This window comes from Bacillus sp. CCNWLW194, assembly GCF_037120585.1.
Classification (GTDB): domain Bacteria; phylum Bacillota; class Bacilli; order Bacillales; family Bacillaceae_G; genus Bacillus_A; species Bacillus_A basilensis.
Genome location: NZ_JBBBBL010000019.1, coordinates 1 through 57,671, shown reverse-complemented (window position 1 = coordinate 57,671; position 57,671 = coordinate 1). Strand labels below are relative to the sequence as shown.

The window sequence follows — 57,671 nt, the reverse complement described above, 5'->3', positions numbered from 1 at the left end:
TGTGTATACAAGGCAAGCGAAAGAATTAGCGGAAGCTTGCAATGTAAAACTAATAGATCGTGTAGAACTTCAGAAATTAATTAATAAAATCAATCCCGAATATTCGGCTGAAGATGTGTATCAAGGGGTAAAACCTGCAGATCGGAAATGTCCAACATGTAAACATGATTTAGTCATTCGAAATTCGAATAAAACAGGTAATAAGTTTTTTGGCTGTTCACAATATCCCACATGTACACATACGGAACCAATTAATTCATGAGCTGTGATGAAAATCCGGCTCTTTTTTTATTTGTTTAAAGAATACATGAAAAAAATCAGTTTAACTAAAAAAATGACCCTTCAGATTTTCTTGTATGAGGTTTTGAAGGAGTTGTTAATATAATAAGTCGTATTTGTTATAAAAACGCATGTAAAGGGAGAAAGGGAATTTAAATGCGTTTTTAGGTTTTTTAGGGAAATTAAAAAAGGGTAGCCATTATTTATGACTTAACCCTTTGTCTACGATCTGACGAATTGCTTCGTTTCGATTCTTCAGCTTATTTTCATGCCAATAATTTTCTATTTGTTCTACTTGTTCTTTTGTAAAAGTAACTAAAATTTGAGTGTACTTGTCTTTATTAACCGCCATATTACAACCTCCTCTATAAAAATAATTATAAGTTATATAACTTATATTGACAACTGGAAAAATGAGTAATAGAATAGTTATATAACTTATATAACTTTATTGAGGAGGTTATTACATGGAACGGAAAGTTAAAAAGATGATGGCTGATCTTCAATTTATTATGAATCATGGTCAAATCAGTGTAGATTTTATGGATCAAGGATATAAAAGAATGCTTTTTAGTGCATTAGAAGCTACGGGAAAACAGTTTAATGTGCATACCAATGAACATAATGAAACAACCTTGTTCTTAGAGTTAGTTTAGTAAATTAACGCAATGAGGAGCTGTTAATGATGGAGCAGTTAACCATTTTTGACGTAATGGATGAAACTAAAAATAAGCTTTATGAGGTATTAGAGAAAAATGGATTAAATTATAAGATTCGTAAGTACTATTTATATTCAGATTATCAGGGAGCTGTTCAATATTACTATATAAGAACAACTGATAATACAATTATTGATTTGTGTCTCTCGGATTTTCCAGAAATCTTCGCTGTCCATGAAGGATTTAGCGATAAACAAATTAGAAAGATTTACAACTGGAACTTATAAGTTATATAAATAACAAATTTAATTATTGGAGGAATGGAAAATGAAGATTGCTGTATCGGAATGGAAAGCATTGAAAAAAGAAACAAAATTAAAGTTATTGCGTTATGCGATGTTAGAAAGCAAGTATAAGTATGCAAAATAAAAGCTCTTCATTTGCAAAAGCAAACAAAGAGCAAAGTCATGAGTGACCGTCTAGGAAAGAAATTGGCAGATTTCTTTCCTCTATATTTTAACATATTAAAAGTTGTAGAGAAAAGGGGCATGTAGAATGGAAGAAGGGCGTATTTCCTTTCAGCAAAGGTGTAAAGAAATTCTGGTTATAATCGTTAGTTTTTGGATCATTATGCTTCTCGTGTATGGAGAAAGCCTGTTACAAATAGTAAAGAATAACTTGGGTACAAATTGATAATGAAATGGGGAAATATGCTGGATGAAAGCAACCGGAGTAACTAGAAAAGTAGATGAATTAGGGCGTATAGTAATTCCAAAGGAACTTAGAAATACGCTTGGGATTAAAGAAAAATCACCATTAGAGATTTTTGTAGAAGGGGAAGACATCATTTTACAGAAGTATCAGCCTGGTCATGTTTGTGCATTAACAGGAGAAGTGTCAAATCGTAACATAGCATTAGCAAAGGGTAAGATCTCATTAAGTCCAGAAGGTGCAGAACTATTAATAAAAGAAGTAGAACAGTATCTTGTAAAATAAATGCTCCTTTCAAGGGGCTTTTTTTAATAAGGGTTTCCTTGCCCATCCCCCGAAAAAGAGGGATAAGACAGAAAATCCCAATTAATAAACCAGCAGTGAAAACCATTTTTATTTAAGATGGTTTTCACTGCTGGTTATTGAATTAAAATTATCCAGTGATTTAAACTGTTTTAATAAGGGAGGAGGTTAATTGATTTATTCTAATTTTCCGCCTCCACCTCCGCCTTCTCCAGAGTGACCGCGGCAGGAATGCCTGCAAGAATGTTTGCAAGAGAGAACTTCATCAGCAGCATTTTCCCGGAATGACCATAGTGTTTGTATAATTTCGTCTGTATTATCAATTGTTTTTATTTCTTCTTCGTGTGTTTGTATTTGTTCTCCGTGACCGCGGCAGGAATGCCTGCAAGAATGTTTGCAAGAGAGAACTTCATCAGCAGCATTTTCCCGGAATGACCATAGTGTTTGTATAATTTCGTCTGTATTATCAATTGTTTTTATTTCTTCTTCGTGTGTTTTTATTTCTTCTTCGTGTGTTTGTATTTGTTCTCCGTGACCGCGACAGTTATGTCTGCAAGAATGTTTACAAGAGAGAACTTCATCAACAGCATTTTCCCGGAATGACCATAGTGTTTGTATAATTTCGTCTGTAGAGAGTTCAGGTAATTCATAGTCACCGCCGTGGTGACCACGATTGCAGACATGAGCACAAAGAAGAGTGTCAAGGTCTTGAGGGGATGACTTAGTTTTTGTAATTTCGTTTGTATTATCAATTGAGATTGTTAAAATGCGTTTTCCTTGTTTATTTTCTGTTTCCATTAAATTCAATTGGCCTTTAACATTAAATAGTTTAAAAGGGAGTAAGCTCAATCCAAATAAGTTTTCTAATTTTGATTCCTTTAAAAAAATTGATATTTCATTAAGGAATTTTAGATTTTGAATAACTTTATTGATACTTTCTCGATAATGAGCGGTTTTATCAGTAAGTGAAATGAATTCAAGAGGAAATAGTTGTAATTCTCCTTTTTCCGTGGTTTTTGAAAACCCGAACACATAAGGAACCATTTCGTAATCTGGATGTACTTCTGGCTTAATAGTTATTTTATTATCGGAATAATGTCTAACCACTACTTCATTTTTAAATAGATTAAAATGTTTATGTAGTAAACCGACACCAATGTCTTGTTGCAAATTATGCTTTTTAATGATTAAGCCCATTTCATCAATTTTATGTCTGTATTGCTCTAAGAGACTTTTAGCAATTTCAAATTCATATAAATTTGCAAATATAAGTGGATTGTACCCTGAAATTTTCATTTTTACCCTCCATAATGGTTTTATTGTATATCCACTTATATAATTGACTAAAAAACTATAATTTATAATTTTTTATTTTTTGATTTGGAATTTTTATTGGGTTTCTTTGACCGTCCCCTTTTTCGGGGGATGGGCAAAGTTATCCAATAAGGGAGATATAAAATTTCACGCACCGTAATGTTTAATAAAAAACAAACTACATATTCAATATGTCTACATTAAATTTTGTGCCTAATTAATCCGCTTAATGGATTCGGTCTCGTCTGTTTTGGATACTATTTTATGTGAAATGGAGATATTATTTTTATTTCGGATAGATTTCTTGTGAAATATGTACCTTGAGCAGTATTTCGATTTAAATATGATACGATAGTTATATATTCGTTTTGCTAGTAAAAGGGGATGAGTGTCGATGAAAAACCACATAAATGTAAATGGGAAAATCCTTCAAACAAATAAAAAATGGTCACATCTCAAGCAAAGACAAAGGCAACATATTTCTAATTGGTTACGCAGAGAATATACACAGTTTGTAAAAACACATTATAGAAAACCTAGGAAGTATGAACATGATGAGATTCTTCATGAAGTGATGAATCAAATACAGGAACGTGAAATTTGGATTCCTAATGGTGAAGTAAAAAGATATTATCTAAGCAAAATAGGAAAATGGTTTAGAAAAATAGAAAGTGAATGGGAATCACAAATATCCTACAGTGAAAAGCAGCAGGTATTAGAAGAAAAGTAAATACAAAGAAACCAGGGGGCGCATTTCATGTTTAATTTACAAGAAGATATGTATGAACAATTGAAAGAAAAAAAAGGGGAAGTCACTGTATTTTTAAAGAATGGCGTTCCAGTACGTGGGAAGATCCTTGCAACTGATAAATTTACCGTCCTAATGATGGTTCATGGTAAACAACAACTAATCTACAAACAAGCAATCTCTACACTTGCTATTTAATGGGTACCGCCAGCATTTCGGAAAAAAAACCACGCTAAGAGTATGCAAAATTTTATGCAGTTTTTCAGCTAATTCAGTAACAAACGAGAACTCTAAAACCTTTTCAGGATAGGAATGTATAAAAAATGCATAGATCCATAGAACAAAAAAAGAAGGTTCCTTTGTGAGAATAAGATTCCGCTTTTTTCCTTGCTACCGATAATAGGACGTTATGTTAACCTTACAGGTATAGGATATACATTGCTCCTTGTTCAACTGAAGAACAGGATGTTTAATCAAATTTCAAGTGAAAGGACGTTATAAAATATGGAAACGAATAAGTTTAAAGTTACACCTGAAAAACTGAAAGATAAGACAGTGGAAGATCTTGCTATTACTACTAATGCTGTAGTTATAAAATTTACTGATGGTACGTTTTTAGACATCTATCTCGATGAATCTGGAAAAACATTAAAAACATCGACAAACAAGCTGGAATGTTAAAACCTATAAAGTACTTTAATTGAGCAAGAAACTAAAAATTTTCAACTTCCGCTTTCAAGAATTATGTGAATACGAAAGTCCTCCAGTTATACAATCTGGAGGACTTTTAGTAGTCTTCTAAATACATTGACTCCCGATAATGAGGGATTATGTTAACTTAACATGTATGGGATATACATTATTTTTGTTCAACTAACTGGCAGAATACTTCAATAAAATTTATTTCCTTTGTATGATGGAAATATTAAAAAGTCTCCATTTGGGGTGAGATGGTGTCGGTAAAAGGCCTTAATCATTTTTTATTTTCTGTTTCTAATTTAGAGAAATCGATAGAGTTTTATCAAAATGTGTTTGATGCAAGGTTTTTAGTAAAGGGGTTAGTAAATCTTTTCCATGGGTGAATAGAATAGAAAATGGGAAGTTTAACGTGTAGGGAACGAGGAAGGAGTGAGAAATGTTGACTATCAAAAAATATAAGTTACTTCCCTTTAACGGAGAACCCCCAGCCTGGGAATATTCGGGTCCGGCTGTACCACCGGAATATAAAGTCGAGCGCTACAAAGATTGTGGACCTGAACATCTAGGTGCCAGGGACCTTGGTTTTCCAGGAATTCGATATGGCTCACCTGTTTATGCCATAGAAAAAGGCACAGTAAGATATCTAAGACAAAATAGTGTCCATTGTGCTGAGGGAGCACCGTGTCCAAATGAGGATAATATGGTTCTGATTGAAGGTAATGATCATGGCTATACCGGATACCATCACGTCAAATCCATTCCCGAAATACATACAGGAATATTTGTCCAAGCAGGCCAATTGATTGGACATATTGATGATTCAGGCAGAACGTCTGTACCTCATCTTCATCTTGCACGATATACTGAAGGTCTTGCTGAAGAGTGGTGGAAGCCAATTAGAGCGACTTGTGATTGGGGGTTTGCAGGTTGGGGTGCTCCTGATCTTGAGCCTGGAGAGGATCCTTACAATTGATTTAACAGACCGACCTGTGATTGGGGTATAGCTAGTCTCGATGCTCCTTATTGGGAACCATGGTGTTCTTTAACTGGTAATCCAGAGCCTCCATTTTCAGACCTTTCCCATCTTTAGCTGGGTTTTTTCGGCTTAATCCTTTTGAAGCATATAGGCAGATAAATTCGTTTAAAATAGTATGACTGAAATTCTCTCTAGAAGAAACAGAAACTATTGTTCAGTTTTTCAACGGTGGAAGGTATATTGAAGTAGAGTGGGACTTTGTAAAAAAGGGAAATAGGAGAGAATACAAATTAAAGTGTTTAGAATCAAATTGTGAAGAAATGTACTTAAACTATAGGGTGCTTTAATTGAACAAGAAACCCAAAACTTTTAACTTCCGCTAACGGGCGCTATATTAACCTACATCATGTATGTAGGTTTTTTAGTTTTGTTAAGAATGTTATTGATTTTCTTCTTAAGCTAAAGGAAAAATATAACTTTTTTTGACGGTTTTGTGAAGGATTTTTGTTTTTAAAGGTACTTCATCTCAGTTAATCAAATAAAAGATTAATAAATAAAATGAATTGGAGAACTTTATGAATAGATGGCGTGAAAATTTAATCAGCACATCTCATGGGAATTTTGAAGTATTCGTAAAAGGAGAAGGTGAACCACTTTGTGTGACCCACCACTACTCTGAATTTAATGAAACAGGAGATTACTTTGCAGAAACTTTTACAAAAACTCATAGAGTATATTTAGTAAACTTGAGAGAAACAGGTAATTCAGAAAAGGCTTTAGAGTCTTATCAATTAAGTATGCTGGAAACGATTTTTGATTTGGAAGCTATTCGTGAAGCATTGAATTTGGATCAATGGGGGTTTGCAGGTCATTCGACTGGGGGAATGTTAGGGATTATTTATGGAATCTATTTTTCAAGTAGTTTGAGATATAATGTAATTGTTAGCGCATCTGCAAGAGAATATTTTACGTTTTCATCTGAATGTATCTATAATTCAAACCACCCTCAATTCACTAGAATGCAAGAGTTAAATGAAGTCTTAAAACGTTCTGATTTATCAGCAAAAGCTAGAACAGAACTATCAATTGAAAGTGCTATCTCTCTACTTAAATGTACATTCCAAAAGAAAAGAAACCATTTTAATTAATCCTTTTTTAAAATGGTTTCTTTTTATTAGCCATAGCTTGATGGGCATGTATGGTGACTCCTATATACATAAAATGGTTTAATTTTGAGCATATTATTTTAGTGTACTACCAATAACTTAATGGAGGCATAGACAATGATAACATTGGATACAGAATACATAGAAAAACATTTAGAATCTGTTAATAATTATGATTCTTTTGGACGTAGTTTATGTGCGGCAATCTTAAATGAATGCTTAAAGCTGGTGAAGGGAGATTATGAAGAAAAGATCCAATTAACGGCAGACATTTCTGTTTCAACTACGACAAATGGTTGTATGGTGAAGATTAAAATTGGTCCAGAAGAAATATGCAAACTAGTTCCATTAATTGAAACTAAAGTTATTCCGCAACATACTTAAATACGGAACATATTAGCAAGTATATTTTACTACCAATAACTAGGGGTGAAAAAATGCAAAAAATAGATAAAAAATATATAGAAAACCATTTAGAAACTATTCATACTTATGAATCATTTGGGCGTAGTGTATGTGAGAATATCTTACATGCGTCCTTAAAGCGGGTAAAGGGAAATGATAAAGATAATGTCCAAATGACAGCAAATATTTCTGTTAGAGCTACTGAAAGAATTTGTCTTCAAGTTTGTAAAGTTATTGATGGTAGTCATGTGACAGTTCATATATATACTAACCCTCAGTAAGTTTATACAAATAGGGGTACGAAAACGATTCGAGGAATGAGATGCCACTCTGGGGTTTTATTACAATTAATAAAAGAGTAGAAGTAAATTCTACTCTTTAAAAAATGGAGTTCCACAATGGAACTTTGTACTATTGAATTAGCTTATTGGTGATGATTTCCTGTTGCAGAATCCTTATGATAAGGATTCTTTTTTTGTATCAAAAATATACAAAGAAAAAAGATAAGATCGGGAACACAATCTTATCTTTAGCACAAGGAGTAAACAAAAGGATAACCATCATATTTTTATTATAATTTATTTTTTGTTAATTTTGAATATTAGAACCATAATTAACAAGTATATCTATATTGAGAAATTTATTACAAAATTAGTTATAAATGATTCAAAACTCCAATGTAAACTTTTATAAAAAAGTTTACTTTCATTTATGCTTAAACATTGACTTCCATCTAATTTCATTGATATTATAAAATATGCAAAAAAGTATACATTCAAATAATTAAAAATAAAGGGATTGAAAAACCGATGGATAAAAAGCAGCATTTAATCGATGTACAACCAATTCGAAGCAAAGAACAGCTCGAAGACATGAAATGGTCTCTTAAACGTCATTGTTCAGATCGTGATTACATTTTATTTCTAATTGGTATTAATACGGGGTTACGTGTAAGTGATTTACTTAAAATGGAAACGAGTGAAATTTTAAAACTGAAGCGAAAAAAACGAAAAGAATTTAAAGTAAAAGAAGGAAAGACAAAAAAGGAGCGTATCATAAATATTACGTCCATTTTTGAGGAAGTACTCCCATATGCTGAAGATCTAAAAAGTACCTGGTTATTTCCTTCTCGAAAAGGTGATAAACCTATTAGTAAAATTCAAGCCTATAGACAGTTACAAAAAGCCGGAGATTTTGCCGGAGTTGAATCTTTAGGAACTCATACCATGCGTAAAACATTTGGATATTGGTTTTACAAGCAAACAAAAGATATTGCTATGTTACAAGAAATATTGAATCATAGTACACCACAAATTACACTACGATACATCGGGATTAATAAAGAAGAAAAAGATAATGTACTTGATACATTCCGCATCTAATTTTAATTAGATGCTTTTGTCGTTTAATGATGGGGTAGCACCACACATCCATCAACTTAAGGATGGAAACAAAATGAACTTTCATTCAAATAAAATAAAAAACTCAGTAATGATATAATAATATTAAGATTCTAAAGAAGATAGGCGGGTTTAAAACATGACAGATATAGAAAGCAATTTAACTGAACACTTAAAGAAAATAAATACCTCTCCGTTTTTATTTATTGGTTCTGGATTTTCTAAAAGATACTTAAATCTAGAAAATTGGGAAGGCTTAATGAGAAAATTCTCTAGTCTAATGCCTTATGAATTTGAATACTACTCTTCTACGGCAAATAAGGATTGGGCTGAAGTGGCTGAATTAATGGCAAATGATTTTCACCCTATTTGGTGGAAAGAACAAAAGTATGAAAATAGTAGAAAAAAATTTAAAAATCAAATTAGCAGTAAACATAGTCCTTTAAAAGTCGAAATTGCAAAATACTTAAATGATAAAGAGTATACATATGGTTTAAATGAACAGAATGATAAAGAAATTGCAGCTCTAAAAAATGTTGTAATTGATGGTCTAATTACAACAAATTGGGATGTCCTATTAGAACAAATTTTTCAAGAACATGACATGCAAGTATACATTGGTCAAAAGGAGCTTTTATTCTCACATCCTTTAGAAGTTAATGAAATATATAAAATCCACGGCTGTAGCTCTGTACCAGACTCATTAATATTAACAACTTCAGATTATGAAGGGTACAATAAAAGAAATGCATATTTAGCGGCTAAACTTCTTACAGTATTTATTGAGCATCCCGTTGTATTTCTTGGATACTCCCTATCAGATAATAACATCCAACAAATATTAGAATCTATTACTCACTGTTTAGATCAAGACAATATCGATAAGCTCAAAGATCGACTTATATTTGTTGAGCGAGCTGGTGAAGAAGAAGATTCCTTTGAAAATAATTCATCACTAACAATAGGTAAAATTACAATTCCTATCACTAAAATTAAAACAAATAATTATGAAAAAGTGTATAATGCATTGGCTCATAACAAAAGAAAATTTAGCATGAAAGTAATGAGGCAGATAAAATCCCAAATTTATGAATTGGTTAAAACAAATGATCCTGAAGAAAAAATTTATGTAGTAGATGGAGAACGCGATGATGCTGAAGATGTTGAATTTGTAATTGGTGTAGGAGTAAAAAGTATAGCTGAACAAATGCAATCTAACCACGAAGTTTCTACAACTAGAGACTTAAGTGAACACGGATATGGAGGTATGTCGGATAATGAGCTATTTTACGAACTATTATCAGATGAGCCTAAGTATGATTATAATTCAATAGTAGAGCTTGCTTTACCTCAAATTCTCCGCTCTAATCAATATGTGCCCTTATTTAGATATGTAATGGAAAGTAGTGTAAAAATTGAATTATTAGATCTAAAAATAAAAAACAAAATGGAAATGAGTTATGAGGACTTCTTAACAAATAAACAAAAATTAAAACTAAAAAAATCACCTTGGGATTGGCAATTTGAGAATATAAAGGAGGTTCTTAAAGGGTACCCCGATCTTAAAATAGCAGTTAATGAAATTCCATTGTTAGGAAAAGAAAAATTGAATTGTGATGAGCTAAAAGATTTTCTAAAAGAAAACTCAAAGCATATAACAGATAAAAACTCACTAGAAGGAATTGGTATTAGGAGACTATTTCGCATATATGATTGGTTAAAATATGGTCAACCTGAAGAGCTACAGAAACGATTAGGAGAATAGACCACGTTTATCAAGAAGAACCCAAAAAGGTTCTTCTTTTATCATATTTGATATTATCAAGGTTTTTAATTCACACTCGCTTTTCAATCAGTTGAATTTGAAAAATGTCACTGTCATTAATATTAAGTACCTTCATTTCCTCTTTAAACGAACGCCAGGGTTCCACTTCAATGGATTTTATACTTTTATTCCGCAAAGTATATTTTCTTATATAATATGAATTTCGTTCTTTATTCTTCTTCAAAGAATCTTCCTCCGTTATTTTTAATGGATGTAATCATAATATCTTTTTAACGAAAGCTTAGATTTAAAACCAACCTGTTTTATAATTTCTTCCTCTAAAACTTTATTTTCGATTAGCCGTAAAATGAATGTATTCCGTAGATGTTGTGCTGAAATTCCTTTTCGTAAATTCGCCCTTTCAACTTCCAGTCGGATCATTTTTTGAACAGCAATTTCTGTTAAAGCCTTGGGAGCATCGTTATCATATGACCAATGATAAGTTTTTCGAGTAAAATCGAATGCTACGAATAATGGATCATTGCTATGATATTTGGGGCGAACAGGTTCAGGAATACTTTTATAATAATTAAATAATATTTTTTTATCATCTTTAGTTAAAAGAACAGTTCTCTCTATACCCACTGTTCCTGGTACTAAGATTGTATTTTTTTCAAAATGGACGTGCTTCATCTGTAAACCTACAAGTTCTTGTAAGGACAATCCATTATTAATGAGTAAATGCACAACAGCAATGTTACGATCCATAAGTAAAGGGCGAACAGAGCATTGTTTTTCTGTTAATCCTTCTAATGAGGTTAAAATGTACTTTAACCTTTTTTCTTCCGCTTTAGAAATAAAGTCTTCATCACGTAAAGCACGATTAGGCTGAATTACAAAATTCATATCTTCTATTGGATTAGGTAGGTCTAAATATTGATAAAGTCTACTTAGAACAATATAAACACGATGTAACGTTTTATCTGAGTAATTTCGTTGTTTCTTTAAATCATTAAAATACTCTTCATAATCCTCTGTATTAAGTGTCGTCCATATATTGTGTAATGGTAGCTTTTTAGATTCTTGTAACCACTGACCAAAATCTTCAATATCATAGGCATAGCGTTTAATTGTAGAAGGTTTTCTTCCTTTATCTAATAAGAAAGAAGAAAAATGTTGTACTGTGGCTTGGAACTCTTCTGATGGCATAACTTTATCATCCTAATTTTTTCTTTTAGTATATCAAATTTCAAATTGCTTAATGTATACAAATCGCACAACATATTACTTCCTCTAAATGGTACAATAAGGAAAAAGGGGGTTCTGAATAATGCCATTAGGAACCACTATTTCTTACATCATTATTGCAATAATCATTGGTGCACTGTTTGGCGGGATTATACGTACAATTCGACATACGAGCAATCATAAAAAACAAGATCCAGTTGAGCAAAAGTTAGATAGGCTTATTCAACTGTTAGAAAAACAAAATAAAGATTGACCCTCCTTCCAAACAGGGAGGGCTTGTAATATGTGGCTTTAAAATAAAATTACGATGTTTATAAAAAAGACATGATATTTTTTATAAAGTTTCATTATTTTTTCTCGTTCGTTTATATTTTAAGTAACTTCAATCATATCGTTTTAATTCATTATGCAATTACATTGGTTGAATTAATTAATTAATATAATTTTATTTTAATAAAGGGAGTTTGAGACATTGATTAGATTTGTAATGATAGATTTGAAGCTATATGAGTTTGATTTCGAAAAATATACAGATGAATTAATGAATAATATTAAGGAAAGTTTAAATTCAAAAAAGTTATCATTTTATGATACAGAAGAAACTAAGCGAAGTTGTTATCTAGTTTTATCTAAGAAAGAATACTTTATTGACTTTATTTTTATTCATGCGGAAGGACGTTTTCAACTGAAAATTGATATTCAGACACGAGAAAAAGAATTTGCTGATCAAGAGTTACATAATTTAAAAATAATGATAAAAGATCTACTAGTAGAAGATTGGAAACAATGTGTTTGGCTAACAGATCATCAATCAGAAGAGTTTGCTGAAGATCTATATAAAAATATTCACTCTGTTGAGAATAGCTTACGACGTCTTATTAATACCGTTTTATCTCACCATTTAGGAGGAGATTGGTGGCAGCTCATGCCGACTCACTTAACTAATAAGTACTCAAAAAGAATTATTGGTTATCAAGCCAAAGCACCAAGTTTTAAAAATGTTCATGCACATTTGTTATCAATTGATACTGATGATTTGACCAACATTTTAGAATTTAAAACGTATACGATGAAAAACCAATCAATGTTTAGTGAATTAAATCCTTTTTCACCTGAATCTCTTAACCCATATCAAGAACTTGGAGAGTTCAAATATATGATGAGTGATATTATAAATAATCATAAATCAATTGAATCTCATCAAAAAAGTCTAACAAAATTACTAGAGGAACAAATGGAAGTAGAAAAAGATTTTTGGGAGGAATATTTTTCTCCATGGTTATCTTGTACACTAAGAGAGTTTAGTGGAAAGTGGAGAAATTTTAGCAATGACAGAAATCATGTAGCACATAACAAGTTAATTGATGATAAACTATATGAAAAATTTAAGAAAAGCATGGAGGACTTATTGGAGATAATAAGTGGCGCTGAGGAAAATTTTGAGAAGTATTTAAAAGATGCATCTACTCAGTTCTTAGAATTTATAAAGGAGAACGAACTTGAAAAGTCTTATCTAGAACAGCGTCAGGAGGAGAAATTTTTTGCAGAAGAGGCAGGTATAGAGGTTCTTGATACAGGTGAAATCATTAGCATATTTCAAGAGCATATTACTGAAACCTTTGAAAGCATTTATCATGAAATTTACTATAGAACTGACATTGAAGTAACTTATGACGAGCCTCTTTTTACTGAACATGAAAAAATATTCGAAATTGAAGGGAACATTCTTAAAAGAAGTATACATGTAGATATAATTGCTGAAATAGATGAAACTGTTGGTTTTACTAGTACAGTGGATTTTTTAGTTTATGATAATGATAAGTTAGAAGGAAGTTTTAAAATTGACTATATTAATGGAGAGGCTGAATATGATGAGGATCAAGAGATTTATTTGCCTAAAACAAAGAATGAACTTGATATTTCATCTTTAAGCAAAGTTGAAAGTTTAATTTATAAATTGTTAGAAGACGAAATTCCTGAAGTTTCTAAAGATGATTTTGCTTCTTTTGTTTGTGAAGAATGTAGAGAATTGACCGTTAATTTGTCTGAAGATAATAATCATGGATTAGGTATATGCATGAATTGTGGTCATAAAAATACAGTCGGAATGTGCCCATGTTGTTATACTATACTCGATGAAAGGCAAGATTCACTATGTGAAAATTGTATAGATAATAATCTTGAAAACGAGTGACGTTCAACTATTGTAGTTTTATAAAAAAGATTGATAATTCCACAATCGGGCGCTTTCCTACAGCAAGGATAAGCGCCATTTTATTTATATTCTAGAGCCAGATTAACTATATTTTTGAACGTGGATTTTTGCATCAGTATTCTTGAAAAGCTCTTCAAATAACTGAATTCCCTCCAAACATTTTTGTTCAATATGTTCAAAAAAATCAGTGTAACTATTAAAAGAATAGTCATCAAAATGCTTCTGAGCTGTTTGGATAATGTTATCTAGTTGTTCTTTATCTGGCAATGACATACTTACGATTTCCTCAAAAGTAATCTTATACAAAGAAGTACTATAACCCATATAATCTTCACATAACTTTTGGTACTGTGATATTTCACTTTTTGTGAGATTGCCGAGATAAGCAGAAACATCTAAAGGATCAGTGTAAATATGCAATGGTTTTGCTATATGAAGTATATTTCTCATTCTGTTTTGTAACCAACGATTTTCAAATAATGATAAAAACTCATTCCAAGAAAGTAAAAGTATATTTGTGTTTTTAGTTGCCTCGTATGCTCCTGATTGAAACCCATTTCTTGCAATGATTAGACCTTGCTGTGAACCATAGTCGTTAACAATTGTTCTAAAGGAGTGAATAACCGTTTGAGGTATATTAGTGTTCCAATATTTACATTCGATTAGGTATTCTGATGAAGGTGTGCTATTGATATCCTTTGCAAACACATCGATATCAACAGTACCTCTTACCGTTAATATCTGTTTGCCACGCTCAGCATCAAATCCACATTCATTTAATATTTTCGTAACTATTAATTCTAAATCTTGCCAACTATAGGGTGGTTCGTGAACAATTTCCAATACAGAATCCTCCATAAACTATAATGTTAAATAGATTTTATTAAATTATAAGATATTAATATTATGTTTTCAAATAACTAATGAAATCTTACTCGGATATTCAATTCTAAAGGTGTGTTTAAATGCTTAATTATCTTCAACTTTCTTTAATATATCTATCTCACATTCCAGTTCTTTAGTTTCCATATTTAAAAAATCCATTGTCATTGCAAGAACTTTTCCATCTTTATTTCTCTTAGATCCCCATAAACGAACTACCCTATTAATTTCACTATCTTCATATATAATTTGAACTGTTCTTAATTCTTCTCCATCCACAAATTCACGATGTATCCAACACTCTTTAAATTCTAAATTCTCATCAGATTTATACATGTGATATTTCTACATTACTTCTTCTAATTCTGGGAACCCCAAGCCTTTTTTCTCCAAACAAATATACTCAAAATCCCAAAACTCTCTAAAATGATAGATAAGTTCTTTTTGACTTTTCATCATAATTCCCCCATCCCATAATTTTTTAAGCGTTATGTATATTGGATATCTGTAACATGATTAATTTTTATATACAGTACATTATCACATTGGTTCCTAAATCTTAATTCATTACAGGCCATATCGTAGTAATGAATATAACCCACTTCGGAATATACCTTGTTCTCTTTTTGGTATGAAATACTTACTTGCTTATTTTCAGCCATTGCACAACACACAATATCATTTATAAGATCTAGTTTTTGTTCATCTAAAATAGGCATCGGTACTTCGTTTTGTTTTTCATACATTTCATTTAATCCTTCAAATTGTTCTTTTATGGCTGAAAATGAAACCCATCGCATCATACCTCTATCAATCATAATCTGTATTCCTCCTTAGGCTTTATGTCCACCTATTTTTCCGTTTCTTTCCCTTTGTGTAGCACCTTTAACATAGCTAATACCTCTCATAATTGAATTTTTACCATGTTTATGCCGTATACTATCCATTGTTTTGGCTAATTTCCTTTTAGTATCTTTTTGGGAAGTATCTTCGAACAGTGACATTTGAAGTGCATCGTCCCTGGTCAAATTCTTTAGTGTAATGTGTATTTGGCGCACCGGATGACCAGAGTGAAACTTTTTTAATAAGCTTAAACAAGCAGCATAGACATCTTCCGTTAAACATGTCGGTTGATCTAAGGTGATCGCTCGTTTAAAACCTCCACCGATGTATTTGCTATAGCCTATAGAAAGCTCAACCGTACGACAGCATTTATCCATAGATCGTAAACGAAAACAAGTTTCTTCAATTTGTTCTAAAAGAAGTAATTTTAATTTATTTGGGCTGAAACAGTCCTCTAACAAGATTTGTCCTTTTGTAATAGAGGTACTTTTTGGAATGTATTTATTTGCAATCCGGCTCTCATCAATACCATAAGAAAAGCGATATAACTCTTCACCTTTTACTTTTCCAAACCGCTTTATTAGAAGATGCTCCTTAGGCGTTTTTACAACTTCCTTTAAGGAAAATAGCCCCATGCTGTGCAAAGCCTCTTCCGTGGCCCCCAAAAAAAGTAATCGTTGCCGTGCCCTTGTTAGGAACATATGCATTTTATTGGTTTTCATTTTATCTTTGCACCAGAACCCTATATTTACATGTAATTTTGCATATCTAAATAAAAAGGATTTATATATAAATTTACTATTAAATTATATTAAAAACATTTTTTTGAAGAGATTCATATAGCCAAATGAAGGTTATTATATTTTCAGATTTCATTATCAGCGTATAACTATTTCACTTAGTGAAGTGATTAAAAGTATTTGATTTTTAAGATATAATATTTTTCTTAATATGACTATAAAATGTCTGAAATATCAAATATAAATGTTGGCATTTTATTGTTTACTTATTAAAAATATAGTGTTTAAATGAGGGGCGTAAGGTCCTTACATTCTATGGAAATAAATAATAATGCGAGTTTCTTGAGTTTAAAACTCTATCCCAAAGAATTCTCCTCTCTCAAATGCGCAAGGAGAGAGGCAAGTTCAAGATATATGAATAAAGTTGTAAAAAAATTATAGTGAAGAGGTGTTTGGAATGATATTCATAAAGATGCAGAATTCATTTCGAAAGACATCGCTTTTAAACAAGAATAGAACTGAAAATTAAGACCTATATAGGAGGAATATAAAATGATGAAAAAAATCCCGTACAAACTAATCGTTGCATCGACTCTTTTAACTATGACAACAACTTCAGTAGTCTCACCAGTAGCAGCTTTTGCAAGTGAAATTGAACAAACCAACAATGGAGATACGTCACTTTCAGCAGATGAAGGGAAGATGAAAGAAACACTGAAAAAGGCTGGATTATTTGCAAAATCCATGAATGCCTATTCTTATATGTTAATTAAAAATCCAGATGTGAATTTTGAAGGAATTAATATTAATGGATATGTGGATTTACCTGGTAGAATTATACAAGATCAAAAAAATGCAAGAGCACATGCCATTACATGGGATACTCAAGTAAAAAAACAGCTTTTAGATACATTAACAGGCATTATTGAATACGATACAACATTTAAAAATTATTATGAAACAATAGTAGATGCGATTAATACAGGGGATGAAGAGACTTTAAAAGAAGGGATTACAGATTTACGAGCTGAAATTCAACAAAACCAAAAGTCTGCACAACAATTAATACAAGAATTAACTAATTTAAGAGAAGCTATTGGACGAGATATTAGAGCATTTGGAAGCAATAAAGATCTCCTGCAGACGATTTTAAAAAACCAAGGTGCAGATGTTGAGGCTGATCAAAAGCGTCTAGATGAAGTTTTAGGATCAGTAAACTATTATAAACAACTAGAATCTGATGGGTTTAATGTAATGAAGGGTGCCATTTTGGGCCTACCGATAATCGGCGGTATCATAGTGGGTGTAGCAAGAGATAATTTAGGTAAGTTAGAGCCTTTATTAGCAGAATTACGTCAGACTGTAGATTATAAAGTAACATTAAATCGTGTAGTTGGAGTTGCTTACAATAATATTAATGAAATGCATAATGCACTTGATGATGCTATTAACGCTCTTACTTATATGTCCACGCAGTGGCATGACTTAGATTCTCAATATTCGGGAGTACTTGGACACATTAAGACCGCATCTCAAAAAGCTGATCAAAATAGATTTAAATTCTTAAAGAATAACTTGGATGCGGCTAAAGACAGTTGGAAAACATTAAGGACAGATGCTGACACATTAAAAGAAGGGATAAAAGAATTAAAAGTGGAATCTGTTTCGCCACAAAAATAAGAGAATAAGGGCATAGCCATCAAACTAAAGTTATAGAGGTACGACCGAGATACGTGTATATCTCGGCTGTACATGCCCATCAAGCTAAGGTTGAATTTTCCACGAACTTCCGTTCTTGTTGTCTACATGCTTGATATTTTATTTACTTGTTTTTAAAAATACGCATACCAAATAAACCTGGATAAGGTATATTTTTAAAGATTATGCAGGTTTCTGCTTTAAATTGGATACAGTAAACTGATAAACGACACCTAAAATATCAAAGACTGTCTTTTTCTCATATCGATGGGATTTCCGTCCATTTTTCTGTAAGATGTCAAACAGACGAAGGGAAATTTTTGATACATCTTGGGTGTCTTTTTGTATAGCTTCATATACTAAGTACAGATGATCTTGAATCATGTAAATAGCTTTATATTCACTTAATTCTTTTTGCTTTTTATGTAGTAATAGTTGTCTCATTTTGAACATAGTTGAAGAACAAAGAAATGAGCTAAAAATACATAAATAAATGTAGAGATATAAAATTTTCGTTAGTATGCAATAATGCATGTTCATTCAGCGAAAAAAACTGGTAAAATCTAAGCATCTGTTCTATTTTTTCAGTTATCTTGGAAACCTTACTTCTTATTTACCCAAATGGGAGGCGCTTTATCGCGTCTTTTTTTTATTTTCAAAAGGATCAGCTCAATTTCTTCTTAGAGCCGTATTTTAATTTAAATGTGATACGATAGTTGTATATAGACAACTATGGAAGTAATGTCTAGAAATCATAGCAAGACATGCTGGACCACAATCTTTTAAATCATGCTGTTGTATCCAATTAAATTTTTTTAACACACTTTTCCAACCTTCTTTCTAAAACATTAAAAAATAACATTTAATAGTAATATCAATTAATATTTTCTTTATAAAAAACTTCACAACCTATTTTTTCCGAATGATCCTTTACTATAGAATTAGCATCATAAGAATAAATTAAATAAAAAATTAAAACATCCCCTAATCCTCCTAAAATCATAAAAGTACCTAAAATAGTTATAAAACCATTACCAATTAATAAACCTATAAAAGTAGGTAAAATACCCAAAATAACAATAGGCATCAAAATTGAAATACGATAAGCATTTATTCCTATTGCCTTTTTACAATGAGCATAAGGAGTTAAAGATTTCCATACTATACCGAATTTGATATCAGACCAATTTACTTTACCAAAAAAATTAAATCCAATTGCATGTAACAATTCATGTATAATGATAGAAACAAAACTTGTTAAACAAACTAATACAAATTGCATAGAATTTTCCCATGTACTTACTCCCCAAATAAATCTATACAAAAAAAACACAAACAAAGTAATTATAATTGAAAAGAAAATCATTATTTTATTAGCTTTTTCTACAGTAATAGTTGCATCATCTTTAGAAAGATTATTTAAATTAATAGGTTCCCAATTCATTTTAAATTCCTCTATTCTTTTTATATTTATTAAATATTCCTATTGCTTTTTTACAAATAGTATCTATGGGGTCACACGACCGAAAAAAGAAAATTGTACGTTAAGGAATATTTTTAAATAAAAAGGCAGTTCTTTTTTATTTAAAGAGTCGCCTTTTCAACTTTTTAAATCTCCCTAAATTTCCATATAAAGCGACTTGACTTACACCTATTATAGAATACTTTGCCTTGATATCCTTTTCAGAAGATGGGCATAGGTGCGTTAACCCCTCATTATAATTACTTACTTACCATAAAAAAAGCTATTCGTTTCTATGAATATATAGAAAGAATAGCTTTTTGTTAGATTGATTGTGAATTATTAGTCCTTATTACTTTGACCGTCTTTTACATAAGATAAAGACTATACAAATAATGAAACAAATCAAATTATGTATAGAAATTATCCAAAAGTCACGTGTAAAAAATGTAACGGTTATAGTTAAAGAAAGATTGGTTAAAGCAATCAAAAGATAAAAGGTTATATCAAGTTTGCTCCATTTCTTCCGATTAACAAAAATATAAATCAAACCAATTATAGGGACAATAAAACAAACTAAAAATCTAAATATGTAACTTGAATATTTTGTTTTTGAAGTTTGAGTTTTCATTTTTACTCCTTTGCAGTTGATGATGTAACTACAAAAATTATATGAAATTTCTACCCAATTAACCAGTAAAATCTATTGATTACAGTAATAGGGTGATTGATTTAGTGATCCACCATGCAGCTGTTGGATTACCAACAACATCTAATACACCAGCATAAATCGCATCTTCTAAAGCGCCAGTATAATGTTCTACTCTGTTTGCGATAGTAATTAAGGCACTTTGTCTTCCTAGTCTATCTTTTACAGGACCTGGAAGCTCATTCCATAATTTTTTAATAGCTTTAGCAGCCCAACTTAATTTTCCACGAGTTTCAAAACCACTATCATCTTTATTAGCTGCGGCATCTAAAAACACTTGTTTTTCTTCAGGTGTTAAATTGAAATATTCGGAAATTCCTTCAATATCTTTAAGGTCCGAAGGACTAATAGATTGAACTAAAAGGTTATTTTCCATTGTTGTTTTTAGATTGAAATTAACTGTCTGTACTGGTGCTGTGTGCTTTGGTACATTGTTACCTACTTCTTCAGCGGCAGCTTTTGTACTAATGAATCCAGTAGATAATAAAGAAACTGTTAGTGCACTAGCAATGATTTTTTTGCCTTTCATAATAAAATTCCTCCCTAATTTAAATCTAAAATTAAATATTAAGTTATCCGGTTATTGTTAAACTTAACTATTTGAATGTAACATGCACTACTTGGAAGAAGCAATCTTTTTTTACAAAAAAGGAAAAAAAGATTAATATTTCCATTTTTTATCAGGTTAAATTTTAATCACGTGAAATAACTTGTTTCTCGATGAAATGATCATTTTTCTTTATATTGACAACCTTGGAGGCAAATGATATTTTTTTCGTTGTAACTTTATATTTAAATATAGGATTTCAGGAGGGGAATTTATGTGGGATTTAAAACGAATGAAAAATTTTAATAGGGTAAAAACAATAGTTCTGTTTATGGTCTTGTTGATTTTTTTACTACCTTATGATTTCGTTAGTGCTGCTGAAGAAGATAATTATTACACTATTCTACTGAAAGAAACGGATAACTATAATGATGTAGTCCGATTGGCAGAGAAAAATCATATAGAAGTTGTCTATTCTATTGAGGAGTTAGGGCTATTACAGGTGAAGGGGAATGAAGAAAAAGTCAAAGTGTTGGGTGAAAACTCATTAATTGATACATACAATCCATCTTTACGGACATTAGGCTCGAAAATGAATATGGAAAAAGAGATGGAAATGAATCTGCAAGGTTCTTTATGGGATAAGCAGTGGGATATGCATGGGATTACAAACAACGGAGAAAGTTATAAGATATATTCTGGTTCTAAAAATGTAACAGTTGGTATTATAGATTCAGGATTAGATATGGAGCATCCGGATTTAAAAAATAATATTGTAGAAGGTTCTAAAAATTTAGTTCCGAAAAATGGATTTCGCGGGAAAGAGCGTGATGAATCAGGGGATTCCAACGAATTAACTGATAAATTAGGACATGGAACTCATGTTGCAGGGCAAATTGCTGCTAATGGAAAATTAAAGGGAGTCGCACCAAATGTAGGGATAAAATCATATAGGGTATTTGGGGAAAGAACAGCTGAATCTTTGTGGATTGTTAAAGGGATTATTGAAGCTGCTAAGGATGATGTAGATGTTATTAATGTGAGTTTAGGAGACTATTTAATTGATGGTGTAGCTTATCTTGAACAACAAGGTTCAAAAACGAATATTGCTGAAATTAAAGCATTTAAAGATGCGATTCAGTATGCGGAAGAACAGGGAAGCATTGTTGTTGCAGCTGCTGGGAATAATTCGCTTGATGTAAATGATAAAGATGTAATGTATAAATTTTTGCAAAAAAAACTACGGAATGATGGCATAAAATTAGATGGAGAACTCTTAGATGTTCCGGCATCCTTACCAGGTGTGGTGACGGTTTCCTCTATAGGACCATCGAAGGAACTTTCTCTGTTTTCTAACTTTGGAGATGGATTTATAGATATTGCAGCTCCAGGAGGAGATAATAGATTATTTAAACAGTTCGATTTTAATATTTGGGACGAGCAAAAAATGTATGAGAAAGAAAAAGTAATTAGCACTGGTCCAGATCAAGATTATTTTTATGATGCAGGAAACTCTACAGCAGCTCCGAAAGTATCGGGTGCGTTAGCGTTAATAGTGGGGCAGCGAAATTTAAAGGATAAACCTAATCAAGCGGTGGAATATTTGTATAAATGGGGAGTGGATCCTGTTGAAAACAGGAGGAGTTTATTTGGGAATGGAATTCTTAATGTGTATAAAGTGGTGAATTCATAAGATTCATGAATGAGTAGTGGGAATTTTTGTAAGTGATTTTATCCATTTTTTTATATTTGTATGTATTTATTTGCGATAAATACCAGTTCAGAGGTTGACTATAAAATCGTAAAATTACTTGTGTTTAAGGAAAGATTGATAAATCAAGTAATCGTAAAGCAGCAGAATAAAGCAGAAATAAAAACACAGGGAAAATCATTTTCTCTGTGTTTTTATTTCTTAATGATATGTAAAAATATTCCTTAATGTACAATTTTCTTTTTTTGATATGGTGCCCCCTATTTAGAAAAGAGGTTGGCATGTCTTTAAGTAGATATATACAAAGTGAAAAAATTAGAGAAGCTAAGAAACTTTTAGTTTTAACAGACTATTCTCTATCTGATATAAGTAATTTACTTAATTTTAGCACACAAAGTTACTTTACTAAATTTTTTAAACATTACACAAATATTTTCCTCCTACAATATAGTAAAAAAAGGAGCAACTTTCTTTGTTTAGCGTACAAAATTCGTGTTTTTTTGGCGGTACCCCTATATCTATTTCTGTATCTGATGAATTACTATATATCAATAAACTTCGGTATTGATATAAAATCTGATATGTTATTCGAGGTTTTAAATAGTTTAAATAAATTTATGAGGGAACTGAGATGGAACAATGATTTTTTTTAAAGTTATTGCATATATTTTATTAATTGACACACCCACCCCTAAAGAGGCCAGCTGACTAACGTCAGTAGGATTCTTGCTACCAAAGGCGAAGTCCATTTCTGGTATCGCTGACATGCAAGATTGTGGTGTGCTATCACCTAACTAAGAAAAATCTGATATGTATCAAAGTGTGTATCTATCTTCAAAAATTATAATTGTAATCAACAAATAAGAATGATCTGTGAGAAAACTTAGGGAAAAAAGGAGTGGAGAAATCTTGATACATCAATATGAATTGAATTTTTCAGTGATGTATAGTGGTAAAGTATCAAGCTCACAATCTACGGTGATTCCAGCAAGTTCTTTAGAAGAAGCAAATGAAAAATTACTATCAGAAGTAAAGCGGCGATTAGGGGATTGTAGTATAGAAATTAATTCAAAAAGTTTATATGTTTCAGAAGATAGCCGATATACCATTGAATAAGATAATAAAAAAGTTCCCTAGAGAGGGAGCTTTTTTATAGCAACCTGACAAAATGGATATATATTAATTAATTTTTTTATGCTTATAATATCTATTTGAGTATTTCACCGGATTTACCGACATAATAAGAATTATGTCCGTCCCAAATAGATAGCAATCTGTTTTCTTCATCTTTTGTAGCTGAGCGAACAAAGTAATATTTAAGAAGTACCCCAAATTAAAATTTTTACATGTAATTTTAAAAAAATATATAGATTTATTTATGAGTTATTTGTATAGTTTAATTGTCTGTTCTTTCTTTTAATTCATTTGTGTATATCATTTCTTGAGTGCTCCAGCAATGGAGCCTTTTTTATGTATTAATCTATTTTCTGTCCCTACCTATATGAGCTTTCCCTGTTTTAATTAAGGGTTCCATCCTATGTTTATCAATTTAGTATTTTGAGGTATTCATAAAATCAAAAAACTTTATAACTATACAGTTATTTATAAGGATTCAGCTCTTTATGGAAGATTGTATTTCTTAGCTAGATGGCAATACGATAGATTAACTTTTATGAGTAATTTAGAAGTATTTTGTGAGAAGTATAAGTTTACTAAAGTAATCATCTTGTAATCCTTGCTACAAAAATAATGATAATGTTTAATTTTTCTTATTTTATTTTTTTCATAGGATAAATTTTGTAGCTAATCAAAAATTAGAAGAAACGACAGAAAAACTTTAAAAAATAACGAGTAAATTTAAAGTATAATAACAGCTTACTTATTTTATATTTAACAAAGATCGCGTAGAAGAATTGAGGAGCCAATGAAGAGATGAAAAAAAGGAAAAGACTATTGGATTTATGGAAAACAATCACATTATTAGTGTGTACAGTTGTAATGTTTTCTTTACTTGTGACAGATATATTAATTAGTCATAATGTAGAACGGGTAACAGAGGATAGCCAAGCAGAGAAAGCAAAAATAATTGCACGTATTGTGGCGAAAGATTCAGTTGTAATCGATGGTTTAACAGGCAAAGCAGATACTTCCGCAATCCAAACGTATACAAATAGGATATTAAAAAATACAGATGTTCAATTTATTGTCGTTATGGACATGGGCGGAATAAGAAAGTCTCACCCAGATCCAAAGAAAATAGGTAATCATTTTATTGGAGGAGATGAGGGACCTGCATTGAAGGGACAGGAACATGTTTCACTTGCAGAAGGAACTTTAGGGGTTTCTATGCGAGTATTCGTACCTATTTTTGCTGAAACAGGTCAGCAACTTGGTGCGGTCGCTGTTGGCATTTCAGCTGATAATGTGAAAGAGAGTGTGAAAAAAAGTAGACATATTATTTATATCGGTGTTGGAGTAGGAATATTAGTTGGTATTATAGGGGCGATATTGCTAGCTAGACATATAAAGAAAAGTTTATTTGGTCTTGAGCCACATAGGATAGCGAAAATTCTTGAAGAAAGAAATGCGATGTTACTTTCGGTGAAAGAGGGTATTATTGCTGTAGATAAAGATGCCAATGTAACTTTAATAAATAATGAAGCAAAACGAATATTAAAGAAAGGTGGACTTACAGGAGATATTATCGGTAAAAATCTTGAAGTGTATACGCCGAATTCACGTATAAAAGAAGTGTTGCAAACAGGAGATGTACAATTAAACGAGGAACAAACTGTTTATGGGATTACAATTGTTACGAATCGTGTTCCTTTATACGTAAAGGGAGAAATAGTTGGCGCAATTGCAACATTTCGTGATAAAACAGAGATTAGACAATTAGCGGAAGAACTAACTGGCATTAAGCTATATGCGGAAGCATTACGGGCTCAATCTCATGAATTTATGAATAAAATGCATGTCGTTTTAGGGCTAACACATATGAAACAGTATGAAGAATTGCAGAAATATGTAAGTCGTATGGTATCAGAACATCAATATGAAATTGGTGGGGTTATGAAAAGAATTAAAAGTCCAGTATTTGCTGGTTTTTTACTGGGTAAACTTAGCTATGCTAGGGAGAAAAATATAAAGTTAATTATAAGTGAAGAATCGGACTTACCAGATATATATGATGATTGTATCATCCATGAACTTATTACGATTGTTGGAAATTTAATTAATAATGCATTTGACGCAGTAATGAATTGTGAGAAAAAACAAGTTGAAGTTGGAATAGAACATGGAGATGCCTTAATGATAACAGTACAAGATACAGGCAGTGGGATACCAGAAGATATGCTGGATAAATTGTTTACAAAAGGTTATTCCACAAAGGGAGATAATCGCGGTTATGGCTTATATCTTGTAAAAGAAAGTACACAGCGAATAAATGGGGAGATTTATATCCATTCATCGTTAGGAGAGGGAACAAAGATAACAATTGAAATACCTAATAGTAGGGATGAGGGGCAAATATGATTAAAGTTTTAATTGTAGAAGATGATCCGATGGTAGCAATGTTAAATACACATTATTTAGAACAAGTAGGAGGGTTTGAACTTGTTCAAGCAGTTAACTCAGTTAAAGATGGGATAGAAGTATTAGAGAAATCGCGAGTAGATTTGGTATTACTTGATATTTTTATGCCTGAAGAGACTGGATTTGAGCTTTTAATGTATATTCGGAATCAAGAGAAAGAAATTGATATTATAATGATTTCAGCTGTACATGATATGGGAAGTATTAAAAAAGCATTACATTATGGCGTAGTAGATTATTTAATTAAACCCTTTACATTTGAAAGATTTAAAGAGGCATTAACTATATATCGAGAAAAACTTACTTTCATGACAGAACAACAAAAAATTAGTCAATCGGAATTAGATTCTTTAATTTTACAAAAGGAAAAAAGAGAGCCTATTGTCACTAAAGAGCTTCCAAAAGGGTTAACGAAACAAACGTTACAATTAATTTGGGAGAAAATTGAGTCACTGAATGGACGGACGTTTACAACAGATGAAATGGCGCAATTAGTAGGGGTTTCAAGAGTTTCTATTCGAAAGTATGTCATGTTTTTGACTGAAATCGGAATATTAGAGAATAAAATGGTGTATCAGCATGTGGGAAGACCGGTGAGTCAATTGAGATGTATTGACCAAAATAAAATAAGTTTTTACGTATAAGCGACTTATGATAAGTCGCTTATATTTTTTAAATTTTTTGTTAAGAGATGTGAGACTACTCATTTAGTAGGATAAGAAAATTGTCGAAAAAAAGATATAATTGTCAAATTATATTGCAGTAAGACTTGTTCGATGTTAAATTCTTATTAATAAGAAAAAAGGAAATGAGTTTGTTTCATTCTCATACCTTATCTTTTGTAATTATTTAGTATAAACAGGGTTGAAAATTTCTTTCTTCTGGTATGTTTTATATTTATTAAACTATAAAAAGATTTCTGAGTTAACATTTCTGAAATTTCAGAAATGTTAACTCGCCAGGAGATTGAAATTAATTACATTCATTCAACAAAAGGAGTTTAATGGAACAAATTGAAAAAGAAAGGATTATTTATATGCAGAAAAGGAATCATTATATATTTCAAAAACCGATGAAAGTACTTGCGACATCTGCTATTTTGGCAACTACATTATTTACACCTATTATAACAAACAATTTAAATGTACACGCTGAAACAGTTAATCAGCAAACTACAAACCAGTATGAACTAAGGGAGTTTGACCTACCAGCTACAGGAAGCTATCAGGATGAAGCAACAAGAGAGAGAAGAAGTGAACAAAAAACCTATATACCAACTGGAATTTATATACAACCGAATGAAGAAGTGACAGTTGAAGTATCAGGAACGAATAAGATTAGAGCGATTATTGGAACACATGGCTATGATAAAGAATGGGGAAAAGAAATTAAACTTTCTCCTGGTACGAATAAGATTTCCTCTCCAAATGGTGGGTTATTAGGACTTGATAATAATCAAACTACAGGAACAGTTAAGGTGAAAGTCGTACAAGGCGGGAGCCATGTCCCGTTCTTTGAATTAGGAAAGCATACGAAAGCAGACTGGATTGCGATGATGGACAAGTATCCAAATGCACATGCTGTTCAATTAAAATCAAAGAAAGCAGTACTTACGGTTACTCAAGATAGTGCAAAGAGGCATATAGTAAATCAAGATCCTATCCCATTATTAGAAACATATGATGAAATGATTCGAGCGCAAGATAAAATATCTGGATTATCTGAAACAGATCCTAATCCTTTACATCGTTCGACTCAACGTATTTGGGCCTTTATAGAAAACCCTAACAGACCAACATGGGGCATGTATGCAAGTCTAGATGGAGGTGCATTTACTACTGCTGGTAACGCAATCGAAAGTGCTTTAAATGTAAATAAATTTGGATAGGGACAAATGCACGAAGCGGGACATGCAAGACAACAACAACCATGGACGTGGAATGATTTAAGAGGGATGGGTGAAGTAACTGTTAATCTATATTCTTTAGCTGCACAAAAGCGATTATTCCCGAATCAACCGACGCGCTTAGAAAAATCAGGTGATTACGATAAAGCTTTTGCATACTTAAAACAAACAGATAAAGACTATAAAAATATTAATGACTTGTTTGTGAAACTTGTTATGCTTTGGCAACTTCATCTCGCATATGGTGAAGATTTTTATCCGAATCTTCACAAACTATATCGAGAGTTACCAAAGGATCAACTTCCAAAAACGGATGAAGAAAAAATTCAAGCATTCATTTACAATACATCCAAAGTAGCGAAACAAAATGTACTCCCGTTTTTTGATCAATGGGGACTGAAAGCATCGCAAGAAACCCGACAAAAAATAGAAGATTTGAACTATCCGATATTAACCGCACCTATTTGGGAAGCCACAGATTCTAAACCTGTAATTGTAGAAGAAATTCCAGATATGGAACCGAATTTTACAGTACCTGTTGGAGCGACAGTTAATATAGGTAATTCATTCGACCCAATGTCAGGAGTGTCTGCTACTGATAAGGAAGACGGAGACCTTACTAATAAAATAACAGTTGACGGTAAAGTAGATACCTCTAAAGCAGGCACTTACGAGTTAACTTACACAGTTAAAGACTCTAAAAGTCATAAAGTAAACGCAAAACAAACGGTAACGGTTAAAGAGAGAGAAGAAATAAAAGATGAGCCGCCATTACTAAAAGTATCCTCAGAAACTACAATTTCGGAAGGGGATAAATTTGATCCAATGAGAGATGTAAGTGCTACTGATAAAGAAGATGGTGACCTTACATCAGAAATAAAATATGAAGGTGAAGTAGATACAAATACACCTGGCACTTACACGATTAAATACACAGTTAAAGATTCTGCAGGTCATTTGGCAACTCAAATACAAACTGTAACAGTTAAAGAAAAAGAAAAACCTATTGAGATTCAAGAGCCTGAGTTAACTGCACCTACTGAAGTGAATATGAATGTAGGAGACAAATTTGCACCAATGTCTGGGGTTAATGCTATTGAGAAAGAAGATGGTGATATTACTGATAAAGTAAGACATTTTGGTGAAATAGATATATTTAAAACTGGTACTTCCGAGGTAAAATTCCTTGGTCGTGACTCTGGTAGTAATGAGGTAATTACAATACAAAAAGTGGTAGTGAAAGATAAAGAAAATGGTATTAATAATATCTCTAACAACAGTAATTCTGATGAAAAAGAAGATACGTATAAAGAGCTTCCAAAAGCAGGTGCAACTACAAATAACAGTGCAGCAATAGGCATATTGTTGGTTCTTGCAGGTATGATAATTACTTTTGGCCACAGACTTAAAAAGTTCCTAAAATAGTTGTACCTCGGTGCATGGAATAAAAGTAAAACTGTAACTTATTTTAATATGTATCTTGGCTGTATCCTTAAAGTTGACTGAGTATAGAAGAAAAGAAGCTTTGTATAAAAAATTTTACATTGTAAATTTTTTTATACATTTTAAAATTATTTGTGTACATTTAAATTGACAACATAGATAAAGAACGGTTCTTTATCCACTAAAATAATATTGGCATAGTTTTTGCTTATATAAATTTAAAGAAGGAGGATTGAAAATAAGAATTATGAATGATTAATCGTAGTAAAAAGCTACTATTTTATTACTATTCTATTTGTATTTATAGGAAACGATTTACAAATACAAATAGAATAATCTACTAGAAAAAAACAGAATCTTCTGACTAAACGGAGGGATAACAGTATGGTTAAGTATTCGAAATTTTCTAAACTGATTGTTGGTGTTGGACTTGTAACAATATCATGCAGTGGTTTACATATTCAAGCAGAGACAAAAGAAAAAAATGTGAAGAGTGTATTACAAATGGAACCGATAGGAATACAAAAATCTGTTGATGAATTGGCACACTCTTCGGATGTACAAGAACATGCATCTTTTTCAAAGAGGTTAAAATTAGCTGATTTATCACAGCGTCCACTAGTACAAAAAAATAATATTAAACAGTTAGCTGAAGAAAAAAAATATTCGATGGCCGAATTAAATCAATTAAGTAACAAACAGTTAACTGATCTTCTTGTGACAATTAAATGGTATCAAATTCCGGAATTATTCCAGTTTAATAGTGATAGTCTTAAATTCTATCAAGATGATAGTCGCATGCAAGCAATAATTGATAAGCTAGCAGAACAAGGACAATCCTATACGAAAGATGATTCGAAAGGGATTGAGACATTAGTAGAAACCTTACGTGCAGCATTTTATTTAGGTTTTTACCATAATGAACTAAGCAAACTAAATGAGCGTAGCTATCATGATAAATGTTTACCTGCTTTAAAGACAATTGCAAAAAACCCGAACTTTAAACTTGGTACACCGGAACAAAACAAAGTTATTTCATCTTATGGAATGTTGATTGGGAACGCATCAACTGATGTTGAACTTATTCAATATGCAGGCGAAATTTTTAAACAATATAACGATAACCTTACAACTTTTATTGAAGACCGGACTAAAGGAGACGCTATTTATGAGTTGATGAAGGGAATTGACTTTGATATTCAGACATATATGTACACGACTGGAAAAGAGCCAAAGGATACGATGTGGTATCGAAACATCGATAGTTTTATTAATGAAATTAATCGGTTTGCGCTAATTGGTACTGTAACAGATAAAAATGGATGGTTAATAAATAACGGAATTTACTATGCTGGCCGTTTAGGCAAGCTTCATAGTACGCCAACTAAAGGACAACAAGTTGTTACAGACGCAATGCGAATCTATCCATATTTAGGAGAGCAATATTTTGTTGCGGCAGAGCAAATTACTACAAATTACGGAGGGGTAGATGCGAACGGAAAAACAATAAATTTAGATCAAATTCGAGAAGATGGTAAAAAGAAATATTTACCGAAAACGTATACGTTTGATGATGGAGCAATTGTCTTTAAAGCAGGTGATAAGGTTAGCGAAGAGAAAATTAAACGTCTTTACTGGGCTGCAAAAGAAGTACGTTCTCAATTTTATCGTACAGTTGGTAGTGATAAACCACTCGAAAGTGGACATGCGGATGATGTGCTAACGATGGTTATTTATAATAGTCCAAATGAATATCAATTTAATCGTCAACTGTATGGATATGAAACGAATAATGGTGGGATTTATATTGAAGGGAAAGGGACGTTCTTTACATATGAGCGTACACCAGAGCAAAGTATTTATAGTTTGGAAGAATTGTTCCGCCATGAATTTACGCACTACTTACAGGGAAGGTACGAAGTTCCGGGATTATGGGGACAAGGGGAAATGTATCAAAATGAACGTTTAACATGGTTTGAAGAAGGGAATGCAGAGTTCTTTGCAGGTGCAACGCGATTAGATAGTGTAGTACCACGAAAAAGTATAATTGGTGGACTATCTAATGATCCTACAAAACGTTATACAGCAGCACAAACATTAAATGCGAAATATGGAACGTGGGATTTTTATAACTATTCCTTTGCATTGCAATCATATATGTATAATAACCGTCCTGAAATGTTCGATAAAATGCATGATTTAATACGTACAAATGATGTTTCAAGTTACGATGCGTACCGTTCTACATTAAGCAACGATAATAAATTAAATGAAGAATATCAATCTTACATGCAAATGCTTATTAATAATCGTGATAAGTATACAATTCCTCAGGTATCAGATGATTACTTAATGCAGCACAATCCAAAATCGCTTTCAGATGTTACGTCGGAGATTTCTAATGAAGTAAAGTTAAAAGATGTGAAAGTAACAAAGAATAAATCACAATTCTTTAATACATTTACACTACAGGGTACCTATACTGGAAGTTCGGCAAAAGGGGAAATTGAGGATTGGAAAGCAATGAATGAAGCAACAAATGATATGTTAAAACGCCTTTCAGCAAAAGAGTGGACTGGATATAAAACATTGACTGCTTATTTTGTAAATTACCGTGTTAATAATGTTGGACAATTTGAATATGATGTTGTATTTAGCGGTGTGAATACGGAAGAAGATACGGCTGTAGAGAAAGAACCAAATAATTCATTTGAAACAGCGAACCCACTATCTTTGAACACGTTATTAAGAGGAAACTTAAACGATCAAGATCAAGTTGACAGATTTGTTATCGATGTAAAGGATCCAAAAGATTTACAAATTACCGTTACCAACGAACAAAATCTCGGACTAAACTGGGTGTTATATTCTGAATCAGACCTAAATAATTATGTAACTTACGCCACAAAACGAGATGGAAACAAATTGCTTGGAAATTATAATGCAAATCCAGGGAAATATTATTTAAGTGTATATAAATATAGTGGCGGAACAGGGGAATATACAGTAGAAGTAAAATAATTTTAAGTAATCGTTTAAAAGAAATAAATAATAGGTTTATAAAATGAAAAGAGCCCCTAGATAATAGGGGCTCTTTGAGAGAACTTCTCTAACTAACTAAATAAATTAATTAGTGGGATACTGATTGATTTTAACATATAGATATCTTATCTGGAGGTAACAAAAAGTTAACAAAGGTGATTTTAAAAGGTATATTGTGTGAGTTGAAGAAATCTTATGTTTTCCATTTTGATTTAAAGAAGAAAATATAAGATTTTTGATTCTGTTGCAAGGTTTTCTACATAAATTTAAACTCTAAAAAACAGGGTCTATAAAAATCAGACATGAGGTACTTCAAAGGAAAACAACATATGAAATAGATAAAACTATATTTTTGAATCTTTTTTATAGTGGGAATTTTCATTTGTAATTTTTTTGTTACCTTCAAGTCAACTAGTTATATGTTAAAATATTTATATTCCTCCTAATCAATTCATGTGATTAGGCGTGCCCTAAAGAGCCCCTATCTCCTAAGGGCTCTTTTCATAAAATCTAATATTCTATCTCATTTCTCTACTCTATAAAGTAAACTTAATTCATATGATAAAACTTTTTACGCTTGCATACCCACAAATCAATATCCTCAACATCATATACCTTGAAATCTTTCTTCAGGACCTTCCTCGATATGAGAGTTATTTAGCGATTCTTAGCACTGTTTATAGATATGTAGTTTTTACACAATTAAAATCAATTAACTATCTGTTTTTTCTTATGTATTCTTATAAAAGGTTAATTATTTCTTCGCCAAGATTCCCTATGCATAGGGAATCTTGGCGAAATTTGTTATAACGATAACAAAAAAATACAGTCAATACATTTTTCCTATTCATTTTGAAAATGATACACAAATTTTAATGAAGCTTTAATACTCCTATCTATTGTTGAAGGGAATTAAAAAAAGAAATTGTCTCTAAAAAATTGTTTATCAACAAATTTTTGAGACAATTTCTTTTTTAGCATATTTTAGGTTGTATTTAAGGATAAAATAAAATTAAAAATGCTATTATTTTGTAGAAATTCCTACATACGATGAAATATCAACATTTAATGCTTCTGCTAAGCGAATACCATATTCGCGATCTGCACGGAAGAAGTTACAAATAGCTAGTAGTTTCGTACGTTCATTTACGTCTTTCAAGTCGTTAGTTAAGTTTGCAATTAAGTTGTCTTGCTCTTCTTTAGAGAATGAACGATAACGCTCACCGGCTTGTTTGAAGTCGTTCGGTTTCTCATTTTTTTCACGAGATACATAGCCTCCTACTCTCATAGTAGAATCGCGGTATGTTGGGTCTTCAACTGGATTTTCAGTATGGCGGCTTGGTTCATAGTTTATTGTAGATGGGTTTTGATTTACTTGCATCGCACCATCACGTTGTTGATTACGAACAGTTGCGTATGGGCAATTTACAGGGATTTGCAAATAATTTGCACCAATTCGGTAACGCTGTGTATCTGGGTAAGAGAATAAACGACCTTGTAATAGTTTATCTTCAGATGGTTCAATACCAGGTATAGTTGCACTTGGTGTAAAGGCCGCTTGTTCTACTTCCGCAAAAAAGTTTTGTGGGTTACGATTTAGTGTCATTGTCCCTACTTCAATGAGTGGGAAACAATCTTCTGGCCATACTTTTGTTGGATCTAATGGATCGAAATCTAAAGAATCCATTTGATCTAATTGCATCACTTGTACGTGTAGATCCCATTTTGGATGATTTCCTTTTTCAATCGCATCGAATAAATCGCGAGTTGCATGATTGAAATCTTTACCTTGTACTTGTTCTACTTCTTTTGCACTTAAATTTCGTACACCTTGCTGTGGTTTCCAATGATATTTAATGTAAATAATTTTACCTTTTGCATTAATCCATTTAAATGAATGGACTCCGAAGCCTTCCATTTCACGATAGTTTGCTGGTGTACCATAATCAGAAAATACCCATGTCATCATATGAGTAGATTCTGGTGTTAACGTCATAAAATCCCAATAACGATCTGGCGTTTGAATATTTGTATCAGGTGCTGGCTTTAAAGAATGCACCATGTCAGGGAATTTAATTGCATCACGAATGAAGAAAACTGGTAAATGGTTACCTACAATATCGTAGTTTCCTTCTTCTGTATAAAATTTAACAGCGAACCCACGCGGATCACGTGCTGTCTCCGGAGAGCCTTGGCCATGAATAACTGTTGAGAAACGAACGAATACAGGCGTTTCAGTTCCTTCATTTTGTAAAAATGCTGCCTTCGTATATTGCTTCATACTGTTTTTTGTTACAAATACACCGTGAGCACCTGCACCACGTGCATGTACAACACGCTCTGGAATACGTTCACGATCAAAATGAGCAAGCTTTTCTACTAAATGATAGTCTTCTAATAATACCGGTCCACGGCGACCAGCTGTACGAGAATTTTGGTTATCTCCAACTGGAGCACCTTGGTTTGTTGTTAAGCGATTATTTGGATTCATGAAGTGGAACCTCCTTTTTATAAATAATAATAATTTTCTTGTGATAATTATTATAATTTAATATATATTTAGTTTTATTGCTTGTCAATAATTAAAAATCGTTTGTATTTCATTTTTTGAGATAAGGTCCTCGAATTAATCTATAAATATATCTTGTATATTTACCATAGCCACCTAAAATACTATGCATTAAATCCAATTGGACAATAAACAAAAGAGTCATAACCTACTTTATATAAATCTCAAGTCAAGTCTTGTACATCCGATTAAATCTATGACTCTGTTTTATCACCTAAAATTCCCCAACCGATTAGTAACCTTTTAAACTAGAGCATACTAATCACGCATCTTTTCTACAGTTTCATTCCCCTTATATTTATATAAATTAATCCGCATGAGTACTCGTCCATCATTTTTGAATTTTTTCAACCCCTCTCCAGTGGTAACTATATGCTCAACTAAGTAATTATTACATGTTATGTAGTATGTATATTAAGTTGTAATTATTATAAATTGATAATTGATAAAAGTAAATAATTTGTCGATAAATGTCATGAAAAAACCAATATCAATTCTTTTTTTATAATTTTTATAAAAAAAGAATTGATATTGCAGGGGGATTATATTAATATCATTCGAGGATATTATGTACTATTTTGGACTACCGCCAGCGTTTTGGAACAACCAAGCTTTTTAAATGAAAAGATCTCCAGCGTATGATATTCGCCTTTAGGCTAGGAAGATATTAATTTCTTAGGAGAATATAAGTTTGGGAGATTACACCCAATGAGTTTACATTGCTTATGTCTTTGGAACATTAAAGAGCCAATTTGCTCAGAACGTGGTAAATTGGGCTCTTTTCTTCTCTGAATTTTCTTAGCTTGGTTTTTTTTCTGAAATAAACGTTAATTGTGAGGAGAGAATGCCCATGCTTAGAAAATGCCTAAATATAGGGAGCTTATTATTAATTCTTACTTTGCTAATTATTGCTTGTGTATTACAGGCCTTGGGAGAGGAGAATGGGGAATGACGGATGCAATTATAGAAATTTTTATGAAATTCATTGTGATTTATTGTATAGGCTGTTTTGGTGGTAGTTTGTTATGGAAAACGAAAACAGATTGAAAGATAAGGAGATTCACTATGAGCCTTCCATCCGAAAAAAAGATGTTGCAGCAGGTTAAAAAAAGCAACGTTAAACTGTAATGATGATCCTTTGGCTTTTGTAATAGGGATTAGAAATGGATTTTTAATGGTAATGCCATTTTGGTTAGTTGTATTGTATTTAGTTATATGATAACTCCATAACTACGAAGGGTGAAAGAAATGATTGCTTCGAATGGAATTGTAGATATCCATTCGAAAAAGCAGACCCAAGAATTCACAATGGAAATGAAAAAAGAAATGCTTCATGAAACCATTGGATTCGTGTGGGGGAGAACTACATAATCATTTTAAGTTGAACTATCTTTTATATTAAAGCTAAGTTTGAACTACTCACCACTTAACGTCCTAACGGACTGTTTGAAGTGGGAGATTCCTGCGAACACCGATTATCCACAGGCTCTACCCATAGTCCCTACGGTGAGAACATAAGTATCTTGTACGTTGACTCACCACACTCCCTACTTTTAGCTTGGTTTTCGCAACTTCGGCAACTGTGGGCGATAGAGCGTTGAAGATTTTACGGTTGCAACGTTTTTCTGCAACCAAACTCATATCTTCAGTTTTCAAAGAGCAATCTGTACAAGTAAATGATAGCAAACATGTTGGCCTATGCCAACCGACATTCATCTCCCACCTAAAATTGGTGTTTTACACCTTCACATTTTTGAGTAAGGAGTCTTCTGTCAGAAAACGATAAAGAACAAGCTCATTAATCCGAACTTAAGGTGTTTTTTGTACAAAGTGAGAAGAAGGACAACTTTTTAGAATATATCACTAGCCATTTGAGATTATCCTTCCTTTCATGCTTTTTAAATCATGTTAGCTTGTAAAGATTCAATGCGTGCTCTTTGTTCCTATCCTTTCTGGATCGTATATGAGGGCAATAGAGGGGGGAAATAACAAAATGAGTTTAATCACTCCACATTATTTGCTTGTAGGCGGATGTTCGAAAGACAAAGTGTTACAGGCACATAAAAAAGCAAAAGAAATATTTGATCCGAATAATGAAATGATCAAAGTGATAAGTCCGTTGAAAAGCAACTCCTTTTTTATATTTTATGACGGTAGCCATCACAGATGGAAAAATGAAGATGAATATATGAAGGCGAAAACGGCATATATTCAATACCTTGTAGAGTCTGATATTCAGTTTATAGAAATGGCAACACAAGAATTGATTTCTTACAAGCATGCAAAAGGTCCAAAAAAACTCGAACAGCACATCTATCATGTAGAAAGAAAAAAGCGACGCATCATTAATCAGCTAATCGATTGGGGAGTTTCAAGAGGCTCAACTTTATTTAGGTGAATCAGAAGAGAACTTGTATTACCTAGTCAAAATGTTTTGAGGTGTATATAAAAACGTGGGAATTTAAGAGCAAACGATGAAAAATATTTCGTTTTCACGTGAAAATTATGTGGTGGTAGAGTTGACAGGAGAATGAGATTAAGGACGAAAAAGTCTTATCACTTAATTAATATAAGGCGAATAAACTAGGGATACCACTCCATGTCCACCAACTTAAGAATCTTTACTAGCTTCACGTTATTCTTTCTAAAAGGCTAAATAGAAAGGATGACAGTTTTTTACTAGATTTTTAAGTTGATGGACATATATAGTGACTCCTAGGAGTTGATACATATAAAAAAAGAGCTCATGTATATACAGTTTTTAAAAAACAAACTACCAGAATCTTAGAACTTATATCAAATCCATAGCCGTTTATCAACAAGAGTAAAGGAGCGGTGAGTATGACAACAATTTTAGTATTAGAAGATGATATAACCATCCGTAGTTTTATTACATTGAATATGAAGCGTGCTGGTTTCAATGTTTTAGAAACCGATACAGGTGAAAAAGCTCTTGAGCTTTTAGAACAGCATAATGTTAATATTGTAATACTTGATGTTATGTTACCAGGAATAGATGGATTTCGGGTATGCAAAAGCATACGAAAAAACAATGAAGATATTGGTATTATTATATTAACGGCACTTGTTCAAGAAAAAGATCAGGTACACGGTTTGACAATTGGGGCAGATGATTATATTAAAAAGCCATTTAGTATAAATGAATTAGTAGCACGTGTACAATCATTGCTAAGAAGAATTCAAAAAAATAAAAAGGATTTGGAATTGATTCATTCGGGGCCATTTCAATTAAATCTTCTGCTAGGAGAATTGTATAGGGATGAGATAGTAATTGATTTAACTCCAACAGAGTATATTATTTTACGATATTTAATGGAAAATTCCATGAAACCAATTTCACGTAATGAACTTTTAAATAAAATATGGGGTATAAATTGTGTAGGTAATACAAAAGTCATCGATGTGAATATTAATCGTCTTCGTCAGAAGATCGAGACTAGTCCTTCTAATCCTGAGTTTCTTCTTACGGTACGAGGAAAAGGATATAGATGGAACGAAAACAAACATTGCAATTAATTTAGCAGAAAATCGATTCGCTTATACTTTTTTTTAATTACAAAAGTATTTACAAAACTTACAAAAACTATTTTTACTATTGAAAGCATTTTAATATTAGTGTTAAGAAAACAAGTTTTTTGTGGATAGCTTGTTTTCTTTCATCCTTACAGAACTGTCATCTTTATGTAAGGTTATTAGATAGTTTATTTAGCTTTTAAAATTAATAATAGGATTATAGCAAACAACAATAAATTTTTAAAAATTACAGGAGTGTGTTAATAATGATCGTAACAACAACTAATACTATTCAGGGTAAAGAAATTATTGAGTATATAGACATCGTAAACGGTGAAGCAATTATGGGTGCAAATATCGTACGCGACATCTTCGCTTCTGTTCGTGACGTTGTAGGTGGCCGTTCTGGTGCTTATGAAAGTAAATTAAAAGAAGCTCGTGACATTGCCATGGAAGAAATGAAACAACTTGCAACGCAAAAAGGAGCAAATGCAATTGTTGGTATCGATGTAGACTACGAAGTCGTTCGTGATGGAATGCTAATGGTTGCAGTAAGCGGTACAGCTGTACGTGTCTAAATAGCAAGTAAAATATAACCTAATTGGTGAACTGCAACTCCAATTGTTAGACATAACTAACAAGTAGAGTTGCAGTTTTTTATAGGAAAATATTCTTTGAAAAAAATTAGTTACATGAGGTTCTGGTGAATAGTTAAACATGTATCAAATAAGTAGATACATTTGGTGTAGGGTTTACACAATCGGTATTAATTATTGAAATTTCTGGCCTAGCCCAAAGAGGATTCTTGCGAAGGCACATGAAGGGACTTAATCCCTTGGTAAAAGTCAATTTCTGCTACTAGAAATCACTGATTTGGTTAAGCCAAGATACCTAGCACAAGCATATGGTAAGAAACCATCAAATATGACTTTGGAATTATGTATTATATGAAAAATCCAAATACAACATTTTCAGATGAATTGTAGGAAGTAAAAAAAGAGAATAAGAGTGTCTCGAGCATACCGGGTTATGTTGAAAAAATAAAAAACTAATTAAATCAAAAACACAATGCAGAATAAATTATTAATATTATAAACATATATTGATTCAAAAGGAGATGTTTAGTTTGTTAAATTATGAAAAAGACGCAGAAGTTTTTAAGGCATTAGCTCATCCAATACGAATTAAAATTTTGAAAGAATTAATTACAAGAGGAGCATGCAATGTAACACAAATCGTAGATATGCTGGGTATTCCACAATCTACTGTTTCACAGCATTTATCAAAGATGAAATCTCAAAAATTAGTTATGAAGAATAGAAAAGGATTAGAGGTTTATTATAGTGCTCAAAACAAAACTATTAATTCCATTGTCGAAATAATACTAGATTACAAATCTAGTAATTGTAATTGAAAAGCAATAATCTTTGTACCAGAACCTCTTAAGTCAACCAAGGATTTTTGGCCATTTTATAAAACCCATGTGAAAATTAAAGGTCAATGGATGTATCTATATTGTTCTATTGATTTAAAAGGTAATTAAAATAACTAAGGATGCAGCATACTTAATAATTTTAATTCCAATTGATTGTTCAGGTTACATTAGAATTTGTGTATTGCCTACCTACCTCTCTGCAATACAAATTTATGTAAGAATGGCTTTGAACCTTGACATCAATTGGAAGTCTATCAAATAAAAAAAGCCGGAAGTATCTCCCCCTAACCTTCCGTATTTATACACCGCCATAGTAATCCTTCAATTATAGTATATCTACCTTTTATAGTTTTTTTGCAACAGAATCCTTTAATTAGTAGTCTAGGAAAAAAGATTACCTTGCGATGTATTCAATAAATGAGAACTGTTCTTGTTTTAAATAATAATTAAAATTATGTCAAAAAAATTGATTATCCTGTCAACCAAATAGAAACTTAAACGTTATAAATATAGAAGGAGGTAAGAGATGCGAGATGATGTATTTCAAAAAAGATTAAAGCAATACTTAGGTTTTATTTTTAATTATTTATTAAAACTTGGAATATCTAGAGAGGATGCAGAAGACCTTGTACAAGAAACGGCTTTAAAATATATCCAAAACTTAGAAGGGATTCCCCCTGAAAAAGTGAAAAGTTGGCTGTTTAGAGTAGCTATAAACAAAAGCTATGATATTTTGAGAAAAGAAAAAAGAAAAGATAAATTTTTAATAGAATTATCTATATTAGAAAATCTTGAATCTGATTTACCGGATGATTGTCTTTTAAAAGAAGAGCAGAGTGATGAAATAAGAAAAGTATTAGATTTACTTCCTAAAAGATATAGAGAAGTATTAATTCTAAAATATGTAGTAGGTTTACGTTATGATGACATAGCCCTTTTATTTGAAGTCACTACTGGAACTGTTAAAACAACTGTATTTCGAGCTAAAGAATACTTTATTGATATATATAGGGGGATGCAAAATGAACATAAAGAATGATGAAAATCAATCTGAATTTTTTCTAGATGATAAGGAATTTGAAAAAACCATGCGTAAAAGTAGAAGAAAAGCAATTATAAAAAATGTAGTTATTACCGGGAGTGTATTAATTGCATTGTATGGTGGATTGAGTTTTGGGAATAATTATTGGCTATCTGAGCGTCTGACAAAGAAAGATAATGCTACAGGAGTATGGTTATCTATTACTGAACCTAATGTTGAGCATCATGCATCATTTTATAATTGGAATTCTTTTTCCGTTGACGCAACTCACAAATATTCGAAAAAAATAGGAGAACGTGTCATACCTTGGGAATCGTTAACAGGACATTATAATCTTATTTATTCAGAAAAAGAATCTTCTAATTGGATTAATCATTATAACGAAAAAAGAAAAGGCTGGGAAATTTATAACAGTCAAAATGGACAAAGAGAGCTTATTTTTTATCATCCAAAAGTTCAATATAAGCATGTTCCTAATGATTTAAACTTACTTGATGAAATAGGATCGAATAAATATGTTGAATATGCGCTATCTTTTGATCGTCCGTATTCAATTAGTGATGTTCAAAATCTTTTAGACAAACAAAATACAGAATGGCTTTGGATAGACACTGAATCAGATAAAGAGATAAATAGCATGAATCAGCAGGAACTTCAAGAAGAAGTAGGAGGATTATTTAATCGTGGAAAAATATATGGTTATCCATATAACTCAGAAAACGACTGGCAATCTCCTGAATTTTTTATAAGCACCTTAAAATCCCCTGATTTTTATGGAGATTATGCTGATAAAGCAAAAGAAATATTAACAAATTTAAAAAAGGATAATCCTAAATTGACCCCAGAAAAAGTGAAGATTGTTGGAGCGGTAGTAACTGGTACTCCTGATGAATTAAAGAAATATCAAAGTAAAGAATTTATTAGAGCTTCTTCACTTGGGGCCACAATAGATAAATATTAATGATTAGATTAGGATTTGAGAAGTTGAATGAAAGGTTCTAGCGCAAGAACTATAGTACATCAAAAAAAAGAATAAAAGGTTCCTAATGGAACCTTCTGTTTAACATTTTGTTAATGAGGATTTTCTAATTTTAGATAGACTGACAATGAAAATCAATTTGTCACTTTTTAATAGACCATTTTCGTATAGCTTTAAAATTAAACCCAAGATTGTATGATATAGGAACTATTCTATCAGAGAACAGGCACCCTAGCTCACTTGGTATGTAAAAGAAATTTATAGCGCTGGGTTTTCATAGAACTTTTTAATAATTTTAATAGTGTCTTTTTCAATAATTAGAAGGAGACAAGCAAGGATGGTGATTAATAATGTTATTTTATATAGGATTGATGGTTGGAAAGTTAGCAGGATATAGCAGTAAAAAATTAGGTTTTAATGGGTCTAACATTCCAGGGAAAATTCTAAATTACTTATATAAGAATGCATTACAAAAACTAGCAAAACAGATGGAAACCGTAGTTCTGATAACGGGTACAAATGGGAAAACAACAACTAGTAATTTAGTTTCTTCTATTTTTAAGTCCAATAAAATTGAATATATTAGTAACATAGAGGGATCTAACTTATTAGAGGGAATTACCTCTGCTTTTATAAAAAAAAGTAATATACGAGGGAAAATAAAAGGCATGAAAGTGGCAGTTCTCGAAGTCGATGAATTGACAATGACCGAAGTTTTGAAACAAATAGAGCCTCAATTGATTGTTGTAACAAATATTTTTCGAGATCAGCTGGATCGTTACGGAGAAATCAATATACTGATTTCAAGATTACAAACCGCTATTCATTCTAGTGATGCTTACTTGCTGTTAAATGGTGATGATCCATATAGTAGACATTTTACTAAACAAAAGAATAAGACCATGTATTTTGGTTTAAAGGAAAATGTAGGGGATTTTCATAAAAGTAATATTAGAGATGCAGTTTATTGTTGTTGTTGTGGCAGCCTATTGAAATATACATATACGCACTATGGACACCTCGGAAAATATTATTGTTCATGCTCCATGAGTGGTCCCGTATTAGATTTTGAGGTTACCTCAATTCAATCACAAAACAACTTAACGATTACTATACAAGATCAATCCTATACTTCCAATTTGAAGGGTGAATACAATGCATATAATATGCTAACAGCTATAAAAATTGGAGAGTTTGTAGGTTTTAGTTATGAACAAATTCAAAAAGGATTAAGAGAATATCACACGAGTAATGGACGTATGCAACAGTTTTTTATTTCACAAAATATATACCATCTAAACCTAGCTAAAAATCCACAAGGGATGAACTGTACGTTAGATTATTGCATACAAAATAAGAGGATAAAACAATATGTTTTTATATTAAATGACTTGCTTGCTGATGGAAAAGATATCTCCTGGATTTGGGATGTTGATTATGAACTATTAGCAAACTCCAATGTAAGCCATATAATTTGTGCAGGAACACGTGCCCACGACCTTGCAGTTCGTTTAAAATACGCGGGGATTTCTATAAATAAAATAAAAGTTATCTCAAATATTTCGACTGCCTTACAGAATAGCATTGTGGCAGGGAATGAAACATCTGTAATTAGTAATTACACAGGATTAAATACTGCCCGACAATTTTTAAATACTAAAGGAACTGTGTCTCCTTTATAAATAAGATGGTATCTACATATATTTAGTCTAATAACTTAACTACGCGCACATAGATTTCAAATGCACCGAATAAAGATTTAAAACTAAAAATAACAATATAAATTAGGTATTACCCTAAAATATATATAAGATTTGATTACGTTTTTAACATCAGGAGGTACTATGAAAAAATTAATTATCTATCATTACTTCCCCAATACTCTTAATCTATACGGCGATCGAGGGAATGTGACCATTCTACAAAAACAATTAGAATGGAGAGGAATCGAAGCCGATATTCATTATGTGGAACAAGTAAAAGATTATCCTATATCTCAGGCTGATCTAATTTTTATTGGGGGAGGGAGTGACAATGAACAGAAAATAGTCCAAGAACAATTATTTTCAATTCGAAAAGAATTGAAAGTAGCAATAGAGGATGGCTTAGCAGCATTGTGTATTTGTGGAGGATATCAACTATTAGGGGAGTATTATGAAACTGCAAACAGTGATATCATACAAGGCCTAGGAGTATTACCATTTTATACATCATGTAAGAACACAAACTCATTGAATCGACTAGTAGGGAATGTAAGAGTACAATCTGAAAAGTTTGGAAGAATAGTAGGGTTTGAAAACCACAGTGGCCAAACGTTTCATTCTTTTGAATATCTTGGTCAAGTTCTACAGGGTTATGGAAATAATGCAACAGAAAAAAAGGAAGGGCTTTTGTACAAAAATTTGATAGGTACGTATTTACATGGGCCATTTTTAAGTAATAATATTCATGTATCAAACTGGTTAATATTGCAAGCACTAAATAGAAAATATGGACTTACAGAATTAGAGCCATTAGAATGTAATTTGGAAAAGAGAGCATCCGATATCTCATGGGATAAGAGGTAAAATAAGGTTTAAGTGCTAATATAATTGAATTTGAAAAGAGATGTGACTTTACCCATAAAGTTGCCGCTAAGGGAAGCATAACTTTGCCGTGAATGCTGTTGCTTTGTAATAAAGTTTGATAAAAAACCTGTGATTACAAGAACATTATCCTTAAATATTGCGAAAATTTGATTTGATAGCTTAAAGCAACTAGATTTTGAATCAAGCAAATTCTGGTTATTTTTCCACATTATGAGTAATCCGTTGAACATTCGCTCTTCATAAAAAACGGGGTATTGTCTAATGAATGTAGAAATGAATTGTACAACAATAAGAAACCTGATAGAAAATAAGAGAGCAGAAATGATTATATTAACAAAATATGGTTCTGGTACGAAGGTAAACTAAAAGAGAATATAGCACATATATTTCTAGCGGAATTGTATTTTATGCTGATAGCCCGAATAATTGATGGATAAATTCTTTCTGTTTTTGAACAGACTGATCCTGTAAATCAATCTGTTCTTTTTTAATCATATGCATGGCTTCTACTCCTGCAAGAATAGATGTAGCTGTGCTAAAAGACTTAAACCCTAACATAGAACGCACACGTTTTATTAAAAAACGTGTACCTTATGAAGTGGTTGTTAAATAATTAATTTATTAAATATTTCGAAATTTCATCCGAATAAATGGAAGCTATTGTTCATGGAATAATCTTAGCATTCGCACTTATTTTACCTTTAGGGGTACAGAATGTATTTGTATTTTCACAAGGAGCCACACAGCCAAAATTAATTCTCGCAGGTACAGTCATGAAAAAGATAGATGGTACAGAAGGTTTAATGAACATATTCAACAAATGCTCCGCCCTTTTTATCTGGGGAACTGCAATTTATCTTTTTATTGGATTAATATAACGTTAAATTATAAAAATATTGTGCTCATCACATAACCCATAAACAATCGTTTATAGGACTTTATTTCTTTATTTTTACCCAAATAAAGAAAAATACTGTTTAAATCCATTTTCAAAACTCATTACCAAAAATAGAAGGCCCTACATATTAGTCATATATAATATGTAGGGCCTTCTATTTTAAGTTTTTTGGGGTTTTAGGTCTTGATCATATACAATTTTCGCATATGATTTGAGCACCGTTAATGGATAGTTGTTTTCTTAACGTATAGGGAACGGGCCAAATTGTGTCTAAAGTACAATTTTCCCGAAATGATATAGTCACCCCTTATAGAACGTTGCTGTTCTCGTAAAAGAGTCAATTCTTCTTTTCCCCTTTTATGTATCCTGGAAATCCTTTTTTAAAATATATCTATTAAATTATCTCTGGTGACAAACGAAAATGAAAGTTTAGGCGAATGAAGGAGTTTTATAAAAAATACGACTTTAAATTAGTTTGCAAATAAAAGTAAGGCCATGATCTATTTTTACATGTAACTCACCTGTGCCTCAATAGTTAACAGATAATCATAATAAAAAAGTAAATATAAGTATTTTATTTATTTATTTATTCGATTAATTTTAACAGAACTATATTCGGTTGGAATATAAAACTTATTTTGAACTACAACATTTCCCATAGAGTCATACATACTTTCAATTAGTAGTACGAATAAATCATTATTTGAATGAAGTTCATAGTCTGAAGAAGAAGGAACTAATTTTGTGAATTTTATTTCTATTGTTGATGAATGTACTAATTTATAAATATCTTCTTCAAGTATTTTTAGTAGGCTTTGCTGATCGTTAAGATTCATTTGGTATTTAGAAGCTGTTTCACTTGGAAATATGGTAAAAGCAAGTGCCACTATTCTATTTTTACACTTGTACCATCTGTTAAATCCAATAATCACTGCCACATCGCGATTGAAAATCTTTTTAATATAATCATAATCATCTGCAAAATCAACTTGAAAATAAGCATCAATATCATCAATCGTTTCTGTACAGCATTGAAAAACAATATTATCTATTTTTTCTAATCCAGTACTTTTTATATCTAGATTTTGTTTTATAAAGTTTCCTTGTCCATGTATCGTTTCGATATAATCGTCCTCTTGTAATAAGCTCAGTGCTTGTCGTAAGGTCATTCTACTCACATTCATCATCTTAGATAGTTGTGCTTCAGTAGGTAGCTTACTTCCAATCGGATAGACTCCCTCATTAATTAGTTTTAGTAATTTATCATAAATCTCTACGTAAAGAGGTAATTTTCTTTTATTTTCACCTGACATTAACAACACTCCCTATAAATATTATATCGTGTTATAAATTAATCGCAATTCTTGTCTGACCTTAGAATAGTGAAATATGATTTCTATTCTTTTTAATGGAGTATTTAAAACGTAACATAGTGAAGAATGTTGTGGATTTTTTAAGATTGTTATTGATTAATTTGTTGTATTGAAATATAATTCAAGTGAAAATGGATTATACTACGATGTATACCACTATACCTCGTGGTATAATGCGAACCCTGAAAAAGAAGGTGATTAAGAGCATTAGAAAAACCAGTGGTTCAATCCCTTTTTTTGAAAACGGATACATTTTAAGGTGGGAATGTAAAGTGTACAAACTTTTGGATTTGTGAAAGGAGTAAGAGCAATGCAGCATAGTGGAAGCGTAAAAAAAGTAATGCCAATGATTATGGTAATTTTTTTGTCTTCAGCAACATTAATTCAAGCATTTACGATTATCTCACCTCAACTAGCAAGAGATTTTAATTTACCAGAATCCACAATTAGCATCCAAGTGTCAATTGCTATGCTAGTAATGGGGGTTGCATCAATGATATATGCAACCTTATCAGACTCTATTAGTATTAGGAAGTTACTTATTTTTGGTGTACTTATCATGTGTATTGGTAGTGTACTCGGGGTTGCTTTTAGTCATTCATTTATTATGGTTGTTATTTCAAGAGCTATACAAACCTTTGGTGGAACTAGTGCTTCAGCATTATTGATCATAACAGCCACAAAATACTTAGATGAGAAAACTCAAGTGAAATATTATGGTTATAATACAGCATGTGTACAGGCATCAATGGCACTAGGAGTTTTATGTGGTGGTTTTCTCTCTACGTATGTTAATTGGAGATTTTTGTTTCTATTACCGCTTATAACTTTGATTTTAATTCCATCTTTGCTCAAAAATTTACCAGAAGATTCAAAGAAAACTGAACGAAAATTAGATGTAGCTGGTATAAGTTTAATAAGTTTTATTACGATTCTATTGACCTTGTACTTTAATAACCTAAATATAATGTTACTTTTATTATCTCTGTTTAGTATAGTATTGTTTGTTTTTCATATCATGAAAAACAAGAATGCATTTATTACAATTGATTTCTTTCAAAATAAAACATATTTGTTGGCAATAGTGCTTGTATTCTTAACTTTTGGTTCCCAAGCTGCTTTTTCTTTTGTATTTGGGTTTTTAGCTCAGAGTATTTATCAAGTGGATCTCGGTACAGTTTCAATAATTATGCTTCCTTCATTTGTAGTCGGAACCATAATTGGGGTTATAAGTGGAAAAGTAACGATTCAATTAGGAGTACCTAAAACGCTAATGATTGCAATCGGTCTAATGGGAGCTTCTTTATTAATTGGGGCAGTTTTGATCGATACTAATATTATATGGTACTAGCTCTTGTAACTTGTTTGTTTTCGGGAGCGATGGGTCTATTATATGCACCATTTATGAAAATTGTTGTTAGTGCTCTTCCAATAGAAAAAGTGGGAGCAGGTTTAGGTTTCTTTAATCTAAGCATATCGATTGCTTCTACTATCTGGATTGCTATTACTGGAAAATTATTATCGATGGATTTTTTACACAAAGCAAATTTATTTGGATTTAAAACATCGAGTGCACCGTTGTATAGCAATATTCTTTTAATCTATGTTGTGCTGATCACAATAGGATTAGGTTTATATTATATAAATAAAAATACTCTTTCTTTTAAAGAAAATGACTAAGGAGAAGAATAAAAAATGACAAATAGACAGTGGAGAAAAAATGGTCCTATTCTAAGCACTGAAAATAAAAGAGGTTATTTTGATATTGCTTATGGGACTGAATCAGAAGCTCAAAAGTTAGATATTTGGTTACCTGAAAAAGGTGATGGTCCATTTCCTATAATTCTTTCTATACATGGGGGAGGATTTGTAGCTTGTGATAAAAGACAACAAGATATGATTGATCCAATGTTAGAAGGTTTAAATAGAGGGTATGCAGTTGTTTCTATTAATTATAGATTAATAGGCGAGGCGATTTTTCCAGAACCAGTAAAAGATGTGAAAATGGCTATTCGTTTTATTAAAAAGAATGCTGCGAAATTTCATTTAGATCCGAATAGAATAGTAACTTGGGGTGGTTCTGCAGGTGGCTATATGACCCTTATGACAGCGGTTTTTGAGAATGAAAAGCTATTTGATAATGAAAATGAACCTAATATTGATATTCTAACTGATGTTTCAGCAGTAGTTGCTTGGTATCCAGTTTCTGATTTTTCTCGTTTAGAATATGATCTACAAGTAAATAGTATACTCAGAGAAAATGGATTATATGAAGTGGTAGATCGTAGTAATGAATATGAAGACGCTTTTCCAATTAGTAAGCGCAATGAATTTCCATATCATACAGAAGATAGTACAGGGGCACAATTTGTTGGTGGGCCAATCAATCAATTGACAAAACAAGTAGAACAAGCAAATCCTATTAGTTACATTCATAAAGGTATGCCGAAAGTACTGTTACAACATGGGAGTGGCGATGATATTATACCGATGCAACAATCGATTGATTTTGCTTTGAAAGTCAATAGCTTACTAGGAAAAGATCATGCAAAGGTTGAAATCTTCCCTAATGCTATTCATGGTTCGGTGATGTTTGAAACAAAAGAAAATATTGAACGCATTTTTGCTTTCATTGATGGTGAATTAGCATCTGTTCAAAAATAGACAAAAGTAATATACACGTAAATAAAGGAACGGCTAATGAATTATGAACTGTATTGTTTGAACTACTCACCACTTAACGTCCTAACGGACTGTTTGAAGTGGGAGATTCCTGCGAACACCGATTATCCACCGGTTATCTTAGCAGGCTCTACCCATAGTCCCTACGGTGAGAACATAAGTATCTTGTACGTTGACTCACCACACTCCCTACTTTAGCTTGGTTTTCGCAACTTCGGCAAGTGTGGGCGATAGAGCGTTGAAGATTTTACGGTTGCAACGTTTTTCTGCAACCAACCTCATATCTTCAGTTTTCAAAGAGCAATCTGTACAAGTAAATGATAGCAAACATGTTGGCCTATGCCAACCGACATTCATCTCCCACCAAAAATTGGTGTTTCACACCTTCACATTTTTGAGGAAGGGGTCTTCTGTCGGAAAACGATAAAAAACATAAAAAATTAAGCACTTAAGAGATGGTTTCATATTCTACCGGAGCCATCTTTTGTAGTGTCCACTGGTAACAATTATAATCTTCCATATAATCCTTTATGACAAGTTGAAGGGATTCAAATGCTTCACAATCCTTATAATTTAATTTATCTTTCATATGTCTAAAAACACCCATTATCAGATTACGGTGTAACAAAAACGAAAATTTATGTTTCAAATACCCTCGAAAATCATTAATTGGTAAATAATATATGTCCATGATCTAGTTTTTCACGTATCTCGGCTGTACCCCTTTTCTGGTAGATTTCCTTTAAATCCGAGTCTGAAAGGTTTCGTTTTTGTGCAACTATTTGAATTAACGTAATTTCTTGATAAGCCATGCACATCAATTTAAGAAAAGTAAATACCCCAAAACGAAAAAACAAGCTGTTTTCTGTCAAAAATAATCGAAATTTTCATCCTGGGGGTGTTATAAAATTTTTAAGCTGATGGGCATGGGGTAGTAATACATCGTCACCAAGCTAAGGTTTTGAAGTACCCCCTAAATGAAAATTTTATTTCTCTAAAATTAGTTATTTTGAGAAATGAGCTCATTTTTTTGTACGATACATTTTTTAACTAATTTTGGTTAAGTTATTTTCAAAGAGGCTATTGCTAATTCAATGGGTATATTTATATATCACTATGCCTGCTTTTGTAAATAGAAATTTGTTAAAAACTATATGTAACTTCTTTCTGAAAGGAAGGGTATTATCAATTGAAACCGTATGAAAAAATATCTGATGAATCTATAAAGTCTTTACAGGATTTAATGCAATTACTAAAAAAATCTAAAGATTTTATAACATTGGAAATCGCTTCAAACAATTCCTCTATAGTCATTTCATATTTTAGAACATTAATCGATATAAATATATTTCATGCAGAGGTTTTAACTTATATAAAAGAGAATAGCTTCGATTCGTTACAAGATATTCAGTCTGTCTGCCCCTTTGAAAATTCAAAAATAACAAATCAAACGAAAGATATTCAGGATAGTATTTTAAACGGCTATATACTTATTCAGTTCGATACAGATACATTAAATGGCTTGTTAATAAATGTGTCAAAGAAAGAAAAAAGAGATATTACAAAAGCTGAAATTGAATACAATATCGTGGGTCCACAAATCGCGTTTGTTGAAGATTTAGATGTAAACTTAAATTTAGTACGTAGAAAGCTTCCAACACCTTATTTACAAATGAAGGAATTAAAAGTAGGCTCTCTATCTAACACAACCGTTGCAATTGTATATATTGAGGGAATTGTAAATGATCAAAATCTACAAGAAATTATAAAACGGGTGAGTCAAATAAAAACAGACCACGTTTTGGATAGCACGTATTTGATTCAGTTAATTACAGACAATCCTAATACCATATTTCCTCAATTTTTGAATACAGAACGCCCAGACCGTGTAGCAGCTGTATTGGCAGAAGGAAAAATTGCACTTTTTGTAGATGGCTCACCTTATGCCATCACTCTTCCAACAACATTAATTGATTTTTTTTCTACGACAGAAGATTACACCATGCCTTGGATTATGGCCTCTTTTTTTCGTCTATTAAGGCTTTTTGCTTTTATGTTTTCTGTCTTAACGACTCCATTATATGTTTCAATCTTAACATATCATTACGAGCTGATTCCAAAAGAACTTCTTGAAACGTTAATCATATCGAGAAGTAAAGTCCCTTTCCCTCCATTAATTGAAGCACTTTTTTTAGAAATCACAATTGAATTACTGAGAGAAGCGGGGGCACGTTTACCAACTAAAGTGGGTCTAACTGTCGGTATAGTAGGTGGTATTGTAATTGGACAGGCATCGGTAGAGGCAAGTCTTACAAGTAATGTACTTATTATCATTGTTGCACTTTCAGCTCTTAGTTCATTTACAGCACCAATATATCGAATTGGTAATACAATTCGAGTAATTCGTTTTCCTTTTATAATATCTGCACACCTGTTGGGCTTATTAGGAATTGTTTTAACAAGCTCTTTGCTTTTAGCACGTTTATTACGTACAGAATCATTAAGACGTCCTTATTTGTTTCCTTTTTATCCTACACGCCCTACAGATTGGAAAGACAGCATTATCCGTTTGCCAATCTCAGCGATGTTCCGACGCCCAATTTTTTCAAGATCTAAACAGCGTTTTCGTTTTAATCCAGAAGAGGTAGAGAAAAATAAAATCAAATCACGAAATGATTTTGATGATTGAAATTAACAGGGAGGAGCATTATGAAACAGGTCCCAATTGAGTATCAAGTCTCTCCATATATGGTATTTTTTTTAATTATTACTATACAGATGGGGGTTGGTATGCTTGGTTTTGAAAGGATTAGTGCAAAATTAGTTGGAAATGATGCGTGGATTAGTACGCTACTTTTTGGAATATCTGTTAATCTTATGATTTGGATCATATATCAGATTTTAAATCAGGGTAATGGAGACATCATTGCAATCAATCAAGACGTACTTGGAAAATGGATTGGTGGATTGTTCAACTTCATTTTTTTATCCTATATTGTATTGTTAGGTGCAACAACACTACATACTTATATCGAAGTAGTACATGTTTGGATGTTTCCTTCCATTTCATCTTGGGTTATAGCTGGGGCTTTTTTAGGCTTATGTTATTACATTGTTACTGGAGGATTTCGTGTAGTTGCTGGAATCGGCTTCTTTGGAATCGTTATCCCCAGCATTCTAATCTTCACATTTTTTTATCCTTTGCAGTATGCAGATTTTCAGAATTTATTTCCAATCGCACAGCATTCATTCCTAGAAATTATGAAAGGAATGAAAGGAAATATGTTTAGTTTTTTTGGATTTGAAATGTTATTGTTGTACTACCCATTTATTAAAAAGGCAAGAACGTCTCAGAAATATGCGCACTATGCAAATTTAGTAACGACTATTGTCTACACATACCTTATGATTTTAACTCTTGCGTTTTTTAGTGAAAAACAACTAGCGAGCGCGATATGGGCATATTTAAGCATGATTAAAATTATACAATTTCCCTTTATAGAGCGATTTGAATACATTATTGTTTCTGTTTGGGCTTTTTTTATATTACCCAATGTTTCCTTTACATTATGGGGAGTAAGTCGTGGTATAAAAGAGGCACTGGGAATAAAGCAAAAATATGTTTTGCCAGTTATCATCGTATTCATCTTTGTTTTATCATTTTTCTTGAATAACCGTAATAAAATTAACTTATTAAATACTTGGACAGGTCAAATTGGCTTTATATATATATATGTATACCTACCCGTACTATGGCTAATCCAAACCGCCAAAATAAAGTTAAGGAGATAAACATGAAGCGATGGATACTTTTCCTTATAGTAAGTGTCTTCTTAATAGGTTGTGCTAAAACGAAAATTGTGGATGACATTGACTTAGTTCAAGTTGCGGCATATGATACTGAAGCAGAAGGCAAGCTAAAAGGAACCTTTGCGATTTCAGCTTATAAAGGAGGCGGGGAAGGTGAAACGAAAATCTATTCAGCATCAGGACAGACTGGTAGAGAAGTTCTTGCAAGAGCATCCGAAAAATCTTCTGGACCTCTAGAGTTGGGACAATTGCGTGTTATTATATTTAATAAAAAAATAATTGAAAAGGGAATGCAGGAAATTTTAGAGACTATGAACCGAAATCCTAGTGTAGGAAATGCAATTTATTTAGCAATTACAAATGTAAAAGGGGAATCACTATTAAAGGGGAACTATTCTAAAGAAAAAGAAATTGCTTCCTATCTATCCTCTTTACTGGAGCAAAATATGGACAACGGAACGCAGCCAAAAACAAATTTTTTTATGTTTTTAAACCAACTTAATGATGATGCGAGAGATTCATATTTACCGATGATATCTAAAAAAGGTAACGTGTTGGAGTTAGATGGAATAGCACTTTTTAAAAGATGTAAAATGGTTGATAAAGTGAACCCTAAAGATTTATTTGTATTTAAATTGTTGACAGATAATTTTAAACAAGGTACATACCACTTCAAACTACCTGGTTCTTCAAATACTTACGCCACGATAGAGAATATAAAAGCTAGAACAAAATATAAGATGGCGGGGAATAGTAAGCATCCATTCGTAAATGCTCATATTCAAGTTAAAGCTGAAATTCAAGAATTTACAAAAACAAAAAATCTAGATAACCCTAAAGAAATAAAAAAATTAGAAAGAATTATGGAAACAGAAATAGAAAAAAAAGCAACTACATTGATAAAGAGATTTATTAAAAAAGGCACAGATCCTATAGGACTTAGAAAGCTTGGTAGAACTCACGTAAGAAAATGGAACAGTCAAGAATGGGAAGAATCCTATAAACATTTACGTTTTCGTGTAACGGCTGATGTAAAAGTAACCCAATCTGGTGTTACAGAATAAATCAAATAAGATATAGAAAATTTCAATAAAAAAATATAGTCTCGCAGGAGATTAGGGAGAAGAGAAACTATTAGCAAAGAATTTCATAAACATTAAGATGCTTTGTTAATAGTTTTTATACCTGTAGCTTTATCACTTACAGTAACCATATTAGCATTCCATGAAGCATAATTTCATAATCTACACCAATACTAAAGGTTACACTTACACCTTGTTACAAGTTATTTATATGATTAAATATAAAACAGTATTAAATAAAGAAGTTCAAAAAGAATTCCCAGAGTTATATACTCAATTCATTAAGCAGACAAATAAAAAATCCATGTTATTAGAAATTGATGAAGCTAAAGAAAAAAGGGAGGAGTTAAAGAATAAATTAGTAAAATGAGTGGGCTAAAAAACTATGTTTTATGACATAATTCTTGTTTGAAATCTGTTATACTTTCAAATTCTTTCGATACAGAAATAGACATACAAAAACGCCATCCTTTCTTATAAATCTACAGAAAGAATAGCGTATTCTTCAAAAATGAGTTCCTTTATTGAAAAGCTTTGGTTCTATATGACAGATAAAAGGGCAAGCAATGCTAAAATAGCAGGAAGTCCTTGTTTTACGATAATTGATTTATTGGACGTGAAACCTCCGAAAATAGCTGCTACTACCACACAAATGATGAAAAATAATTGAATCATATAACCAATGGGATTGTTTCCAAGTATAAGTCCCCAAATGAGGCCAGCTGCTAAGAATCCATTATATAAACCTTGATTTGCAAACATAATGGCTACGTTTCGATCTCCTTCTAAATGCTTCGGCAATTTGAAAGCGCGTTGTGCTACTTTTGAATTAATAAAAAACATTTCGAGAATCATGATAAATAAATGCTCTAATGCTACGATTCCTACTAAAATAGCTGCGATTATTTCCATACTATTCTGCCTCCTTTAGTCCTTAATATAAGTTTTATACTATTTCCATTTTGCAATTCTATCAACAGGGAGAAGATATGAAGCATATCCTTCGTCGGCTACTATATCAATAGGTAGAAGTATAACTGACACATAGCGCTCTTTTTCCAAACCAAAGAATGCATTGCTATTTTCCTTGTGATTCCCTCTGAGTGGATTTGGATTATACATGTGCACGTGCTGCCAGCATGAACTGCATGGAGAGAAGTACTAGATCAATCATTGTAGTTCCGCGATTTTCCTTGGTATGGAAGTTTTTAGGAAGGATATTTTTTTGTATATAAAATAATAAAATGTAATTTATGAATATAAAGTTGATAAAATGAATTCGGATTAATAATATTTCCCAAGTTAATCCTATATAAACCGTTTACAAATTAATTGTCTAAGTTTAAAGAGTGCAGTGTCTTCGTTCTTTATTGAATCAACTTTCAAATGTTGGTTCAATATTTTCTATTCTTTTGGAACTTAGTTCTCGTTTACTTCTCACAAAAGCAATAAAATCAATTATCTCTTCTGTTGAAAGTACTTCTCCATCTATTAAAAGTGTTGGATCTGGATTGTTTAGGAGTCTTGTAATATCAATTACATCTTTGTTTTGATGTGAATGTTCAATTCGACCTAATATATAATCTACAGACGTATCAAATAAATCTGCTATTTTAGATAAAGATTGTAATGAAGGTAATCTATAACCATTTTCATAACCAGCATAGGTGCTTTTCGCAATCCCAAGTCGATCTGCTGTCTCTTGTAAGGACCATCTTTGATTTTTTCTTAATTCAGATAAACGTTCCAACATTCGTCTCATATCCCATCTAATTTTATTAAATTAATTATAACATAGAAAAAGAATCAAGAATAGAAAAAAAGTATGCGTATTGAATACAAAATCTTGATTAATTCAAATTAAGTTCTATAATGATAAGTATAAGTACGCATTTCGCGAACGATATATCGTTGTTTATTTTATGGAGGGGTTGTGTATGAAGAGAATTTTATTACTGGCAACTGGTGGGACAATTGCATCTGTGGAGGGGAATGAAGGGCTTGTTCCAGGATTATCTGCTGAGGAATTATTGAATTATTTTTCGAAGTCATCTCGAAACTTAGAAATAGATTGTAAAATCTTAATGAATATTGATAGTACCAATATGCAACCTGAGCACTGGAAAGAAATAGCTAATGCTGTTTTTAATCACTATGATGACTATGACGGGTTTGTGATTACACATGGAACGGATACGTTAGCTTATACATCTTCTGCGTTATCTTATATGCTTCAAGGTTTAAGAAAACCAGTTGTTTTAACAGGCTCACAAGTACCTATTAGTTTTAAAAAGACAGACGCAAAGAAAAATGTAGCTGATGCTCTTAGATTTGCCTGTGAGGATGTTGGCGGTGTGTTTATTGTTTTTGATGGTAGGGTGATTATTGGGACGAGAGCAGTTAAAATGCGAACAAAAAGTTATGATGCATTTGAAAGTGTGAATTATCCATATGTTGCTGAGGTAAATGAAGATGAAGTGAAATATCATTGGAAGCCAACGTCCTCCCATAATGAACTTTCAATAAGTATTAATTTATGTACGGATGTTTTTCTTATGAAATTGTATCCAGGTACAAAGCCAGAGATATTTGATTGTTTAAAAGGTTTGTATAAAGGGGTTATTATTGAAAGTTTTGGTAACGGTGGATTACCTTTTGAAGGAAGGAACTTGCTTTCGAAAATTCAAGAGTTGACTGAAATGGGGATTGCTGTAGTGATTACTACTCAATGCCTGGAAGAAGGAGAAGACATACTTCTCTATGAAGTAGGACGGAAAGTGGCGCAACATCAAGTAATATTATCTGGAGATATGAATACGGAAGCCATCATAGCAAAATTGATGTGGACGCTTGGGAAAACTAATAAATTAGAAGAGATTAAAAAAATTATTGAAGAGCCTTTAGCCTACGATTTAACAATAAAATCTGATAAGGATTGGGAATGACTTCATATGATTTATTTAGGTTTTACATTTAATATGGGGGAGAAATTAAAATGGCAATGACAAACAAGAACGTGCGAGTGGAGAAGGATTTTTTGGGAGGAAAGGAATTACCTATTGAGACATATTACGGGATTCAAACTTTACGAGCTGTTGAAAATTTCCCGATTACAGGGTACAAAATTCATGAAAGTTTAATTAGAGCGTTCGCAGTTGTAAAAAAAGCTGCAGCGCTTGCTAATACAGATGTAGGAAGATTAGAATTGAAC

Annotated in this window: 49 protein-coding genes and 13 pseudogenes (1 of these 62 running past the window's edge); 44 read left to right on the top strand and 18 right to left on the bottom strand. The window is 31.9% G+C overall.

What is annotated here, in order from left to right:
- On the top strand, positions 1-262 hold the 3' portion of the coding sequence (locus tag V7S50_RS28955; protein WP_336376559.1) for a restriction endonuclease. Its footprint begins 401 nt before the window's first position; 262 of the gene's 663 nt are visible here — the last part of the coding sequence; its start codon lies off the left edge, out of view; the stop codon is at positions 260-262.
- Between the two features lie 216 nt (positions 263-478).
- Here V7S50_RS28955 and V7S50_RS28950 read toward each other — a convergent pair whose 3' ends face one another.
- Positions 479-631, bottom strand: coding sequence for a hypothetical protein (locus V7S50_RS28950; RefSeq protein WP_165502256.1), 153 nt, complete (start codon positions 629-631; stop codon positions 479-481).
- A 115-nt stretch (positions 632-746) separates the two neighbouring features.
- On the opposite strand from V7S50_RS28950, the gene V7S50_RS28945 reads away from it, so the two are divergent.
- The 3 genes from V7S50_RS28945 (at position 747) to V7S50_RS28935 (ending at position 1,934) form a co-directional block, all read left to right on the top strand.
- Complete coding sequence (locus tag V7S50_RS28945; protein ID WP_002204218.1) at positions 747-935, top strand: hypothetical protein; 189 nt, start codon at positions 747-749, stop codon at positions 933-935.
- A gap of 26 nt (positions 936-961) precedes the next feature.
- Positions 962-1,225 (top strand): hypothetical protein, encoded by a 264-nt coding sequence (locus V7S50_RS28940; RefSeq protein WP_031312452.1) that lies wholly within the window; start codon positions 962-964, stop codon positions 1,223-1,225.
- A 430-nt stretch (positions 1,226-1,655) separates the two neighbouring features.
- Positions 1,656-1,934, top strand: a complete 279-nt coding sequence (locus V7S50_RS28935) for an AbrB/MazE/SpoVT family DNA-binding domain-containing protein (RefSeq protein ID WP_336376560.1) — start codon at positions 1,656-1,658, stop codon at positions 1,932-1,934.
- Positions 1,935-2,129: 195 nt separating this feature from the next.
- Here V7S50_RS28935 and V7S50_RS28930 read toward each other — a convergent pair whose 3' ends face one another.
- Complete coding sequence (locus V7S50_RS28930; RefSeq protein ID WP_336376561.1) at positions 2,130-3,248, bottom strand: hypothetical protein; 1,119 nt, start codon at positions 3,246-3,248, stop codon at positions 2,130-2,132.
- Between the two features lie 412 nt (positions 3,249-3,660).
- On the opposite strand from V7S50_RS28930, the gene V7S50_RS28925 reads away from it, so the two are divergent.
- From V7S50_RS28925 to V7S50_RS28880, 10 genes and pseudogenes are all read left to right on the top strand, one after another.
- Positions 3,661-3,996 (top strand): transposase, encoded by a 336-nt coding sequence (locus tag V7S50_RS28925; RefSeq protein ID WP_336376562.1) that lies wholly within the window; start codon positions 3,661-3,663, stop codon positions 3,994-3,996.
- A gap of 27 nt (positions 3,997-4,023) precedes the next feature.
- A complete protein-coding gene (gene hfq / locus V7S50_RS28920) occupies positions 4,024-4,212 on the top strand; it encodes an RNA chaperone Hfq (RefSeq protein ID WP_071744284.1) in 189 nt (62 codons plus the stop codon).
- Between the two features lie 306 nt (positions 4,213-4,518).
- Positions 4,519-4,695 (top strand): hypothetical protein, encoded by a 177-nt coding sequence (locus V7S50_RS28915; protein ID WP_165497441.1) that lies wholly within the window; start codon positions 4,519-4,521, stop codon positions 4,693-4,695.
- 269 nt (positions 4,696-4,964) lie between these two features.
- Positions 4,965-5,072 (top strand): annotated as a pseudogene (locus tag V7S50_RS28910) (VOC family protein); the annotation flags it as partial.
- Between the two features lie 77 nt (positions 5,073-5,149).
- On the top strand, positions 5,150-5,686 hold the full coding sequence (locus V7S50_RS28905; protein WP_336376563.1) for a M23 family metallopeptidase: 537 nt from the start codon (positions 5,150-5,152) through the stop codon (positions 5,684-5,686).
- A 578-nt stretch (positions 5,687-6,264) separates the two neighbouring features.
- On the top strand, positions 6,265-6,837 hold the full coding sequence (locus V7S50_RS28900; protein ID WP_336376564.1) for an alpha/beta fold hydrolase: 573 nt from the start codon (positions 6,265-6,267) through the stop codon (positions 6,835-6,837).
- Positions 6,838-6,972: 135 nt separating this feature from the next.
- The gene (locus V7S50_RS28895; protein WP_336376565.1) at positions 6,973-7,239 is read left to right on the top strand and encodes a hypothetical protein; all 267 of its coding nucleotides are present in this window, start codon (positions 6,973-6,975) and stop codon (positions 7,237-7,239) included.
- A 53-nt stretch (positions 7,240-7,292) separates the two neighbouring features.
- The gene (locus V7S50_RS28890; protein WP_336376566.1) at positions 7,293-7,541 is read left to right on the top strand and encodes a hypothetical protein; all 249 of its coding nucleotides are present in this window, start codon (positions 7,293-7,295) and stop codon (positions 7,539-7,541) included.
- Between the two features lie 528 nt (positions 7,542-8,069).
- Entirely contained in the window at positions 8,070-8,642 is a 573-nt protein-coding gene (locus tag V7S50_RS28885) for a tyrosine-type recombinase/integrase (RefSeq protein ID WP_000358766.1), read from the top strand.
- A gap of 157 nt (positions 8,643-8,799) precedes the next feature.
- Positions 8,800-10,425 carry an SIR2 family protein gene (locus V7S50_RS28880; RefSeq protein ID WP_336376567.1) on the top strand — a complete coding sequence of 542 codons (1,626 nt, stop codon included), beginning with the start codon at positions 8,800-8,802 and terminating at the stop codon, positions 10,423-10,425.
- A 264-nt stretch (positions 10,426-10,689) separates the two neighbouring features.
- On the opposite strand, the gene V7S50_RS28875 is transcribed toward V7S50_RS28880, so the two are convergent.
- Positions 10,690-11,634 (bottom strand): tyrosine-type recombinase/integrase, encoded by a 945-nt coding sequence (locus V7S50_RS28875; protein WP_336376568.1) that lies wholly within the window; start codon positions 11,632-11,634, stop codon positions 10,690-10,692.
- Positions 11,635-11,755: 121 nt separating this feature from the next.
- Between V7S50_RS28875 and V7S50_RS28870 the strand changes: the two genes are divergently transcribed.
- Together V7S50_RS28870 and V7S50_RS28865 are read left to right on the top strand one after the other, a co-directional pair.
- Positions 11,756-11,926 carry a DUF4083 family protein gene (locus V7S50_RS28870; protein WP_336376569.1) on the top strand — a complete coding sequence of 57 codons (171 nt, stop codon included), beginning with the start codon at positions 11,756-11,758 and terminating at the stop codon, positions 11,924-11,926.
- Positions 11,927-12,145: 219 nt separating this feature from the next.
- Complete coding sequence (locus tag V7S50_RS28865) at positions 12,146-13,867, top strand: hypothetical protein (protein WP_336584447.1); 1,722 nt, start codon at positions 12,146-12,148, stop codon at positions 13,865-13,867.
- A 102-nt stretch (positions 13,868-13,969) separates the two neighbouring features.
- Here the strand turns inward: V7S50_RS28865 and V7S50_RS28860 are convergent, their stop codons facing one another.
- The 4 genes and pseudogenes from V7S50_RS28860 to V7S50_RS28845 all read right to left on the bottom strand — a co-directional run bounded on the left by V7S50_RS28860 (position 13,970) and on the right by V7S50_RS28845 (position 16,335).
- Positions 13,970-14,731, bottom strand: a complete 762-nt coding sequence (locus tag V7S50_RS28860; protein ID WP_336376571.1) for a restriction endonuclease — start codon at positions 14,729-14,731, stop codon at positions 13,970-13,972.
- Between the two features lie 126 nt (positions 14,732-14,857).
- A pseudogene (locus V7S50_RS28855) lies at positions 14,858-15,226 on the bottom strand (hypothetical protein).
- 32 nt (positions 15,227-15,258) lie between these two features.
- Positions 15,259-15,588 (bottom strand): YolD-like family protein, encoded by a 330-nt coding sequence (locus tag V7S50_RS28850; protein WP_336376572.1) that lies wholly within the window; start codon positions 15,586-15,588, stop codon positions 15,259-15,261.
- Between the two features lie 15 nt (positions 15,589-15,603).
- Positions 15,604-16,335 carry a DinB/UmuC family translesion DNA polymerase gene (locus V7S50_RS28845; protein ID WP_442896547.1) on the bottom strand — a complete coding sequence of 244 codons (732 nt, stop codon included), beginning with the start codon at positions 16,333-16,335 and terminating at the stop codon, positions 15,604-15,606.
- 570 nt (positions 16,336-16,905) lie between these two features.
- On the opposite strand from V7S50_RS28845, the gene hblA reads away from it, so the two are divergent.
- Positions 16,906-18,033 (top strand): hemolysin BL binding component B, encoded by a 1,128-nt coding sequence (gene hblA, locus V7S50_RS28840; RefSeq protein WP_336376573.1) that lies wholly within the window; start codon positions 16,906-16,908, stop codon positions 18,031-18,033.
- Positions 18,034-18,234: 201 nt separating this feature from the next.
- Here the strand turns inward: hblA and V7S50_RS28835 are convergent.
- The 4 genes and pseudogenes from V7S50_RS28835 to V7S50_RS28825 form a co-directional block, all read right to left on the bottom strand.
- Positions 18,235-18,558 (bottom strand): annotated as a pseudogene (locus V7S50_RS28835) (IS4 family transposase); the annotation flags it as partial.
- 192 nt (positions 18,559-18,750) lie between these two features.
- Positions 18,751-18,873, bottom strand: a pseudogene (locus tag V7S50_RS34190) (cysteine peptidase family C39 domain-containing protein); the annotation flags it as partial.
- Between the two features lie 52 nt (positions 18,874-18,925).
- The gene (locus V7S50_RS28830; RefSeq protein ID WP_336376574.1) at positions 18,926-19,495 is read right to left on the bottom strand and encodes a DUF3267 domain-containing protein; all 570 of its coding nucleotides are present in this window, start codon (positions 19,493-19,495) and stop codon (positions 18,926-18,928) included.
- Positions 19,496-20,223: 728 nt separating this feature from the next.
- Positions 20,224-20,751 (bottom strand): hypothetical protein, encoded by a 528-nt coding sequence (locus V7S50_RS28825; RefSeq protein ID WP_336376575.1) that lies wholly within the window; start codon positions 20,749-20,751, stop codon positions 20,224-20,226.
- Between the two features lie 292 nt (positions 20,752-21,043).
- On the opposite strand from V7S50_RS28825, the gene V7S50_RS28820 reads away from it, so the two are divergent.
- The 7 genes and pseudogenes from V7S50_RS28820 (at position 21,044) to V7S50_RS28790 (ending at position 32,447) form a co-directional block, all read left to right on the top strand.
- Positions 21,044-22,462 carry a S8 family peptidase gene (locus tag V7S50_RS28820; protein WP_336376576.1) on the top strand — a complete coding sequence of 473 codons (1,419 nt, stop codon included), beginning with the start codon at positions 21,044-21,046 and terminating at the stop codon, positions 22,460-22,462.
- A gap of 278 nt (positions 22,463-22,740) precedes the next feature.
- Positions 22,741-22,929, top strand: a pseudogene (locus tag V7S50_RS28815) (helix-turn-helix transcriptional regulator); the annotation flags it as partial.
- A gap of 460 nt (positions 22,930-23,389) precedes the next feature.
- A complete protein-coding gene (locus V7S50_RS28810; protein ID WP_000581809.1) occupies positions 23,390-23,596 on the top strand; it encodes a hypothetical protein in 207 nt (68 codons plus the stop codon).
- 816 nt (positions 23,597-24,412) lie between these two features.
- Positions 24,413-26,017 (top strand): sensor histidine kinase, encoded by a 1,605-nt coding sequence (locus tag V7S50_RS28805; RefSeq protein ID WP_336376577.1) that lies wholly within the window; start codon positions 24,413-24,415, stop codon positions 26,015-26,017.
- Positions 26,014-26,721 carry a response regulator gene (locus tag V7S50_RS28800; RefSeq protein WP_336376578.1) on the top strand — a complete coding sequence of 236 codons (708 nt, stop codon included), beginning with the start codon at positions 26,014-26,016 and terminating at the stop codon, positions 26,719-26,721. Before V7S50_RS28805 ends, V7S50_RS28800 begins: the two co-directional genes overlap by 4 nt.
- A gap of 359 nt (positions 26,722-27,080) precedes the next feature.
- A pseudogene (locus V7S50_RS28795) lies at positions 27,081-29,408 on the top strand (M60 family metallopeptidase).
- 402 nt (positions 29,409-29,810) lie between these two features.
- The gene (locus V7S50_RS28790; RefSeq protein WP_336376579.1) at positions 29,811-32,447 is read left to right on the top strand and encodes a collagenase ColA; all 2,637 of its coding nucleotides are present in this window, start codon (positions 29,811-29,813) and stop codon (positions 32,445-32,447) included.
- Positions 32,448-33,492: 1,045 nt separating this feature from the next.
- On the opposite strand, the gene V7S50_RS28785 is transcribed toward V7S50_RS28790, so the two are convergent.
- A complete protein-coding gene (locus V7S50_RS28785; RefSeq protein WP_336376580.1) occupies positions 33,493-34,959 on the bottom strand; it encodes a catalase in 1,467 nt (488 codons plus the stop codon).
- 1,326 nt (positions 34,960-36,285) lie between these two features.
- Here V7S50_RS28785 and V7S50_RS28780 point away from each other — a divergent pair.
- From V7S50_RS28780 to V7S50_RS28735, 10 genes and pseudogenes are all read left to right on the top strand, one after another.
- Positions 36,286-36,408: a hypothetical protein gene (locus tag V7S50_RS28780; RefSeq protein WP_336376581.1), complete on the top strand. Its 123-nt coding sequence runs from the start codon at positions 36,286-36,288 to the stop codon at positions 36,406-36,408.
- 622 nt (positions 36,409-37,030) lie between these two features.
- Positions 37,031-37,309: pseudogene (locus V7S50_RS28775) on the top strand (hypothetical protein); the annotation flags it as partial.
- 569 nt (positions 37,310-37,878) lie between these two features.
- Positions 37,879-38,574 carry a response regulator transcription factor gene (locus V7S50_RS28770; protein ID WP_336376582.1) on the top strand — a complete coding sequence of 232 codons (696 nt, stop codon included), beginning with the start codon at positions 37,879-37,881 and terminating at the stop codon, positions 38,572-38,574.
- Positions 38,575-38,837: 263 nt separating this feature from the next.
- Positions 38,838-39,149, top strand: a complete 312-nt coding sequence (locus V7S50_RS28765; protein WP_000637486.1) for a heavy metal-binding domain-containing protein — start codon at positions 38,838-38,840, stop codon at positions 39,147-39,149.
- 548 nt (positions 39,150-39,697) lie between these two features.
- Positions 39,698-39,985, top strand: coding sequence for an ArsR/SmtB family transcription factor (locus tag V7S50_RS28760; protein WP_147807523.1), 288 nt, complete (start codon positions 39,698-39,700; stop codon positions 39,983-39,985).
- A gap of 27 nt (positions 39,986-40,012) precedes the next feature.
- Positions 40,013-40,111: pseudogene (locus V7S50_RS28755) on the top strand (IS6 family transposase); the annotation flags it as partial.
- Positions 40,112-40,532: 421 nt separating this feature from the next.
- Positions 40,533-41,045, top strand: coding sequence for an RNA polymerase sigma factor (locus tag V7S50_RS28750; protein ID WP_336376583.1), 513 nt, complete (start codon positions 40,533-40,535; stop codon positions 41,043-41,045).
- Positions 41,029-42,009 (top strand): anti sigma factor C-terminal domain-containing protein, encoded by a 981-nt coding sequence (locus V7S50_RS28745; protein WP_336376584.1) that lies wholly within the window; start codon positions 41,029-41,031, stop codon positions 42,007-42,009. Before V7S50_RS28750 ends, V7S50_RS28745 begins: the two co-directional genes overlap by 17 nt.
- Positions 42,010-42,377: 368 nt before the next feature.
- Positions 42,378-43,709, top strand: coding sequence for a MurT ligase domain-containing protein (locus tag V7S50_RS28740; RefSeq protein ID WP_336376585.1), 1,332 nt, complete (start codon positions 42,378-42,380; stop codon positions 43,707-43,709).
- A 162-nt stretch (positions 43,710-43,871) separates the two neighbouring features.
- Positions 43,872-44,594, top strand: a complete 723-nt coding sequence (locus tag V7S50_RS28735; protein ID WP_336376586.1) for a type 1 glutamine amidotransferase — start codon at positions 43,872-43,874, stop codon at positions 44,592-44,594.
- Positions 44,595-45,020: 426 nt separating this feature from the next.
- Here the strand turns inward: V7S50_RS28735 and V7S50_RS28730 are convergent.
- A pseudogene (locus V7S50_RS28730) lies at positions 45,021-45,200 on the bottom strand (IS6 family transposase); the annotation flags it as partial.
- 65 nt (positions 45,201-45,265) lie between these two features.
- On the opposite strand from V7S50_RS28730, the pseudogene V7S50_RS28725 reads away from it, so the two are divergent.
- Positions 45,266-45,361 (top strand): annotated as a pseudogene (locus V7S50_RS28725) (LysE/ArgO family amino acid transporter); the annotation flags it as partial.
- A 730-nt stretch (positions 45,362-46,091) separates the two neighbouring features.
- Here the strand turns inward: V7S50_RS28725 and V7S50_RS28720 are convergent.
- Complete coding sequence (locus V7S50_RS28720; protein WP_336376587.1) at positions 46,092-46,826, bottom strand: GntR family transcriptional regulator; 735 nt, start codon at positions 46,824-46,826, stop codon at positions 46,092-46,094.
- 370 nt (positions 46,827-47,196) lie between these two features.
- On the opposite strand from V7S50_RS28720, the gene V7S50_RS28715 reads away from it, so the two are divergent.
- Genes V7S50_RS28715 through V7S50_RS28705 form a run of 3 tightly spaced genes read left to right on the top strand, consistent with a single transcriptional unit; the run spans position 47,197 to position 49,550 of the window.
- Positions 47,197-48,237, top strand: coding sequence for an MFS transporter (locus V7S50_RS28715; protein WP_336376588.1), 1,041 nt, complete (start codon positions 47,197-47,199; stop codon positions 48,235-48,237).
- Between the two features lie 29 nt (positions 48,238-48,266).
- Positions 48,267-48,566 carry a hypothetical protein gene (locus V7S50_RS28710; protein WP_336376589.1) on the top strand — a complete coding sequence of 100 codons (300 nt, stop codon included), beginning with the start codon at positions 48,267-48,269 and terminating at the stop codon, positions 48,564-48,566.
- Between the two features lie 15 nt (positions 48,567-48,581).
- A complete protein-coding gene (locus V7S50_RS28705) occupies positions 48,582-49,550 on the top strand; it encodes an alpha/beta hydrolase (protein WP_336376590.1) in 969 nt (322 codons plus the stop codon).
- Between the two features lie 466 nt (positions 49,551-50,016).
- On the opposite strand, the gene V7S50_RS34185 is transcribed toward V7S50_RS28705, so the two are convergent.
- Positions 50,017-50,157, bottom strand: a complete 141-nt coding sequence (locus tag V7S50_RS34185) for an IS3 family transposase (protein WP_442896560.1) — start codon at positions 50,155-50,157, stop codon at positions 50,017-50,019.
- Between the two features lie 654 nt (positions 50,158-50,811).
- Between V7S50_RS34185 and V7S50_RS28700 the strand changes: the two genes are divergently transcribed.
- The 4 genes and pseudogenes from V7S50_RS28700 to V7S50_RS34180 all read left to right on the top strand — a co-directional run.
- On the top strand, positions 50,812-52,257 hold the full coding sequence (locus V7S50_RS28700; RefSeq protein ID WP_442896561.1) for a spore germination protein: 1,446 nt from the start codon (positions 50,812-50,814) through the stop codon (positions 52,255-52,257).
- Between the two features lie 20 nt (positions 52,258-52,277).
- Positions 52,278-53,360, top strand: a complete 1,083-nt coding sequence (locus tag V7S50_RS28695; protein WP_242252678.1) for a GerAB/ArcD/ProY family transporter — start codon at positions 52,278-52,280, stop codon at positions 53,358-53,360.
- 2 nt (positions 53,361-53,362) lie between these two features.
- The gene (locus tag V7S50_RS28690; protein ID WP_336376853.1) at positions 53,363-54,442 is read left to right on the top strand and encodes a Ger(x)C family spore germination protein; all 1,080 of its coding nucleotides are present in this window, start codon (positions 53,363-53,365) and stop codon (positions 54,440-54,442) included.
- 208 nt (positions 54,443-54,650) lie between these two features.
- A pseudogene (locus tag V7S50_RS34180) lies at positions 54,651-54,827 on the top strand (nucleotide excision repair endonuclease); the annotation flags it as partial.
- A gap of 173 nt (positions 54,828-55,000) precedes the next feature.
- Here V7S50_RS34180 and V7S50_RS28680 read toward each other — a convergent pair.
- The 3 genes and pseudogenes from V7S50_RS28680 to ansR form a co-directional block, all read right to left on the bottom strand.
- Positions 55,001-55,372, bottom strand: a complete 372-nt coding sequence (locus V7S50_RS28680; protein WP_063225004.1) for a DUF1304 domain-containing protein — start codon at positions 55,370-55,372, stop codon at positions 55,001-55,003.
- 39 nt (positions 55,373-55,411) lie between these two features.
- Positions 55,412-55,649, bottom strand: a pseudogene (locus V7S50_RS34175) (nitroreductase family protein); the annotation flags it as partial.
- A 186-nt stretch (positions 55,650-55,835) separates the two neighbouring features.
- Positions 55,836-56,213 carry an HTH-type transcriptional regulator AnsR gene (gene ansR, locus V7S50_RS28675; protein ID WP_242253096.1) on the bottom strand — a complete coding sequence of 126 codons (378 nt, stop codon included), beginning with the start codon at positions 56,211-56,213 and terminating at the stop codon, positions 55,836-55,838.
- 184 nt (positions 56,214-56,397) lie between these two features.
- Between ansR and ansA the strand changes: the two genes are divergently transcribed.
- Positions 56,398-57,405 (top strand): asparaginase, encoded by a 1,008-nt coding sequence (gene ansA, locus V7S50_RS28670; protein ID WP_242252684.1) that lies wholly within the window; start codon positions 56,398-56,400, stop codon positions 57,403-57,405.
- Positions 57,406-57,455: 50 nt separating this feature from the next.
- Positions 57,456-57,671, top strand: a pseudogene (locus tag V7S50_RS28665) (hypothetical protein); the annotation flags it as partial.

Bases quoted from the DNA above. Each gene is read 5' to 3' on its own strand.
- V7S50_RS28950 (WP_165502256.1), bottom strand. From the start codon at position 631: ATGGCGGTTAATAAAGACAAGTACACTCAAATTTTAGTTACTTTTACA.
- V7S50_RS28945 (WP_002204218.1), top strand. From the start codon at position 747: ATGGAACGGAAAGTTAAAAAGATGATGGCTGATCTTCAATTTATTATG.
- V7S50_RS28940 (WP_031312452.1), top strand. From the start codon at position 962: ATGATGGAGCAGTTAACCATTTTTGACGTAATGGATGAAACTAAAAAT.
- V7S50_RS28935 (WP_336376560.1), top strand. From the start codon at position 1,656: ATGAAAGCAACCGGAGTAACTAGAAAAGTAGATGAATTAGGGCGTATA.
- V7S50_RS28930 (WP_336376561.1), bottom strand. From the start codon at position 3,248: ATGAAAATTTCAGGGTACAATCCACTTATATTTGCAAATTTATATGAA.
- V7S50_RS28925 (WP_336376562.1), top strand. From the start codon at position 3,661: ATGAAAAACCACATAAATGTAAATGGGAAAATCCTTCAAACAAATAAA.
- hfq (WP_071744284.1), top strand. From the start codon at position 4,024: ATGTTTAATTTACAAGAAGATATGTATGAACAATTGAAAGAAAAAAAA.
- V7S50_RS28915 (WP_165497441.1), top strand. From the start codon at position 4,519: ATGGAAACGAATAAGTTTAAAGTTACACCTGAAAAACTGAAAGATAAG.
- V7S50_RS28905 (WP_336376563.1), top strand. From the start codon at position 5,150: ATGTTGACTATCAAAAAATATAAGTTACTTCCCTTTAACGGAGAACCC.
- V7S50_RS28900 (WP_336376564.1), top strand. From the start codon at position 6,265: ATGAATAGATGGCGTGAAAATTTAATCAGCACATCTCATGGGAATTTT.
- V7S50_RS28895 (WP_336376565.1), top strand. From the start codon at position 6,973: ATGATAACATTGGATACAGAATACATAGAAAAACATTTAGAATCTGTT.
- V7S50_RS28890 (WP_336376566.1), top strand. From the start codon at position 7,293: ATGCAAAAAATAGATAAAAAATATATAGAAAACCATTTAGAAACTATT.
- V7S50_RS28885 (WP_000358766.1), top strand. From the start codon at position 8,070: ATGGATAAAAAGCAGCATTTAATCGATGTACAACCAATTCGAAGCAAA.
- V7S50_RS28880 (WP_336376567.1), top strand. From the start codon at position 8,800: ATGACAGATATAGAAAGCAATTTAACTGAACACTTAAAGAAAATAAAT.
- V7S50_RS28875 (WP_336376568.1), bottom strand. From the start codon at position 11,634: ATGCCATCAGAAGAGTTCCAAGCCACAGTACAACATTTTTCTTCTTTC.
- V7S50_RS28870 (WP_336376569.1), top strand. From the start codon at position 11,756: ATGCCATTAGGAACCACTATTTCTTACATCATTATTGCAATAATCATT.
- V7S50_RS28850 (WP_336376572.1), bottom strand. From the start codon at position 15,588: ATGATTGATAGAGGTATGATGCGATGGGTTTCATTTTCAGCCATAAAA.
- V7S50_RS28845 (WP_442896547.1), bottom strand. From the start codon at position 16,335: ATGAAAACCAATAAAATGCATATGTTCCTAACAAGGGCACGGCAACGA.
- hblA (WP_336376573.1), top strand. From the start codon at position 16,906: ATGATGAAAAAAATCCCGTACAAACTAATCGTTGCATCGACTCTTTTA.
- V7S50_RS28830 (WP_336376574.1), bottom strand. From the start codon at position 19,495: ATGAATTGGGAACCTATTAATTTAAATAATCTTTCTAAAGATGATGCA.
- V7S50_RS28825 (WP_336376575.1), bottom strand. From the start codon at position 20,751: ATGAAAGGCAAAAAAATCATTGCTAGTGCACTAACAGTTTCTTTATTA.
- V7S50_RS28820 (WP_336376576.1), top strand. From the start codon at position 21,044: ATGTGGGATTTAAAACGAATGAAAAATTTTAATAGGGTAAAAACAATA.
- V7S50_RS28805 (WP_336376577.1), top strand. From the start codon at position 24,413: ATGAAAAAAAGGAAAAGACTATTGGATTTATGGAAAACAATCACATTA.
- V7S50_RS28800 (WP_336376578.1), top strand. From the start codon at position 26,014: ATGATTAAAGTTTTAATTGTAGAAGATGATCCGATGGTAGCAATGTTA.
- V7S50_RS28790 (WP_336376579.1), top strand. From the start codon at position 29,811: ATGGTTAAGTATTCGAAATTTTCTAAACTGATTGTTGGTGTTGGACTT.
- V7S50_RS28785 (WP_336376580.1), bottom strand. From the start codon at position 34,959: ATGAATCCAAATAATCGCTTAACAACAAACCAAGGTGCTCCAGTTGGA.
- V7S50_RS28780 (WP_336376581.1), top strand. From the start codon at position 36,286: ATGATTGCTTCGAATGGAATTGTAGATATCCATTCGAAAAAGCAGACC.
- V7S50_RS28770 (WP_336376582.1), top strand. From the start codon at position 37,879: ATGACAACAATTTTAGTATTAGAAGATGATATAACCATCCGTAGTTTT.
- V7S50_RS28765 (WP_000637486.1), top strand. From the start codon at position 38,838: ATGATCGTAACAACAACTAATACTATTCAGGGTAAAGAAATTATTGAG.
- V7S50_RS28750 (WP_336376583.1), top strand. From the start codon at position 40,533: ATGCGAGATGATGTATTTCAAAAAAGATTAAAGCAATACTTAGGTTTT.
- V7S50_RS28745 (WP_336376584.1), top strand. From the start codon at position 41,029: ATGAACATAAAGAATGATGAAAATCAATCTGAATTTTTTCTAGATGAT.
- V7S50_RS28740 (WP_336376585.1), top strand. From the start codon at position 42,378: ATGTTATTTTATATAGGATTGATGGTTGGAAAGTTAGCAGGATATAGC.
- V7S50_RS28735 (WP_336376586.1), top strand. From the start codon at position 43,872: ATGAAAAAATTAATTATCTATCATTACTTCCCCAATACTCTTAATCTA.
- V7S50_RS28720 (WP_336376587.1), bottom strand. From the start codon at position 46,826: ATGTCAGGTGAAAATAAAAGAAAATTACCTCTTTACGTAGAGATTTAT.
- V7S50_RS28715 (WP_336376588.1), top strand. From the start codon at position 47,197: ATGCAGCATAGTGGAAGCGTAAAAAAAGTAATGCCAATGATTATGGTA.
- V7S50_RS28710 (WP_336376589.1), top strand. From the start codon at position 48,267: ATGGGTCTATTATATGCACCATTTATGAAAATTGTTGTTAGTGCTCTT.
- V7S50_RS28705 (WP_336376590.1), top strand. From the start codon at position 48,582: ATGACAAATAGACAGTGGAGAAAAAATGGTCCTATTCTAAGCACTGAA.
- V7S50_RS34185 (WP_442896560.1), bottom strand. From the start codon at position 50,157: ATGAAAGATAAATTAAATTATAAGGATTGTGAAGCATTTGAATCCCTT.
- V7S50_RS28700 (WP_442896561.1), top strand. From the start codon at position 50,812: ATGCAATTACTAAAAAAATCTAAAGATTTTATAACATTGGAAATCGCT.
- V7S50_RS28695 (WP_242252678.1), top strand. From the start codon at position 52,278: ATGAAACAGGTCCCAATTGAGTATCAAGTCTCTCCATATATGGTATTT.
- V7S50_RS28690 (WP_336376853.1), top strand. From the start codon at position 53,363: ATGAAGCGATGGATACTTTTCCTTATAGTAAGTGTCTTCTTAATAGGT.
- V7S50_RS28680 (WP_063225004.1), bottom strand. From the start codon at position 55,372: ATGGAAATAATCGCAGCTATTTTAGTAGGAATCGTAGCATTAGAGCAT.
- ansR (WP_242253096.1), bottom strand. From the start codon at position 56,213: ATGTTGGAACGTTTATCTGAATTAAGAAAAAATCAAAGATGGTCCTTA.
- ansA (WP_242252684.1), top strand. From the start codon at position 56,398: ATGAAGAGAATTTTATTACTGGCAACTGGTGGGACAATTGCATCTGTG.